The following is a 50,303-nucleotide window of genomic DNA, read 5'->3' on the forward strand; positions in this document are numbered from 1 at the left end:
GGTGGGCATCTTCGTGACGATGCAGGCTTACGTCTGGCCCTTCACGCTGCTGGTGATCCACTGATCGCCTGATGCCTGAAACCGGCCCCGAGGGGCCGGTTTTGCTTTCAGCCCCTCGCTTTCAAACACTCACACAACAGGAGGCCGTCCATGAACGCTTCCCAAGACCTGCCCTCCGCCGCCGAGCGCGCCCAGCGCTGCGCGCAGGTGGTCGCGGCGCTGCAGGCCGTGCTGCCCGCGCACGCGCTGCTGTGGCGCAACGAGGAAACCACGCCCTACGAGTGCGACGGCCTCACGGCCTACCGGCAGTCGCCGCTAGCCGTGGCGCTGCCCGAGACCGAGGCCCAGGTGGCCGCGGTGCTGCGCGAGTGCCACCGGCTCGGTGCGCCGGTGGTGGCGCGCGGCGCCGGCACCGGCCTCTCGGGCGGGGCCATGCCGCACGCGCTGGGCGTGACGCTGTCGCTGGCGAAGTTCAACAAGATCCTCAAGGTCGATCCGGTCAGCCGCACCGCGGTCGTGCAGTGCGGCGTGCGCAACCTCGCCATCAGCGAGGCCGCCGCGCCGCACAACCTCTACTACGCGCCCGATCCGAGCAGCCAGATCGCCTGCACCATCGGCGGCAACGTCGCGGAGAACTCCGGCGGTGTGCACTGCCTGAAGTACGGCCTGACTGTGCACAACGTGCTCAAGGTGCGCGGCTTCACCGTCGAGGGCGAGGCCGTGGAGTTCGGCTCCGACGCGCTGGACGCCGCCGGGCTGGACCTGCTCACGGTGCTGGTGGGCAGCGAGGGCATGCTGGCCGTGGTCACCGAGGTGACCGTGAAGCTCGTGCCCAAGCCCCAGCTGGCGCGCTGCATCATGGCCAGCTTCGACGACGTGCGGAAGGCGGGCGACGCGGTGGCCAACATCATTGCCGCCGGCATCATTCCGGCCGGGCTGGAGATGATGGACAAGCCCATGACGGCGGCGGTCGAGGATTTCGTCCATGCCGGCTACGACCTCAACGCCGAGGCGATCCTGCTGTGCGAGAGCGACGGCACGCCGGAGGAGGTCGAGGAGGAGATCGGCCGCATGGTGGCGGTGCTGGAGCGCAGCGGCGCCATCGGCATCACCGTCAGCCGCGACGAGGGCCAGCGCCTGAAGTTCTGGAGCGGGCGCAAGAACGCCTTCCCGGCCTCGGGGCGCATCAGCCCCGACTACATGTGCATGGACTCCACCATCCCGCGCAAGCGCCTGGCGGACATCCTGCTGGCGATCCAGGAGATGGAGAAGAAGTACCAGCTGCGCTGCGCCAACGTGTTCCACGCCGGCGACGGCAACCTGCACCCGCTGATCCTGTTCGATGCCAACGACCCCGACCAGCTGCACCGCTGCGAGCTGTTCGGCGCCGACATCCTGGAGACCAGCGTCGCCATGGGCGGCACGGTGACGGGCGAGCACGGCGTGGGCATCGAGAAGCTCAACTCGATGTGCGTGCAGTTCAGCCCCGCCGAGCGCGAGCAGATGCTGGCGCTCAAGGCCGCCTTCGACCCCGCCGGCACGCTCAACCCGGGCAAGGTCGTGCCCAGCAAGCACCGCTGTGCCGAGTACGGAAAGATGCATGTGAAGAAGGGCCTGCTGCCCTTCCCCGAGCTGGAGCGCTTCTGAGATGAACGCCATGACCGACACGCCCGGGGCGCAGGACCCCGTGCTGACACGCCTGATCGACCAGGTGCAAACCGCCCGCGCCGCCAAGGGCGCCTTCGAGATCCGCGGCCACGGCAGCAAGCGCTTCTATGGCGAGGCGCCGCGCGGCGAGGTGCTGGACACGCGCGTCCTTTCAGGCATCAGCAGCTACGAGCCCACCGAGCTGGTGGTGACGGTGCGCGCCGGCACGCCGCTGGAGGAGCTGGAGGCGGCGCTGGCTGCAGAAGGCCAGTACCTGCCCTTCGAGCCGCCTCGCTTCCAGGGCGAAGGCGGCCGCGGCACCGTGGGCGGCATGGTGGCCGCGGGCCTGGCGGGCCCGGCGCGCGCCACCGCGGGCGCCGTGCGCGACTACGTGCTGGGCGCCACGATCCTCAGCGGCAAGGCCGAGGTGCTGAGCTTCGGCGGCCAGGTGATGAAGAACGTGGCCGGCTACGACGTGGCGCGCATGCTCGCCGGTTCGCTGGGCATCCTGGGACTGATCTGCGAGGTGAGCCTGAAGGTGCTGCCGGTGCCGGTGGCCACGCGCACGCTGCGCTTCCAGCTCGACCAGGAGACGGCGCTGCGCCATCTCAACCTGTGGGGCGGGCAGCCGCTGCCGCTCAATGCCAGCGCCTGGTGGGACGGCACGCTGGTGCTGCGCCTGTCCGGCGCCCGCGCCGCGGTGGACTCGGCCTGCGCCCGGCTCGGTGGCGAGGTGGTGGACGAGGAGTCCGCCGCGGCCTTCTGGCTGGGCCTGCGCGACCAGCGCGACGACTTCTTCCAGTTCGCGGTCACGTCGGTGGCGCAGGGCGAGCGCGCGCTGTGGCGGCTGTCGGTGCCGCAGACGGCCGCGCCGCTGGCGGAGCTGGGCGGGCACCAGCTGGTCGAGTGGGGCGGCGCGCAGCGCTGGGTGCTGACGGACCGGGACCCGGTGCAGGTGCGCCAGGCGGCGCAGCGTGCCGGCGGCCATGCCGTGCTGTATGCCGCCAACGACAAGCGCGTGGGCGTGTTCGCCCCGCTGTCGCCGCCGCTGGCGCGCATCCATCGCCAGCTCAAGGCGGCTTTCGATCCCGACCGGGTGTTCAACCCCGGGCGGCTCTATCCGGACCTCTGATTCAAGCTGAAAGGCTCCCGTTCGGGCTGAGCCCGTCGAAGCCCTGCCGCCCGGCTGGGCGGCAGGCCGCATCGACCCAGCTCAGGGCGAACGGGAAAAGTGAACGATGCAAACCAATCTCGCTCCCGAATTCCGCGATACGCCGGAGGGCCAGGAGGCCGAGGCGATCCTGCGCAAGTGCGTGCACTGCGGCTTCTGCACCGCGACCTGCCCGACCTATCAACTGCTGGGCGACGAGCTCGACGGTCCGCGCGGGCGCATCTACCTGATGAAGCAGGTGCTCGAAGGCGCCGAGCCCACGCGCGCCACGCAGCTGCACCTGGACCGCTGCCTGACCTGCCGCAACTGCGAGAGCACCTGCCCTTCGGGCGTGCAGTACGGCGCGCTGGCCGACATCGGCCGCAACATCGTCGAGAGGAAGGTGCAACGCCCGGCGGCAGAGCGCGCCAAGCGCTGGCTGCTCAAGGAGGGCCTGACCTCGCCGCTGTTCGCCCCGGCGCTCAAGCTGGGCCAGGCGCTGCGGCCGCTGGTGCCGGCCAACCTGCGCGAGAAGGTGCCCGAGAAGACGCCGCCGCGCGCACACGAGTGGCCGAATCGCGAGCACCCGCGCAAGGTGCTGATGCTGGCCGGCTGCGTGCAGCCCGCGATGGCGCCCAACATCAACGCCGCCACGGCGCGGGTGCTGGACGCCGCGGGCATCCAGGTGCTGGTGGCGCCGGAGGCCGGCTGCTGCGGCGCGATCCGCTCGCACCTGTCGGACCACGAGGGCGGCCTGAACGACATGCGCCGCAACGTGGACGCCTGGACCCCGCTGCTGGACCAGGTCGAAGCCATCGTCATGAACGCCTCGGGCTGCGGCGTGATGGTCAAGGACTACGGCAAGGCACTGAAGCACGACCCGGCCTATGCCGGGCGCGCCGCGCGCATCTCGGCGCTCACGAAGGATTTGTCCGAGCTGCTGCCCGACCTGGTGCCGCTGCTGCAGCCGAAGCTGGCGGCCAAGGCCCCGCCGCAGCCGGACGTGCCGGCCGGCCCGGCGCCGCGGCGCCTGAGCTTCCATCCGCCGTGCACGCTGCAGCACGGGCAGCAGCTGCGCGGGGGCGTGGAGGCGGGACTGCGGGCGCTGGGTTTCGAGGTGAACCTGGCCGTGGGCGAGGCGCACCTGTGCTGCGGTTCGGCGGGCACGTACTCGGTGCTGCAGCCCGAGCTGTCGCACCGGCTGCGCGACCGCAAGCTCTCGCAGCTGCTGCCCACGCAGCCCGACTGCATCGTCTCGGCCAACGTCGGCTGCATCCAGCACCTGCAAAGCGGCACCGGCACGCCGGTGCGGCACTGGGTGGAGGTGGTGGACGAGGCGCTGGCGCAGGGGTGATCGAGTCTCCAGCGCGGACCGGGAGGTCCGCGCGTGTTGTCCTGAGCCTCAGCTGCTGCCGCCCACCACCGCCCCGCTATCGCAATCGAAAAGCCCCGCAGGGTCATGAACCCGTTTGCCCCGGCTTCTCACACCGCCACCCGCTCCGGCCGCACCCGCAGCGCCCACATCACTCCCATCACCAGCAGCGCGATGCCCGCCAGCGTCACCGGCGGCGGGGGCGTGCCACGCAGGATGAAGGCGTAGGCCAGCGCCGACAGCGTCTCGAACACGATCAGCTGCCCCGCGATGGTCGTGGGCAGGCGCTGGCTGGCCTCGTTCCAGCACAGCGTGCCCAGCCACGAGGCAAAAAGGCCGATCACGAACATCAGCCCCACGAACTGCAGCGGCCGCGGCCCGAAAGGCAGCTCGAAGGCGCCGCCGCCCACGCCCGACCACAGCCAGAAACCCGCGTAGCCCACCAGCGCCAGCGGCAGCGTGGCCACGCCCTGCGCCGTGGCCCAGGTGCACGGGCTGCGGTCCGGGTGCGCGCGCAGCCAGTCGGCGTTGCGGATCGGGTACCAGGTCCAGCACGCCACCGCGCCGAAGGCCAGCAGCGCGCCCAGGGCGTAGCGCACCGGGTCGGCCTGCGGGTCGGCACGCATCTGATCGAGCTCGGCGCGGTTCACCAGCGCGATGCCGGCGGCGATCAGCCCCAGCGAGGGCAGCATCCGCGCCCAGGGCAGCCGGCCGTCGCGCCAGGCGTTGCGGCGGTTGGACACCACCGCGATCACCACCGGCAGCGTGCCGATGATCATGGTCGGCAGCGGCCCGCCCGCGCGCTGGATCGCCGCGGCCAGGCACAGGTAATAGAGCAGGTTGCCCACCAGCGCGAGCTTGAGCGCCTCGCGCCAGTCCGCGCGCGTGAACTCGCGCAGCCGCGCACGGTCCAGCCAGGCCAGCGGCAGCGCGATCAGGCCGAACGCCAGGTAGCGGCCGAAGGACTGCAGCGCCGCGGGGTACTCGGGCAGCAGCAGCGGGGAGACGAATACCAGGCCCCACATCAGTCCGGCGGCCAGGGCGAAGAAAGTTCCAATCCACATCGGGCGGATTGTCCCCGTGCGCCCGGAGCGGCCCGCCCGGGCGCGCGGCCGCGTCCCGGGCGGTGGCTCAGAGCTTGGGGATGTGCAGCGTCTTGCTGATCATCAGCGAGCCCGAGAGCACGAACAGCAGCGACAGCGGGTGCAGCACCCAGGGGCCGACCTCCCAGGCGCCCAGCCACAGGTCCTCGCCGATGCGGCCCTGCCAGGCGGCAAAAGCCAGCACGGCGGTGAGCAGCACGCTGCTGGGGATGGGCGTGCCCTCGAAGTACTTCACCTTGTCGCCGCCCTCGGACAGCGTCTCGGCCGTGACGTTGTAGCGCGCCAGGCGGCTGACGCCGCAGCAGACGAAGTAGATCAACGCCACCACGTCCCAGCCGCCGTCCATGCCCGCGGCATGCGCCAGCACCGCTGGCGCCACGCCGAAGGAGACGATGTCGGCCAGCGAGTCCAGCTCGCGCCCCAGCGGCGAGGCCTGGCGCCGCCAGCGCGCCACGCGCCCGTCGAGCACGTCGAAGGCCAGCGCCAGGGGTGCCATGGCCGCGGCCAGTAGGAACTGCCTGATCTCCGGGTCGGCCATGAAGCCCATGGCCAGCAGCACGCCGGCCATGCCGCAGGCGGCGTTGCCCAGGGTGAAGAAATCCGCCAGCGCGAAGCCGCGGAGCATGGAGAAATGGCGCGTGGTCGGGGAAAGGGCCATGAGGATCCTCCGTGGGTCTGTCCGCTGCAGGGCATGTCGCTTGCCTGGCCGGGGGGCAGGAGAACAGCATGAGTCCGAGCACCCCACAAGCCTGGCAAGCGCCGAAGGGCGCTGCCCGCCGCGCCGCGCCGGGCGCCGCATCCACCACGGTCGTGGCCGCGCTGGCCTTGGCCTTCCTGGCCGGCTGCGCCAGCGGGCCCGATGCCACCTGGTCCGATCCGCAGCTCGGCGCCAAGCCGCTGCAGGGCGCGCGCGTGCTGGTGGTGTGCGAGGCGGCCGAGACCACGCTGCAGCAGCTGTGCCTGGACCGCATGACCGAGGAAGCCATGGCGCGCGGGCTCACGCCGGTGCGCCCGGCGCAGCCGCCGGCCGCCGCTGGCGTGGGCCGCGGCGCGGACGCCTACGTGGGCGCGGCGCGCGCGGCCGGCGCCACGGCGCTGCTGCTGACCTCGGTCACGCCGGACAGCGCACAGGTGTCCAGGCCCTCGCCGTTCTCCATTGGCATCGGCGGCTTTGGTTGGGGCGGCGGCCACGTGGGCGCGGGCGTGGGCGTGTCGGTGCCCATCGGCGGTGGCGGCTACGCCTCGAACCCGGGCTACGCCGCCAACAGCAGCTTCACCGAGGCCGGCAGCGGCCGGCTGCTGTGGTCGGCGCGCACCAGCACCACCACCAGCGACTTCAATGCCGGCATGGGCACCATGGCGCGCACGCTGATGGAGGCGGCCGAGAAGGCGGGCGTGTTCTGACCCGCCGCGCGGCGGCGCGGCGCCGCGCTTGCCGCCCCATGGCACCACCGACAGCGGGCGGTGGTGAAGGCTGGTTACACGCCCGGTCGGGCGGGCGTGGAGCATGGCGGTCGTTTTTCCGCGGGCCGGCAGCCGGCCTAAGCTGGGCGGACAAGACAACACAGCAGGAGACCCCGCCATGAGCTTCCTTCTCGCCCTGGACCAGGGCACCACCAGTTCGCGCAGCATCGTGTTCGACCCCGCGGGCCGCGTGGTGGCGCTGGCGCAGCGCGAGTTGGAGCAGCACTACCCGCAGCCGGGCTGGGTCGAGCACGACCCGCGGGAGATCTGGCGCACGCAGCTCGACACCGCGCGCCAGGCGCTGGCGCAGGCCGGCATCACGGGGCGCGACGTGCTGACCATCGGCATCGCCAACCAGCGCGAGACCACGCTGCTGTGGGAGCGCGCCACGGGCCGGCCGCTGCACCACGCCATCGTGTGGCAGGACCGCCGCGGCGAGCCGATGTGCGCGCAGCTGCGCGGCACGCCCCTGGAAACGCTGGTGCGCGAGCGCACCGGGCTGGTGGTGGACAGCTACTTCTGCGCCACCAAGCTGCGCTGGTTGCTGGACAACGTGCCCGGCGCGCGGCTGGCCGCCGAGCGCGGTGACCTGGCCTTCGGCACCGTGGACAGCTGGCTGCTGTGGCAGCTCACGGGCGGGCGCCTGCACGCCACCGACGTGAGCAACGCCTCGCGCACCATGCTCTACGACATCGCGCGCCAGCGCTGGGACGAGGAGCTGCTGGCGGCCTTCGACATCCCGCCCTCGGTGCTGCCGGAGGTGCTGCCTTCCAGCCACCACTACGGCCACACCGAGGCCGAGCTGTTCGGCACGCCCATCTCCGTGTGCGGCGTGGCCGGCGACCAGCAGGCCGCGCTCTTCGGCCAGGGCTGCTTCACCCCGGGCATGGCCAAGAACACCTACGGCACCGGCTGTTTCCTGCTCATGCACACCGGCAACCGGCTGCAACGCTCGCGCAACGGGCTCATCAGCACCGCCGCGGCACAGCCCGGCGCGGCGGCGCAGTACGCGCTGGAGGGCAGCGTGTTCGTCGCCGGCGCGGTGGTGCAGTGGCTGCGCGACGGGCTGCGGGCGATCCAGTCCAGCTCCGAGGTGGAAGCGCTCGCCCGCAGCGTGCCCGACAGCGGCGGCGTGGTCTTCGTGCCGGCCTTCACCGGGCTGGGCGCGCCGTACTGGAACGGCGATGCGCGCGGGGCGATCCTGGGCCTGACGCGCGGCAGCACCGCGGCGCACGTGGCGCGCGCGGCCGTCGAGAGCATCGCCTACCAGAGCGCGGCGCTGCTGCAGGCCATGAGCCGCGACGCACAGGACGGCGGCGGCGCGCCGGTGAGCGAGCTGCGCGTGGACGGCGGCGCCTGTGTCAACGATTTGCTGATGCAGTTCCAGTCCGACCTGCTGGGCATCCCGGTGCTGCGTCCGCGCGTGACCGAAACCACCGCCCTGGGCGCGGCCTACCTGGCGGGGCTCGCCGCCGGGGTGTGGCAGGTGCTCGACGAACTGGCGGCGCAGTGGCAGCCCGAGCGCGTGTTCACGCCCACCATGGAGCGCGAGCGCGCCCAGGAGCTGATGGCGCGCTGGGAGCGCGCGGTGCGGCAGACGGTGGCGGCGTAGCGCACCCAGCACGCCATCAGCGCCCGAGCAGCAGCGGGTAGCTGAAACCCAGGAAGTGCGCGGTGTTCAGCACGAAGTGCGCCGCGATGGCCGCCTCGATGCGCCGCGTGCGCGCGTAGGCCCAGCCGTAGCCCGCGCCGGCCAGCGTCGCCAGCGCGGCGTAGGCGGCGCCGCCGGGCAGGTGCGCCAGCCCGAACAGCAGCGCCGCCGCCAGCACCGGCAGCGCGCGCAGCGCCGGACGCGAGGCGATCGGCCCCGAGGCGGCCAGGCGCTCCTGGATCACGCCGCGGAAAAACGCCTCCTCCAGCACGCAGGTCCACAGCAGCATCTTCAGCAGCCAGGCGGCGGTGAAGGCGGGCCATTTCAGGTCGGGCCGCACCAGGCCCGCGCTCCAGGCCAGCAACAACACCAGCGCCGCCGTGCCCAGCGCCACCGGCGCCGCGCGGCGCAGTACCGCGACGGCCTCGGCCGGGCCGCGCACGCGGCGGCAGAAGCCCAGCGCGATCGCCAAGCCGGCCAGGCCGGCGTCGAAGTGGAAGGCCAGGCGCAGCGGTGCCGCGCCGGGGCTCAGGCGCAGCCCGTCCAGCAGCAGCACGGGGCTGAAGCCGGGCACGAGGTGCAGGCCCAGGGCGAAGGCCAGCGCCAGCGCGGCACCAGCCAGCAGCCGGCGCAACCAGGGTGCGGCGAGCAGGCGCGAGCCCCCGGCCAGCGCCGCCAGCACCGCGGCGGCCAGTGCGCCGCGCACGTCCAGCGCGCCTGCGAGCCAGCCCGCCGCCACGGCCACGGCGGCCAGCGGCAGTGCCGGCGGCAGGGTCAGCGCGCGCCCCAGGCGCAGTGCGGGCAGCCAGACCGCGGCGATGGCCAGGGCCAGGAGAAGGGTGGAGGGCGGCACGCCGGCTCAGTGCCGGGACACGCCCAGCATCTGGGCCAGGGTGGACACCGCCTCTTCCACGCGCGTGTGCAGTGAGCACGAGCGCGCGAGCATGAGGTTCAGGGGCTGGTCGAAGTCCTCGATGAGGTAGCCGTGCATGGCGTCGAAGAGTTGACCAGGCGGCCCCGGCACGCGGCCGAAGGCGGCCTGCACGCGCTCGGCGGTGCCGCGGCGCAGCTCGGGGTCGTAAGCCGCCACCGGCTTGCCCAGCGCCACGGCCACGCCGATCTCGAACACCGTGCCGGAGTCCGGCTCCACGGGGTTGCGGAAGGCCATCACGTTGGCCAGCACCGCGTCGCAGCCGCGCAGGTGGGCCATGTTGCCCTGGTAGATCCACTCGGCCTGCGCCGTCTTGTCCAGCCCGGCGGGCGGCTCGTTGCCGTCCACGGGCGCGACGGCGCGCATGCCGTAGTGCGAGCACAGCGCGCGCAGCCGGTCGTAGCGGGCGGTGGCGTCCCGGAAGAAAACGTCCGGGCCGGCGAGGTAGATTTTTTTCATGGGTGCTCCCTGTGCTGGTCGTCGGGGCAAGACGGCATGAAGGCTCTGGCGGCCTTCGCCTGGGGAGAGGCGCCGCCCTGTCCGTCGTCCAGCGCGGCTCGCGCCGAGGGTGCCCGGCGGCTCAAGCAGCCGTCTTGCCCGGCAGGGCTTGTGAGGCCTGCACGGGGCGGGATTGTCCTGCCGGGCCTTTAGCTGAGGCTGACGGCGGGCGGCTTCAGCTTGAACTCCTGAGGCACAAGCCTGGCCTCCGCCGACCCGCGCTTTCCCTCACTTCGCTCCTCCACCGCGCACTTCGTCGCACCGCGGCTGCGCCGCGCGGCACGCCTCCCTAGCCTGCAGTCCGTGAGCCACCCCGCCCGGACTGCCCCATGAGCCCCCTGCCCCCACGCCCGCCCGGCGCCTCTCCCGCTCCGCCCACCGCGCCGGTGATGTCCCTGCGCGGCATTCAAAAAACCTACCGCCTGGGCCAGCACGTGGTGCCCGCGCTGCGGGGCGTGGACCTGGACGTGCTTGCCGGCGAGATGCTGGCCCTCGTCGGCCCCTCGGGCAGCGGCAAGAGCACGCTGCTCAACCTGTGCGGCCTCATCGACCGCCCCGACGCCGGCCGCATCGAGCTGCGCGGCACGGCGGTGCACGACCTTGACGAGACGCGCGCCACGCTGCTGCGCCGCGACGCCCTGGGCTTCGTCTTCCAGGGTTTCAACCTCGTGCCCGTCATGACGGCGGCGGAGAACGTGGACTTCCCGCTGTTCCTGGCCGGCGTGCCCGCCGCCCAGCGCCGGCAGCGCGTGGCCGAGGTGCTGGCGCAGGTGGGCCTGGCCGAGCACGCCGCGCACCGGCCCGACGCGCTCTCCGGCGGCCAGCGCCAGCGCGTGGCCATCGCCCGCGCCCTCGTCAAGCGCCCGGCGCTGGTGATCGCCGACGAGCCCACCGCGAGCCTGGACTCGCACAGCGCCGACAACGTGCTGGCGCTCATGCGCGCGCTGTGCCACGCCCAGGGCGCCGCCTTCGTCATCGCCACCCACGACGACCGCCTCACCCGCCGCTGCGACCGCGTCGTGCGGCTGCTCGACGGGCGCATCGAGCCGGAAGCCGGCGGCGCCCTCGAAGTCCACCAAGTCCAAAACCCGCAACGGAGCGCCGCATGAGCCCGTTCGCCTGGATGCGCCTCGCGGCGCTCAACACGCTGCGCAACCGCCGCCGCTCGCTGGTGACGGTGTGCATCGCCGCCCTGGGCACGGCCGCGCTGCTGCTGGCCGGGGGCTTCGCGCTCTACACCTACCAGTCGCTGGAGCAGGCCGCGGCACGCGACAGCGGCCACCTCGTGCTCGGCACGCCGGCGCAGTTCGAGGGCGAGGAGGACGTGCCGCTGCAGCATGGCCTGGACGGCGTGGCGGAACTGCGCCGGCGGCTGCTGGCCGACCCCGACGTGCGCCACGTGCTGCCACGCGTGGCGTTCAACGGGCTCGTCAGCAACGGCGAGAAGTCCACCGTGATGATGGCCGTGGGCATCGAGCCCGACAGCGAGTTCGCCATCAAGGGGCCGTTCCTGGGCGTGAGCGCCGGCCAGGTGCTCACCAACGCCGACCAGGGCGCCGTGATGCTGGGCGCCGGCCTGGCGCGCAATCTGAAAGCCGGGCCCGGCAGCGGGCTGACGCTGCTGTCCGCCACCACGCAGGGCGTGCTCAACGCCATGGACGTGCAGGTCAAGGGCGTGTTCTCCACCGGCATTCCGGAGATGGACCAGCGCCTGGTGCTCACCGACGTCGCCACCGCGCAGAAGCTGCTGGACACGCAGCGCGTCTCCACGCTGGGCGTGTTCCTGCGCGGCATGGAGGCCACCGCGCCGGCGCAGGCGCGGCTGCAGGCGGCGCATCCGCGGCTCCAGGTGCAGACCTGGCTGGAGCGCGCGGTCTTCTACCGCAGCGTGCGCGCCCTCTACAACCGCATCTTCGGCGTGATGGGGCTGGTGATCGGCGTGATCGTGGTGTTCGTGGTCGCCAGCGCCATGGCCATGGCCGTGGTCGAGCGCACCCGCGAGATCGGCACCCTGCGCGCGCTGGGCACGCTGCCGCGGCAACTGCTGCGCACGCTGGCGCTGGAGGGGCTGCTGCTGGGTGGCACCGGCGCCGTGGCGGGCGCGCTGCTGGCGCTGGCGGTGTCGGTGGCGCTGCTGGTGTTCCCGGTGCAGATGCCCCCGCCGCCCGGGCGCAGCGAGGGCTACCCGCTGCAGATCGCCATCGAGCCGACGCTGTACCTGGGCGTGCTCGTGCTCATGCTCAAGCTCTCGACGCTGGCCGCGGCCCTGGTGGCGCGGCGCACGGTGCGCAAGCCCATCGTGGAGGCGCTGGCCCATGTCTGAGCGCAAGCGCCCCATGAAGCCCGTCCTGGCCTCAGTGCTGATCGCCGCCTGCGGCCTGTTCCTGCACCCGGCCACCGCCGCCGAGGACCCCGCCGCGCTGCTACGCGCCGCCGACCGCTGGCGCATCAGCGACGACGGGCTGCAAGTCGAGACCCGGGTGCAGGTGCTGGGCCGGGACGGCGCGGTGGAGAAGGAGCGGCTCTACACCGTGTTCGTGCAGCCCGGGCACCGCTCGCTGGTGCTGATGCGCTCGCCGGCCGAGGCCGGGCAGCGGGTGCTGATGCTGGGCGACGACTTCTGGCTGCTGATGCCCGGCAGCCAGCGCCCGCTGCGCATCACGCCGCTGCAGAAGCTGCTGGGCGACGCCTCCACCGGCGACATCGCCACGCTGAGCTGGGCCGAGGACTACACCGGCACGCTGGTGGGCGAGGAGTCCTGCGGGGGCCAGCCCTGCTGGCACCTGCAGCTGCGGGCCGCGCGCGCGGGCGTGAGCTACCAGCGCATCGAGCTGTGGCTGGGCAAGGCCCGGCGCGAGCCGCTGCGCGCGCAGCTGTACGTGCAGTCGGACAAGCTGGCCAAGCAGGCGCGCTTCGTCCTGGACCACCCCGAGGCGCCCACCACGGTGGCCGAGATGGTGCTGCGCGACGAGCTCGGCACGCACAAGAAGACGCGCGTGCGCTACCTGTCGCGAACGCCGAGGCGCGTGCCCGAGGCGTGGCTGAACCCGATGTTCCTGGCGCGCAACCCGCCGCTGGATTGAGCGTGCGCGCCTTGCTGCCGAGCCTCCTGGCGCTGGCCCTGCACGCCGGTGTCCACGCCCAGACGCCCTCCGCCTGGAACGGCGAGCTGCGCGCGCACGTGGAGCTGCAGCGCGCCAACGGCCGCGGTCCGCTGGCGCAGGCGAACCGGGTCGCGCCGGGCACCGCGGCCGCGCCACGCGACGCCGCAGTGGCGGAGGCCGGGTTGCGGGGCCAGCTCCGCATCGTCTCGGCCGACCTTCACCTGCGCCAGGAACGCCGCGAAGGCGGCGCGCACGCGCAGGACGCGCGGCTCAACGAACTCCATGCCGGCGGCGAGGCACCGGCGGCGCTGCTGGGCGAGGGCGTCCAGTGGAACGCGGGCAAGAAGGTCGTGGCCTGGGACGTGGGCCATGGCTTCCGGCCCAACGACGTGGTGCAGGTCGAGCCGCGGCGCCAGCTCCTGCCGTCGCGGCCCGAAGGCCGGCCGCTGCTGCAGCTCGAAGGCTTCAGCCTCGACGGTGCCTGGACGCTGGTGTGGGCCAATCCCCATCACCTGAACGCCCGTGCCGGGGAAGCCCGCCGCGGCGAGGAGAGCGCGCTGGCGCTGCGCGCCTACCGGCACGCGGGCGCGGCCGACTGGCACGGCTTCATCCGCTGGGGCGAGCGCACGCAGGGCAGCGTGGGCGCGGCGCTGGCCTGGGTGGTGTCGGACGCGGTGGAGTTCCACGCCTCGGCGCGCTGGATGCGTCGGCACGACGGCTTCGCGCTGGACGCCGTGCCCGGCGCCGGTGGCCTGCCGGTGGCGGGCGCCAATCCCTGGCGCGAGGCCACGCTGGGCGCGGCCTCGCAGTGGCTGCTGGGTGTGACCTGGACCCATGCGAGCCAACTCAGCGTGCTGGCCGAGCTCTGGCACGACGGCACCACGCTGGCGGACGCGGCCTGGGACGCCTGGAGCGCGCGCGGCGCGGCGCTGTCGGCGCTGGGGAATCAGCCCGCGCTGCGCCCGGCGCTGGCGGGCCAACTGGCCTGGCAGTCCACGCCGTGGAACGCACAGAACCTGCGCCGCGATGCCGCGCTGCTGCGCGTGTCCTGGCGGCACGAAGGCTGGGAGCCGGTGGCGGAGCTGCTGGTCAACCCGGCCGACCGCGGGCATGCCCTCACCGCGTCGCTGGCCTGGCAGGGCGACCGCTGGCGCCTGGAAGGCGGCCTGCGGCAGTACGGCGGGCCGTCGGACGCGCTGCTGGCGCAGCTGCCAGCGCGGCGCACGGGCTACCTGGCGGCGACGGTGGCGTTTTGAGCGGCGGGTGCGAACCGGCAAACGAGCCCGGCCCTGGCCTCCACACAATTCCATCCACCCTGCTTTCCTCCGCCATGCCCGTGTTCGACCACTTCGGCCAACCTGCGCGTGCTCATCGAGCTGAACCCGCCGCGGGCGCAGGCGATGCTCGACCGGCTCATCGCCTACCTGCGCGCCACGCTCACGGCCTCGCGCGCGCCCTCGCACCCGCTCTCGGCCGAGTTCGAGCGCCTGGCGGACTACCTGGCGCTCATGGGCATGCGCATGGGCGAGCGGCTGAGCGTGCAACTGGAACTGCCCGAGGCGCTGCGCGCGCTGCCCGTGCCGCCGCTGCTGCTGCAGCCGCTGGTGGAGAACGCCATCCGCCACGGCCTTGAACCCCAGGTAGGCGCGGGGCGGCTGGAGGTGCGGGCGCGGCGCGAGGACGAGTCGCTGCTGCTGAGCGTGCGCGATACCGGCGTGGGACTGGCCGAGGCCGCCCCGGCCACGAGCGGCACGGGCTTCGGCCTGCAGCAGGTGCGCGAGCGGCTGCACACGCTCTTCGGCGAGCGGGCGTCGCTCAAGGTCGAGCCGGCGGATGACGCAGAAGGCGGCACGCTGGCGCTGATCCGCCTGCCCTGGCCGCAGCCGGCAGCGGCCGCGGACAACGACACAGGAAGGAACAGCCATGGCTGCTGAGACGGGCGGTGCGGCGGCGGCGAGCGCGCTGATCGCGGAGGACGAGCCGCTGCTGGCGCAGGCGCTGCAGGCGGCGCTGCGGCGCGAGTGGCCTGAGCTGCAGGTGCTGGCCAGCGTGGGCGACGGCGTGCAGGCGCTCAGCAAGACGCTGGCGCTGCGGCCGGCGCTGTGCTTCCTGGACATCCGCATGCCCGGCCTTTCGGGCCTGGAGGTGGCGCAGGCGCTGGCCGAGGACTGGCCGGCGCAGGAGGTGCCCTTCCCGCTGCTGGTGTTCGTCACCGCGCACGACCACTACGCGCTGCGGGCCTTCGAGCACGCGGCGGTGGACTACTTGCTGAAACCCGTGGAGCCGGCGCGGCTGGCGCGCTGCGTGCAGCGCTTGCGCCGGACGCTGGCGGCGCGCCAGGCCGCCCCGGCGACGCAGGCACCGGCGCTGGAGCACACGCTGGCGCAGTTGCGCGGCCTGCTGGCGCAGTCCGGCGGCCCGGCGGCGGCATCCGCCCGGCCGCCGCCCCGGCTGCAGGTGATCCAGGCCGGCGCCGGCAGCGCGGTGCATTTCGTGCCGGTGGAAGACGTGCTGTATTTCGAGGCGGCGGACAAGTACGTGCGCGTGGTCACGGCCGAGGCGGAGCATTTGATCCGCATGCCGCTGAAGGACTTGTTGCCGCAGCTGGACCCGGAGCGCTTCTGGCAAATCCACCGCGGCACCATCGTGCAGGCGCGCTGCATCCGCACTGCCGTGCGCGATGAATCAGGCAAGGTGCGGCTGACGCTGCGCGGGCGACCGGAGAAATTGACGGCCAGCCGGCTGTATGCGCATTTGTTCAGGGCGTTTTAAAGGGGGCCGAAGCCCCCTTTGTGTTTCACCCCCCGCTGTATTCGCCCACCCAGTCCGCATAGGGCCCGTGCACCCGCTCCAGCGCCAGCGCATAAATGGCGGGCAGCGTGTACGGGTGCAGCTCGCGGATGGCCTCCTCCACCGCCGCGTAGCGCGAGGCCACGGTCTTGAGCATCAGGCGGTACTCGCCTTCCTGCTGCAGCTTGTTTTCCCACATGTAGACGCTCTCGATCTGCGAGATCTGCGCACAGGCCACGAGGCGACGCTCCACCAGTGCGCGCGACAGGCGGTGCGCGTCATCGGCAGTGGCCACGGTGGTGATGACAACGATCGGCTTCATCTGCAGCTCCTCTCTCTCCACGTGAAAAACGGACCAGGGAAGACGGAAGGGGAAAGCGGTTCCAGGGCGTCAGCGCGGCGCCGTGGTGGCGGGCGTCGCGGGCGAGGGCTCCGTCGGCGACGGCACGGGCGTGGACGCCGGCTCCGAGGCGGGCGGCGCCACCGGCGAGGCCGGAGGCACCGCCGCCGTGCCGGCCAGCACCGGCACCGTCAGGCGCTGCGCCGCGCCTACGCCGGCCAGGTCGCCCGCGGCCTTCAGGTCGCCGGCGATCACGCCGCGCAGCGCTTCGGGCGCCCAGTACTTCTGCGCGAAGGCCTGCACCTGCTGCGGCGTCACGGCGGTGATCTCCTCCACGAAGCCGCGCAGCTCGGCCAGCGGCCGGTCCTGCGCCACCTGGCCGGAGATGGTCGCCGCCAGCCCGCCCACGGTCTCCAGCCGGCGCGAGAAGGCGCCGGTGAGCGTGGCCTTGCGCGCCTCCAGTTCGTCCGCGCCCGGGGGCGCGCCGCGCAGCCGCTCCACTTCCTCGCGCATGACCTGCAGCACCTGGCCGGCGGTGCTGTTCTGCGTCTGCGCGCTGGCGCTCCACATGCCGCCGCCGGGATGGGCCTCGGCCTCGCTGTGCGCGCCGTAGCTCAGCCCGCGCTTGATGCGCACCTCCTGGTTCAGCCGCGCCGAGTAGCCGCCGCCCAGCAGCACGTTGGCGCTCTGGCCGATGCGGCGCGTGATGCGGTCCTCCTTGTCCAGCGCGACGAAGGGGGCCACCACCATCACGCTGCTCTGGCCGGCGCCGGGCATGTCCACCAGCACGGCGGCGTCCTGCTGCGGGCTGGGCTGGGCGCTGACCAGCGGCGGCAGCGGCGTGTCCGGCGCGCGCCAGTCGCCGAAGTGGCGCCGGGCGAGCTGCAGCGCCTGCGCCTCGGTCACGTCGCCGGCCAGCACCAGGGCCGCCTGGTCGGGGCGGAACTGCGCGGCGTGGAAGCGCTTGATGTCGGCCACGGAAATCTTCTGCAGCGAGGCCGGCGTGACGGAGACGCCATAAGGCGAGTCGCCCCAGTAGGCGCGGCGCGCGGCGATGGCGGCCACGGTGCCGGGGCTCGACAGCGCCACGCGCAGCGAGTCCAGCGACTGCGTGCGCGCGCGCTCCAGCTCGTCGGACGCCAGCGTGGGGCGGCGCGCCACGTCGGCAATGAGCGACAGCGCCGCGTCGAGCTTGGGCGTGGTGACGGTCATGGAGACGGTGGTGGAGCGCCAGCTGCTGCCCGTGTCCAGCGAGCCGCCCAGCGCCTCGGCCTGCTGCGCCAGCGTGGTGGCGTCCACCGCGCGGCCGCCGCGCGTGGCGCCCTTGGACAGCAGCGTGGCGGCCATGGAGGACAGCCCGGCCAGGCCCGGCGGGTCGGTCTCGGGGCCGGCGCGCACCAGCAGCCGCGCGCTCACCAGCGGAATGTCGCTGCGCGGCGCCACGATCACGCGCAGCCCGTTGGGCAGGCGCTGCTCGGGCATGGGCGGCAACACCGCCGGGCGCGGCGGCTGCGGTTCGGGCGGGGCGTCCACGCCGGGGGTGGCGGCGCGCGCGGCCAGCGCGGCCAGCAGCAGGGCCAGGGGGAGGAGCCGGGGTGCCTTCATCAAGACTTCTTCTCCGTGTAGTCGAGCGTCACGCGCGGACGCTCCAGGACGTAGCTCTTGAGCACGCGCTGCACGTCGGCGGCGCGCACGGCCTGCAGCTCGGCCAGCTCGCGGTCGGCGGCGCGCGGGTCGCCGCGCTGGATCACGGCCCAGCCCACGCTCTGCGCGCGGCCGTGCGGGGTCTGGCGGCTGGCCAGCTCGCCGGTGAGCACCTGCGTGCGCACCTTCTCCAGCTCGGCGTCGGGAATGCGGCGCGTGGCCAGGCGCTCGATCTCGCGCAGCAGCGCCTGCTCCAGCTGTGCCGTGGAGCGCCCGCCCGCGGCGATGGCGAAGGCCATCAGCAGCCCGGCATCGGCGTTGAGGTCGGTGCTGAAGCCGGCGGCCTGCGCCGACTGCTCGCGGTACACCAGCGCCTCGTTCAGCCGCGAGGACTCGCCGGCCGACAGCAGCGCCGAGGCCACGTTCAGCGCCGCGGCGTCCTGGCTGTCGGCGCGCGGGCCCTGCCAGATCAGCGCCACCGCCGGCAGCGGCACGTTGGGGCCGAAGACCTGGGCACGGCGGCTCTCGGTGCGCCGGGGCTCCTTCACCGTCACGCGCGGGACAGGGCGGTCGGGCTTGGCGACGCGGCTGAAGTAGCGGTCCACCCAGGCGTCGAGCTGCTTCGGATCGAAATCGCCCGAGACGATGAGCGTCGCGTTGTCGGGGCGGTAGTAGGTGGCGTGGAAGCTGCGGACGTCTTCCAGCGTCGCGGCGTTGAGGTCCTCGATGCTGCCGATGACGGGCCGCTTGTAAGGGTGCTCGATGTAGCCCTGCGGCGGGATGGCGTTGAAGAGGCGGCCGTAGGGGCTGGCGAGCACGCGCTGGCGGTATTCCTCCTGCACCACGGCGCGCTCGCTGTCGAAGTTGGCCTGGTCCACCACCAGGTTGCCCATGCGCTCGGCCTCGGCCCACAGGATGCGCTCCAGGTGGTTCGACGGCACGGTGCTGTGGTAGGCCGTGACGTCCTCGGCGGTGAAGGCGTTGTTGTTGCCACCCACGTCCTCGGTGAGGCGGTCGAAGGTGTGCGAGCCCATGTGGCGCGAGCCCTTGAACATCATGTGCTCGAAGAGGTGGGCGAAGCCCGAGCGCCCGGGCGGGTCGTCCTTGCCGCCCACGCGGTACCAGACCTGCACGCTGACGGTGGAGGTGTTGCGGGCCGGCAGCGCCAGCACCTGCAGCCCGTTGGCCAGCCGGCGTTCGTGCAGCGGCAGCGGCGGCACGCGGATGGGTTGCGGCGGCGCGGCGGCCCAGGCCGGCAGCGTGGCCAGGGCCGTCAGGGCAAACAGGCAATCGCGGCGATGGGGCATCGGCGGCTCTCCTTTCGAGTTCTGGTGCGAGCAGTGCCCGGCCATCCTAGCCCGGCGCCTGGGCACAATGCCCCGATCCGGCCGAAGCCCGCGCGCGCCGCAACGGCCACGCAGCGCGTCCCGTTCCGCACTACTCCACCGCGATGCAGCTCTACTACCACCCCGGCAACGCCAGCATGGCGCCGCACCTGCTGCTGCAGGAGATCGGCGCGCCCTTCGAACTGAAGTTCGTGGACCGCGAGCGCGGCGAGCACCAGTCGCCGGCCTACCTGAAGCTCAATCCCCACGGCCGCATCCCGGTGCTGGTCGATGGCGAGCTGGTCCTCTACGAGGCCGCCGCCATCTGCCTGCACCTGGCGGACCGCTTCCCCGGGGCACGCCTGGCGCCGCCCGTGGGCAGCACCGAGCGCGCGCGCCTCTACCAGTGGGTGCTGTGGCTGAGCAACACGCTGCAAGCCATGCTGATGCACTGGTTCTACCCGGAGCGCATGGTGGACAGCGGCGACGCCGCCGCCGCGGCGCAGGTGCGCGCGCAGGCCGAGGAGCAGATCGCCGGCATGCTGCAGCGGCTGGACGAGCAGGTGGCGGCTTCCGGCGGCGCGTGGCTGCTGGGCACCGACTTCACGGTCGCCGATGCCTACGCGCTGATGCTGTGCCGCTGGACGCGCAACTTCGACCGCCCGGCGCGCGAGTACCCGCACTTGGGACCGTACCTGCAGCGGCTGCTGGCACGGCCCGCGGTGCAGCAGATGTTCGAGGCGGAGGGGCTGCAGGCGCCGCTGGTGTGAGAGCGCCAAAGACGGCTGCGCCCCAAAAAGCAAACGGGCCCTGAACGGGCCCGAGTCGCTTCATCGCAATGGCCGCCCTCACGCGGCCGGCATCGGCTTCCTCAGCCGACGTAGTGCCGCTCGTAGCGGTCGGCGGCGCACATCAGCTCGCTCGACAGGCGCGGGTCTTCATGGCGCAGGGCATGGGCCAGGGCGCGGACGTCGGCCACTTCCTGCTCGAAGGAACGCGGTGCCGGCGCGAACATCACGCGCAGGCCGTTCCAGATGCGGGTGAAGACCTCGGCCGCGACCACGGCGCCGCGCGGCGCAGTGCGACGAAAGGCGGAAACAGTGATGGCAGTCATGGTGGTCCCTCTTCAGAAAACATCGAACTCTTCGATGGACCGAATACTAGGGTTTCCACCTAATTTACACAATTGAAGAGTAGGCAAGCCTGCTATAAACGAACCGCATAACACAATCGATCATGAACTTCCGCACGCTGGACCTGAACCTGCTGCGCGTCTTCGACGCCGTGATGGCCGAGGGCAGCCTCACCCGCGCCGCAACGGCGCTGGCGATGACGCAACCAGCGCTGAGCCATGCGCTCAAGCGGCTGCACCAGGCGGTGGGCGAAGAGCTGTTTACGCGCGGCGCGCGCGGCATGCAGCCCACGCCGCACGCGCAGGCGCTGTGGCCGCAGGTGCGCGCGGCGCTGGCCTCGCTGCGCCAGGCGCTGGCGCCGGAGGAGTTCGATCCGCGCTCGGACCCGGTGAACTTCCGCGTCGCGCTGGCCGACGCCACCGCGGCGCTGTTGGCGCCGGCGCTGGTGGAGAGCATCGAGCGCGAGCACGCGTTGGCGAACCTGCGCTTCGTGCCGCTGACCACGCGCGACCCGCGCCCGCTGGTGGAGCGCGCCGAGGTGGACCTGGCCATCGGCCACTTCCCGTGGGTGATGGCGGCGCTGCAGGCGCAGGGGCCGGAGGCCATCCTGCGCCACGCGCGGCTGTACGAGACCGACTACGTGTGCGTGATGCGCCGCGGCCACCCGCTGGCGCAGCAGCCGCTGACGCTGGAGTCCTTCTGCGAGGCGCACCACCTGCTCGTGAGCTTCTCGGGCCGTCCGCACGGGCTGGTGGACGAGGCGCTGGCGGCGCAGGGGCTGCAGCGGCGCATCGTGCTGACGGTGAACCAGTTCTTCACCGCCGGGCTGGTGGTCACACGCTCGGACCTGCTGACGGTGCTGCCGCGCCACTTCCTGCCCGCCACCGGCTACCAGGAGGAGCTGGCGGTGCAGCCCCTGCCGCTGGCGCTGGCCAGCGTGCAGGTGGAGATGCTGTGGCACGTGCGCCAGGACGCCGACCCGGCGCAGCGCTGGCTGCGCCAGCGGCTGCTGGAGGCGGTGGGGGAGTAGCCGTCAGGCCAGCACCGCCGCCATCGCGTCCGCCACGGCCTGCACGTTGCCGGTGTTGAGGCCGGCCACGCACATGCGGCCCGAGCGCACCAGATAGACGGCGTGCTCCTCGCGCAGGCGGTCCACCTGCTCCGCGCTCAGGCCGGTGTAGCTGAACATGCCGCGCTGGGTCAGGAAGTAGTCGAAGTTGCGCCCCGGCAGCTTGGCGGCGAGCACGCCGTGCAGGCTGCGGCGCATGGCGGCGATGCGCTCGCGCATCTGTGCCACCTCGGACTCCCACAGCGCGCGCAACTGCGCGTCGCCCAGCACCCTGGCCACCACCAGGCCGGCGTGGATGGGCGGGCTGGAGTAGTTGCGGCGCACCGTGGCCTTGAGCTGGCCGAGCACCAGATCGGCCTCGGCCGCGTCGGCGCACACCACCGACAGCGCACCGGCGCGCTCGCCGTAGAGGCTCATGCTCTTGGAGAAGGAATTCGCCACGAAGAAACGCAGCCCCGCGTCGGCCAGCGCGCGGATGGCGAAGGCGTCCTCCTCGATGCCGTCGCCGTAGCCCTGATAGGCCAGATCCAGGTAGGGCAGCAGCCGGCCTTCCTTCAGGATCGGGATGAGCCGCAGCCACTGCTCGCGCGTGAGGTCCACGCCGGTGGGGTTGTGGCAGCAGGCGTGCAGCAGCACCACCGAGCCCGCGGGCACTTGGCGCAGCGCGGCGCACATGGCGTCGAACTTCAGCCCGCCGGTGGCGGCGTCGTAGTACGGGTAGGTCTGCACCGGCAGCCCGGCGCCTTCGAACATGGCGCGGTGGTTGTCCCAGGTGGGGTCGCTGACCCACACGCCCACGTCGGGGAACCAGCGCTTGAGGAAGTCGGCGCCGACCTTCAGGCCGCCGCTGGAGCCCACGGTCTGCAGCGTGGCGATGCGGCCACTGGAGACGGCCTCGTGGCCGGCGCCGAAGAGCAGCTTCTGCACCTCGGCGCGGCAGGCCGCGGAGCCCTCGATGGGCAGGTAGGACTTGGGCGCGCTTTGCTCCAGCAGCTGGGCTTCGGCGCGGCGCACGCTCTCCAGCACCGGAATGCGGCCGGCATCGTCGAAGTAGATGCCGATGGAGAGGTTGACCTTGTGGGGGCGGGGATCGGTCTGGAACTGCTCGTTGAGGCCCAGGATGGGATCGCCCGCGTAGGGCTCGAGGTGCTGGAACATGGGGCTGACTCCGAAGAACCCGGGATGATAGGCCGGCCCCGCGGCCCCCGCCCCGCGCGGACTCAACCGGCGCGCAGCGCCTTTTCGATGTCCGTTTCCAGCTTCTCGGGCGGCTCGGTGGGCGCGTAGCGGCGCACGCTGCGGCCGTCGCGCCCGACCAGGAACTTGGTGAAGTTCCACTTGATGGCCTTGCTGCCCAGCAGCCCCGGCGCCTGCGCGCACAGCCACTTGTAGAGCGGGTGCGCGTGCGCGCCGTTGACCTCGACCTTGCCCATGAGCGGGAAGCTCACGCCGTATCTCGTGCTGCAGAAGTCCAGGATCTGCTCGCCGGTGCCGGGCTCCTGGCCGCCGAACTGGTTGCAGGGAAAGCCCAGCACCACCAGGCCACGCGCGCGGTAGCGTTCCCACAGCGCCTCCAGCCCGGCCAGCTGCGGCGTGAAGCCGCAGCGGCTGGCGGTGTTGACGATCAGCAGCACCCGGTCGTGGTATTCCATCAGGGGCAGCGGCCGGCCATCGATGGTGTGGGCCTCGAAGTTGTAGACGGTGGTCGCGTCGTTCATGGCGTCGGGCTTCTTGGTGGCCTGGGAGCGGGCATCGTAGCGCCGGCCTCCCGCGCGAAAACCGTCCCTCAGTGCGCCGGCTTGCCCGGGCGCCGCGCCGCCAGCACCACGGCCGTGACGATGAGCGCGCCGCCGGCCAGCAGCCGCCAGCTGAACTCGTCCGCGCCCAGCGCGAAGGCCGAGACCGAGGCGAACAGCAGCTCGCTGAGCATGACCATCGCCGTCACGTTGGCCGGCAGCCGCGAGGCGCCGTACTGCAGCGCCAGGTTGCTGGCGATGAAGCACAGGCTGAAGGCCACGGCGGCCAGGCCCCAGGCCGGCGTGGGCAGTGCGGGCGGCGCCACGGCGCCGGCGGCGGTGAGCAGCGCCGCCAGCCCACCGGCCACCACCGCGCCGCCCAGGAACATGGCCAGGCCGCGCGCGGCCGCGGGCTGGTGTGCCTCGCGGCGCAGCATCACGTTGTTGAGGGCGAAGCAGAAGCCGCCCACCACGCCCAGCCCCTCCGCGAGGTTGCGCGGCAGCGGCAGGCCGCCCTGCTGCGGCCACAGCACGACGGCTGCGCCGGACAGCGCCAGCACCATGCGCAACCCCGCGGCGGTGTCCAGGCGCTCGCGCAGCAGCACCCGCGCCAGCAGCAGCGCCCACAACGGCATCAGGTAGAACAGCAGCACCACCCGCACCACGTCGCCGATGGCCACGCCCCAGTTGAAGGCGGCATTGGTGCTGCCCGAGGCCAGCACCAGCACCCACAGCACCGGCGTGCGCAGCAGGTGCATGAGCGCGCGCGGCTGCGCCGCGGCGATGAGCAGCACCGCCAGCGTGTAGATCAGCGCCGTGGTCCACAGCGGATGCAGGCCCTGCGCCTGGAACTGGCGGAAAGGCCACCAGGACACGCCCCAGACGAAGGCGTTGAAGGTCAGGGCCAGGGCGGGGAGGACGGCGGGCGAGGTCAATGCCGGTCGCTGCGCGCGATGGCCAGCAGCCGCTCGACCTCGTCGCGGTGGCGCACGCAGTTGCGTTGGTGCCAGCGGCCGATCAGCGCCATGGTGCCGGCCACGACGATGCCGAAGATCGTGATGGCGCCGAAGGCCGACAGGCCCAGCTTGGTCATGCCGGTGTAGAAGGCGCCCAGGCCCAGGATGCAGGCCTGCTCGTTGAAGTTCTGCACCGCGATGGACCGGCCCGCGCCCATGAGGTTGTGGCCGCGGTGCTGCAGCAGCGCGTTCATCGGCACCACCAGGTAGCCGCCGATGCCGCCCAGCAGCACCAGGAAGGGCGCGGCGATCCACACGTCGGTGATGAAGTTCATGCCGATCACCAGCAGCCCCATCATCACGCCCAGCGGGATGACGCCGGTGGCGCGCTCCAGCCGCATTGCCAGCGAGGCCACGATGGCGCCCACCGCCGTGCCGATGGCCACCACGCCCACCAGCGAGGAGGCCTGCGTGGTGCCATAGCCCAGCGCCGCGGCGGCCCAGGCCAGCACGATGTAGCGCAGGTTGCCCGAGACGCCCCAGAACAGCGTGGTGGTGGCCAGCGAGATCTGGCCCAGCTTGTCGGCCCACAGCCGCGCGTTGCAGTGCGAGAAGTCGCGCACCAGCCCGGCGGGGCCGAGCTCCAGCGGCTGCAGCGGCGCCTCGGTGCGCGGGATGCGCAGGTTGAACAGCGCTGCGACGGCGTACAGCAACACCATGGAAGCGATGGCGGCCTCGGCCGGCGTGTCCACGCCGGTGTCGATCAGCGGCAGGTCGAAGCCCAGCAGCACCGAGCCGAACCGGGCGCCGACGAGCTGCCCGCCCAGCAGCACGCCCAGGATGATGGAGCCGATGGTCAGGCCCTCGATCCAGCCGTTGGCCTTGACCAGCTGCGACGGTGGCAGCAGCTCGGTGAGGATGCCGTACTTGGCCGGCGAGTACGCCGCCGCGCCCAGCCCGACGATGGCGTAGGCCGCCAGCGGGTGGGTGCCGAACAGCATCATCAGGCAGCCCAGGACCTTGATGCTGTTGGCAACGAACATCACCTTGCCCTTGGGCACCGCGTCGGCGAAGGCGCCCACGAAGGGCGCCAGCACCACGTAGAACAGCGCGAACATCGGCACCAGTGCCGCGCGCTGCCATTCCGCGGCCCCCGAGGTCTTGAGCAGTTCGACCGCCGCGACGAACAGCGCGTTGTCAGCCAGCGAGCTGAAGAACTGCGCTGACATGATTGTGTAGAAGCCTTTTTTCATGCGCAGCGGGCGGAGGGCACGCGCCGCTCCCGGGGGAGGCGCCTGCGCCAGGAAATGCAGGTGGGGGGTAGCCTGAAGCCAAAGCGCGGGGTTATAGCACGCGGCTTTTTGGCCTCCCGCATGGTGAAAGCGGGCCAGGACCCAAAGGCAGAATTGCTGCTCACTTCCGCCTTCGCCGCCGTGCCATGCCGCGCCCGATCCAAGCCCTCATCCACACCGACGCCCTCACCCACAACCTGGCGCGCGCCCGCGACGCCGCGCCCGACGCGCGGGTGTGGGCGGTGGTCAAGGCCAACGCCTACGGGCATGGCATCGAGCGCGTGTTCCAGGCCCTGCGCGGCGCCGACGGCTTCGCGCTGCTGGACCTGGACGAGGCGCGGCGGCTGCGCGAGCTCGACTGGCGAGGGCCGATCCTGCTGCTCGAAGGCTGCTTCGAGCCGCGCGACCTGGAACTGTGCTCGCGCCTGGACCTGTGGCACGTGATCCACCGCGAGGCGCAGATCGACTGGCTGGCGGCGCACAAGACGCAGCAGCCGCACCGCGTGTTCCTCAAGCTCAACAGCGGCATGAACCGCCTGGGCTTCCGGCCCCAGGCCTTCAGGAGCGCCTGGGCACGGCTGAACGCGCTGCCACAGGTGGACGAGATCTCCTTCGTCACCCACTTCGCCGATGCCGATGGCCCGCGCGGCGTGGAGCCGCAGGTGCAGCGCTTCGTGGAGGCCACGGCGGACCTGCCCGGCGAGCGCTCCCTGAGCAACAGCGCCGCGACGCTGCGCCTGGCCGGCGCCGATGCGCGCGTGCGCGCCGACTGGGTGCGCCCGGGGATCATGGTCTACGGCAGCGCGCCGGACTTCCCCGAGAACGACATCGCCCACTGGGGCCTGCAGCCCACCATGACGCTGCGCTCGCAGCTCATCGCCGTGCAGCAGTTGCAGCCGGGCGAGACGGTGGGCTACGGCAGCACCTTCACGGCCGAGCAGCCCATGCGCATCGGGGTCGTGGCCTGCGGCTATGCCGACGGCTACCCGCGCCACGCCGGCACGGGCACGCCGGTGCTGGTGGAAGGCGTGCGCACGCGCACCATCGGGCGCGTGTCGATGGACATGCTGGCGGTGGACCTGTCGCCCGTGCCCGCGGCGCAGCCCGGCGCGGAAGTGACGCTGTGGGGGCGTGGGCCGCGCGGCACGGTGCTGCCGATCGACGAGGTGGCCCAGGCCGCCGGCACGCTGGGCTACGAGCTGATGTGCGCGCTGGCCCAGCGCGTGCCGGTGCTCACGGTTTGAAGCCATGAAGCCCAGCCTCCGCGTCCAGCCGCACGAGGTGCACTGCACCGCGGTGCGTGCGCAGGGTGCGGGCGGGCAGAACGTCAACAAGGTTTCCACGGCCATCCACCTGCGCTACGACATTCACGCCAGTTCCCTGCCCGAGGACGTCAAGCAGCGGCTGCTGGCGCTGGGCGACGCGCGCATCACGCGCGAGGGCGTGGTGGTGATCAAGGCGCAGGAGCACCGCAGCCAGGAGATGAACCGCGCCGATGCACTGGCGCGGCTGCAGGCGCTGGTGGACAGCGTGGCCGAGGCGCCCAAAACGCGCCGCGCCACCCAGCCCACCCGGGCCTCGCAGCGCCGCCGCGTGGAGGCCAAGGCGCGCCACGGTGCGGTCAAGGCGCTGCGCGGGCGCGTGGACTTCTGAACCGATCCCGGTTTCTCCACGGAAGGAGGTGACCCATGTCCAGGACCAGGAACAAAGCCAAGGCCAAGGCCGGGCACGACCGGCGCAAGGACGACGCGCCGCGGCCCGAGCAGGTGGCCGCCGTGCGCCGCCTGCTCGAATACGGCCACGTGGCGCAGGCGCGGCAGCAGTGCGCCGCGCTGCGCCGCAGCCACCCTGGCTTCAAGCCGCTGTACGGGCTGGCCTGCGAGATCGAGGAGATCGCCGGCGAGCCGATGCTCGCCGCGGCCCGCGCCTGGGAGTGGCACCACGCCGCGCCGCGCAGCGACCTGGCGCTGGAGGCGCTGGCCGACAACGCGGACGAAGCCGGGCTGGCGGCCATCGCGGCCCTGGCCGCGTGGCGGCTGCAAGGGCTGGAGGAGGACGGCCCCAGGCCCGCGTCTCCGCAAGCGTCCATCGACACGCCGCTGGGCCCGCTGAGCTTCGAACAGGCGCTGGCGATGGACCTGGGGCGCATGCACATGAGCGACGACCGCTTCGAAGCGGCCATCGAGGTGCTGCGCGGGGTGGACCACCCCAGCGCCCGCAACAACCAGGCGCTGGCGCTGTTCCACTGCGGCGACGTGCGCGGCGCGCGGGCCATGGCCGAGGCGGCCTGGCAGGCGAACCATGACAACCTGTTCGCGCTGGAGCGCAGCCTGCGCTGGCGCTGCTGGCTCGAAGGCATGGCGCCGTGCCGAGGCTTCGCCGCCACGCTGCGCGCGAGCCGGCCGCGCCGCAGCGACGACGCCATCGCGCGCGTGTCGGCGCTGCGCTTCCTTGGCGACGAAGAGGGCGCCCGCGCCGCCTGGGAGGACAGCGCGGACCAGTCTTTCTGGGACGACGCCTCGGCCGAGCAGGAAGACATGTTCGAGGCGCTGCGCGATCCGGAAGAGGAGTTCCCTGGCGAAGACACGCTGTGGCTGCCACGCAGCTGGACGCGCACGCTCGGCCGCATTGCCGCGGTCACGACGCCGGGCTCGCAAGCCGCCACGCAGGCGAAGCTGGAGGCCCAGTTCGACGCGCTCGACACCCATACGGACTACCTGGTGCGCGCCTGCGAGATCGCCGACCGCGGCACGCGGCTGACGACGCTGTCCGTGCTCGAACGGCGCGCGGAGTGCGGCGACGCTGCTGCGCGCCAGGCCCTGCCCGGGTTGCTGGTCAGCCTGGGCGGGCCGGACAGGGACCGCACCCGGCTGCTGCAATGGCTCGACGAGCATGGGCTGCACGACCCGGCCACGCCGGTGCCGATGCGCGCCGGAGATGCCGTGCGGGAAGTGCGCTCGGTGGGCCTGAAGATCACCACCGAGCCGCGCCCCACCACCCTGTCCAAGGCAGGCCTGGCGCTGGCCGAGCGCATGAACGAGGCCGGCCGGCGCGGCGACCTGGCCGAGGCGCGCAGGCTGGGCCGGCAACTGCTGGAGCTGCATCCCGACCATCCGATGGCGCTGAGCAACTTCGCCGGCATCCTGCAGGCCCAGGGCGATCCCCTCGACGAGGTGATGCGGCTGTACCGCGAGGCCCTCGCACGGGATCCCGACTACCTCTTCGCCCGCTGCGGGCTGGCGTACGGCCTGGTGCAGGAAGGCCGGCTGGACGAGGCGCGCCAGCTGCTCGACGGCCTGATCGATCGCGGCGAGCTGCACCTCAGCGAGTTCCGCACCCTGTCGATGGCGCAGCGCGCCATTGCGCAGGCCTCGGGCGAGCACGCCACCGTGCGCGCCATCGACCAGGTGCTGCGCGACCTGGAGCGGCAGTTCGGCTGAGCCGTCCCCGCGACCGCCGCGAGGACGGCGCCGGCCATTCGGCGGCTACTGCGGCAGCGGCGCCAGCGTGCAGCCGTCGGGCTGGTTGTTGCACGGGCGCGAGCCCGAGGGCGCCAGCCAGCCCGCGCGCGTCATGGTGTCGGCCACCAGGCGCGCCAGCAGCTGGTAGCCGTAGGGGGTGAGGTGCACCTCGTCGGCGAACCAGTACCTGGATACGTCGGCAGCCACCACCGTCGTCGTGTTGCAGAACAGCGAGTTGCGACGCTGGTCGGACAGCGCACAGGCCGGCTGCGTGGTGTTGCTCAGGCCGTATTTCTCCGGGGCCAGCGCCTGCAGTTCGCTGGCGGTGTACGCGTCCACTGCCAGCACGCGCGGCTCGTTGGCAAAAGCCTGCAGCAGCGGCAGGTTGAAGGCCAGGGCCAGTTGCGAGAGGGCGGCGCGCTTGTCCGCAGGCAACTGCGTCGCCGAGGGCGTGACGCCGATGTCGGGCAGCAGCACCACCAGCACACGCTGCGCACCCTTGGCCAGCACCTGGCTCTGGATCAGGCCCGCCAGTTGTGTACTGGCCAGCGACAGCGCCGCGGCGGCCTGCTGGCCCAGCGCGGCAATCTCGGCGTCGCTCGCTCCGCGCGCAATCGCGTCCGTCAACGGCGCAAGCTGTACCAGCGCATCGTTGCCGCCGGCCATCACCGTGACCAGGTCGCCAGCGGCGAAGCCGCCACCCGACGCCGCGAGATGGCGCTCGATCTGTACGGCCACGGGCTCGGTCAGCGCGCCCAGGTTGCCGCGGGCGTCCCCCAGGGCCAGGGTCGCGGCATGGCCCGGCCCGATGGGGTCGGTGACCCGCGCGCCGCCCTGGGCGTAGTTGGTGCAGTCGGGGTGGTCCACCACCGCCTCGGCCAGGAAAGGCAGTAGCCCCGTGGCAGGCGAGTTCAACCCAGTGCGCGCCGCGCAGGGCGCCGGGAGCGCCAGCTCGTGCGCGAGCTGCTCGGTCCAGTTGGTGCCGGCCTTGGGCCGGTTGGCGGAGTAGTCGTTGACGGTGAACTGCCCGCCGCCAAAGACCTGCTGCATGCCCTGCGTGCGGTACGTTCCCACGTCACTGAGGCTGTCGCCGAAGCTCACCATCCGCGTATAGGCCGGCGGCGGCGGCGCGTCGTCGCCACCGCCGCAACCCGCCACCAGCAACGCCACGGCCGCCGCCAGAGCCGCCTTCACCTTGTTGCGCTTCATCCCCATGGACCCTCTCCTGCGGTGTCTGAACGCCAAAGGCGCCAGTGTGGGCACGGGGGAGCCTCTTGCCTGTCGGGCATTTCAGCAGGTGGCGCGCGGGCGCAACAGCGCCCCGCCTTGGCCGCTCGCGGGCGCAGGTTGCGGTGGGCCGGGACAATGGCGCCATGGCACGTGAAAAAAGCATCTACACCTGCAGCGAGTGCGGGGGCACCAGCGCCAAGTGGCTGGGACGCTGCCCGGCCTGCGGGGCCTGGAACACGCTGGTGGAAGGGCCGGCGGAAGGCGGCGCCGGCGCGGGAGGGTCGAGGAACCGCTTCCAGGCGCTGGCCAAGAGCCAGCCGGTGGCGACCCTGAGCGAGATCGAGGCCGCCGACGTGGCGCGCACGCCCACGGCGATCGAGGAACTGGACCGGGTGCTGGGCGGGGGCATCGTCGCCGGCGGCGTGGTGCTCATCGGCGGCGACCCGGGCATCGGCAAGTCCACGCTGCTGCTGCAGGCGGTGGACGCGCTGTCGCAGCAGATGCCGGTGCTCTACGTCACCGGCGAGGAGTCCGGCGCGCAGGTGGCGCTGCGCGCGCGCCGCCTGGGCCTGGAGGGCGCGCGCGTGCGCGTGCTGGCGGAGATCAACCTGGAGAAGATCCTGGCCACCGTCGAGGCCGAGCGCCCAGCCTTCTGCGTCATCGACTCGATCCAGACGCTCTACTCCGAGCAGCTGACCTCGGCGCCGGGCTCGGTGGCGCAGGTGCGCGAGTGCGCCGCGCACCTCACGCGCGCGGCCAAGGGCGGCGGCACCAGCATCGTGCTGGTGGGCCACGTCACCAAGGAAGGCGCGCTGGCCGGCCCGCGCGTGCTGGAGCACATGGTGGACACGGTGCTCTATTTCGAGGGCGACACCCACTCCAGCTTCCGCCTGGTGCGCGCGATCAAGAACCGCTTCGGCGCCGTCAACGAGATCGGCGTGTTCGCGATGACCGAGCGCGGGCTCAAGGGCGTGGCCAATCCCAGCGCCATCTTCCTGTCCACGCACGGCGAGCCGGTGCCGGGCTCGTGCGTGCTGGTGACGCTGGAGGGCACGCGCCCGCTGCTGGTGGAGGTGCAGGCGCTGGTGGACTCGGGCGGCCCCAGTCCGCGGCGGCTGTCGGTGGGCCTGGAGCGCGACCGCCTGGCGATGCTGCTGGCGGTGCTGCACCGGCACGCGGGCGTGTCGTGCATGGACCAGGACGTGTTCGTCAACGCCGTGGGCGGCGTGCGCATCAGCGAGCCCGCGGCGGACTTGGCGGTGCTGCTGGCCATCCACTCCAGCCTGCGTGGCAAGCCGCTGCCACGCGGCTTCATCGCCTTTGGCGAAGTCGGCCTGGCCGGGGAAGTGCGGCCCGCGCCGCGCGGCCAGGAGCGGTTGAAGGAGGCGGCCAAGCTGGGCTTCAGCGTGGCGGTGGTGCCGCGCGCCAACCTGCCCAAGAAGCCCATCGAAGGGCTGGCCATCCACCCGGTGGAGCGCATCGAAGAGGCGATCCACGTGCTGCGCGAGCTGGACTGAACTGAACAAGACGACAAGGGGATGACATGAACAAGTGGATCGGATGGGCGCTGGCGCTGGCTGTGCTGGCGCTGGGCTTCGTGCAGTACGGCTGGCGCGGTGTGGTACTGGGGCTGACGGTGGTGGTGTTCTGGCTGCTGCTGCAGTTCAACCGCGCCGTGCGCGTGATGCGCAATGCGGGCCAGTCGCCCGTGGGCTACGTGGAGAGCGCCGTGATGCTCAACGCCAAGCTCAAGCCGGGCATGCGCATGCTCGACATCGTGACGCTCACGCGCAGCCTGGGGCAGCGCCTGGAAGGGGCGGCGGACGACGCGCCGGGCGCCGAGCGCTGGCGCTGGGGCGATGCCGGCGGCGCCAGCGTGGAGGTGGAGATGCAGCGCGGGCGCTGCCGGCGCTGGACGCTCGTGCGCGAAGGCGACGTGGCGTAGTACCGGCGCGGCGCGCGCTGGATCAGCGCCGCGTGGCCGGGCGGGAGCGGGGCGCCTCGTAGAATCGAGAGTTTTTCGTCACACCAAATTCCTTCGGAGTCCACGATGTCCATGCACGACCGCGACGGCAAGATCTGGATGGACGGCGAGCTCGTCGACTGGCGCGACGCCAAGATCCATGTCCTGACCCACACGCTGCACTACGGCTGCGGCGCCTTCGAGGGCGTGCGCGCCTACAACACGGTCAACGGCACGGCCATCTTCCGCCTGCGCGAGCACACCGAGCGGCTGTTCAACAGCGCCAAGATCCTGCGCATGAAGATGCCTTTCTCGATCGAGCAGATCGAGGAGGCGCAGCGCGAGGTGGTGCGCGCCAACAACCTGGAGAGCTGCTACCTGCGCCCGCTGGTGTGGATCGGCTCGGAGAAGCTGGGCGTGAGCCCCAAGGGCAACACGATCCACGTGATGATCGCCGCCTGGGCCTGGGGCGCGTACCTGGGCGAGGAAGGCCTCAAGCGCGGCATCCGCGTCAAGACCAGCAGCTACACCCGCCACCACGTCAACATCACGATGACGCAGGCCAAGGCGGTGAGCAACTACAGCAACTCGATCCTGGCCAACATGGAGGCCACGGAAGACGGCTACGACGAGGCGCTGCTGCTGGACTCCGCCGGCTTCGTGAGCGAGGGCGCGGGCGAGAACATCTTCGTGATCAAGAACGGCGTGGTGTACACGCCCGACCTGTCCGCCGGCGCGCTCAACGGCATCACGCGCAACACGATCTTCGCCATCTGCCAGGACCTGGGCCTGAAGCTGGTGGAGAAGCGCATCACGCGCGACGAGGTCTACATCGCCGACGAGGCCTTCTTCACCGGCACCGCCGCCGAAGTGACGCCCATCCGCGAGCTCGACCGCGTGGAGATCGGCCGCGGCTACCGCGGCCCCATCACCGAGAAGATCCAGGCCGCGTTCTTCGACATCGTCAACGGCCGCAACGCCAAGTACGCCGAGTGGCTGACCAAGGTTTGAGTTGAAGGAGACCGTGATGAGTACCGAAGCCAAATCCGTCGTCGAAGTCAGCGCGTCCGAGCTGCAGGGCCCGGGCGTGGTGTTCTGCCCGAACCCGAAGATGGCGCTGTGGAGCAACCACCCGCGCGTCTTCATCGACGTGGCCACCACCGGCGAGGGCTGGTGCCCGTACTGCGGCACGCACTACCGGCTCAAGGCCGGCGAGAAGGTTTCGGCGCACCACTGAAGCCGCGCCGCCTGCCGGCACTCTCCCCGCAAGAAGCCGCCCGCCTGCCGGGCGGCTTTTTTTCGTCCCCGCGGCGCCCGCTTCCGCTCGCGGCGTCGGGGCTTGCGCCGGCGGGGCGGAGATGGCCCCTCCCTACAATCGACGCCAAGGAACATCTGCCATGCCGCGAGACCAGGAATTCATTCTCACTTTGTCCTGCCAGGACCAGCCCGGCATCGTCCATGCCGTCTCCGGGCTGCTGTACCAGGCGGGCTGCAACATCATCGACTCGCAGCAGTTCGGCGACGTGGGCGCGGAAGACGCCACGGGGCTGTTCTTCATGCGGGTGCATTTCGAGGCGCCGCAGCACCTGTCGGACGCCGCGACGCTGGAACGGCTGCTGGGCAACCTGCGCCAGCAGTTCCGCATGGACGCCCGGCTGCATGCGGTGAACGCGCGCCCGCGCGTGCTGCTGATGGTGAGCAAGTTCGGTCACTGCCTCAACGACCTGCTGTTCCGCTGGCGCAGCGGGCAGCTGGCGGTGGACATCCCGGCCATCGTCTCCAACCACCCGGACTTCGCCGAGCTGGCCGCCAGCTACGGCATTCCCTTCCACCACCTGCCGCTGGCCACCGGCTCGGGCGCCGAGGCCAAGCGCGCACAGGAGCGCGAGATCGAAGCGCTGATCGAGCGCGAGCGCATCGACCTGGTGGTGCTGGCGCGCTACATGCAGATCCTCAGCGGCGAGTTCTGCCAGGTGCTGCATGGTCGCGCCATCAACATCCACCACAGCTTCCTGCCCAGCTTCAAGGGCGCGCGGCCCTATGCGCAGGCGCACGCGCGCGGCGTCAAGCTCATCGGCGCGACGGCGCACTACGTCACGGCCGACCTCGACGAGGGCCCGATCATCGAGCAGGACGTCGAGCGGGTGGACCACGCCCTCTCCGCCGAGGACCTCACCGCCGTGGGCCGCGACGTCGAGTGCGTGGTGCTGGCGCGCGCGGTGCGCTGGCATGTCGAGCACCGCGTGCTCATGAACGGGCACAAGACGGTGGTGTTCCGCTGACGCCTGGCGCGAGGAACCGGCCATGGCGCGCCGCCCCAAGTCCGAGACCGCCGCGCTGATGGCCTCGCCCGAGGAGATCGAGATCGAGTTCTACGAGGCGCTGCAGCGCGGCGACCTCGAACGGCTGATGGCGGTGTGGGCGGACGACGACGAGGTGGTGTGCGTCCACCCCGGCGGCCCGCGCGTGGTGGGCCCGGCGGCGGTGCGCGCCACCTTCGAAGCCATTTTCGCCAACGGCCCGGTGCACGTGCGGCCCGAGCAGGTGCGCCGCGTGCAGGGTCCGGGCTGCGCGGTGCACAACCTCCTGGAGCGCGTGGAGGTGCTTACCGACGAGGGGCCCTTGACCGCATGGGTGATGGCCACCAACGTCTACCTGAAGGGGCCCCAGGGGTGGCGCCTGGTGGCGCATCATGCAAGCGGAGGCTCACGCGAAGAGCCTCCCGAGATCTCCGAGGCTCCAACCGTCCTGCACTGACATGGACTACAGCGCACCCTACTGGCTGCCCGGCGGAAACCTGCAGACGATCTGGCCGGCGCTCTTCTCCCGCCGCTTCGAGGGCCCTGCCCCCGACTACCAGCGCGAGCGCTGGCGCACGCCGGACGGCGACTTCATCGACGTGGACTTCCAGCACGGCCCGCCCGGCGCGCCGCTGCTGGTGCTGTTCCACGGGCTGGAAGGCTCCTCGTGCAGCCACTATGCGCAGGCCTTCGCCGCCACCGCGCGCGCGCTGGGCTGGAGCTACGCGGTGCCGCATTTCCGCGGCTGCTCGGGCGAGATCAACCTTGCGCCGCGCGCCTACCACTCGGGCGACCATGCGGAGGTCGGCTGGATCCTGCAGCGCCTGCGCGAGCGCCACGGCCGCAACCTCATGGCGGTGGGCGTGTCGCTGGGCGGCAATGCGCTGCTGCGCTGGGCCGAGGAAAGCGGCGACAGCGCCGCGCGCGTGGTGCAGGCCGTGGCGGCCGTGAGCTCGCCGCTGGACCTCGTGGCCGGCGGCCACCACATCGGTGCGGGTTTCAACCGGCTGGTGTACACGCGCATGTTCCTCAGCACCATGAAGCCCAAGGCGCTGGCCAAGCTGGCGCAGCACCCGGGCCTGTTCGACCGCGAGAAGCTGCTGGCCGCGCGCACGCTCTACGAGTTCGACAACGCCTTCACCGCGCCGGTGCACGGCTTCCGCGACACCGAGGACTACTGGACGCGCGCCTCCTCCAAGCCGCACCTGCACCGCATCCGCGTGCCGGCGCTGGTGCTCAACGCCCGCAACGATCCTTTCATCCCCGCCGCCAGCCTGCCCACGCAGGCGGAAGTCGGCGACTACGTAACGCTGTGGCAGCCGCTGGACGGCGGACACGTGGGCTTTCCGCATGGCGCCTGGCCGGGCCACGTGCTGACGCTGCCCAGTGCCGTGACTCGCTGGCTGCAGTCGCCACGCTGAAACCATCGAGCAACACCATGGACGAGATCGTCAAGGCCGCGCTGCGCAAGTGGCCCGATGTGCCGCATGCCCGCGGCTGGCTGGGACTGGACGCCCGGGGCCACTGGTATCTGCGTGACGAGGCGACGCAGGCCGCCGGCCCCTTTCCGCAGTCCCGGGGCAGCCGCATCGAGCATGAAGGGCTATGCGCCTTCATCGGGCGCAACTACCTGTGTGACGGCGCCGGTGCCTGGTTCTTCCAGAACGGGCCGCAGCGGGTGTACGTGGAGCTCGAAGCTGCGCCGTGGGTGTGGCGGCTGGACGAGGCTTTCAACGTGCAGTCCCACACCGGCGCACCCGCGCAGTGGCGCGGCGCCTGGCTCGATGAGCAGGGCCGGCTGTTCCTCGACACTGACCTCGGCCTGGGTCTGGTGCACAGCCACGACGTGCCCCTGGCGGCGCAGGCGCTGGAGCAAGGGCTGTGGACGCTCAACGGCGAGCTGGGCTTCGAAGAGCTGCCTGCCCGCTTCAACTACCGCCTCAGCCCGCTGGCCATCGTGGACCGGTGGGAAGAGAAGCCCCGTCCGCCACAGCCCCCGCGCGGCTGAGTCGCGCCACAAGCGCGGACACGAAAAAGCCGGCCCGAGGGCCGGCTTTTTCGTGGGATGGCGAAACCTTACTTGGACGCGTTGGCCATGTAGGTCACCACGGCCTTGATGTCGGCATCGGAGGCGGTGGTACCGCCCTTGGGCGGCATGGCGCCCTTGCCCTTGATGGCGCTGGCCGTCAGCGCATCGATGCCTTGTGCCACGCGCGGCGCCCAGGCGGCTTTATCACCCACCTTGGGCGCGCCGGCGATGCCAGCGCCGTGGCAGGTCTGACAGGACTGCGTGTACAGAGCCGGGGCCGCAACGCCGGTCTCGGCCGCGGGAGCGGCGGCAGCAGCCGGTGCAGCGGCAGGGGCCGCATCAGCCGGCGCAGCGGCTGCCGCCGGGGCCTCGGCACCGGCGGGCGCCTTGGGCTCGGCGAAATTGGCACCGCCCTTGTTGGCCATGTAGACCACGGCACGGCCCACTTCCACGTCGCTGAGCGCGCCACCCTGCGGCGGCATGGCGCCCTTACCCTTGAGCGCCGAGGCCAGCAGGGCCTCGTAGCCGCTCTTGATGCGCGGGCCCCAGGCATCTGCGTCGCCGAACTTGGGCGCGCCGGCGGCACCGGTGCCGTGGCAGGCCGCGCACTGGGCCTGGAACACCTGCTCGCCGGTCTTGAGCACACCACCACCCGCGACAGCCAGGCGGAGGTCTACCGTGCCCACAGGCTGAATGCGACGCGCCACGGCCTCCTCGGCCAGGATGTCGGTACCCGCACCAGGCTTCTTGCCGGCGCCGACGTAGGTCACGAGCAGCACGATGCCGAGGATGGGCACGAGGAACGCGAACAGCACGGCCCAGATCAGCTGCTTCGGCGTCTTGATCGGACCTTCGTGCGGCGCTTCGTGGTCAGGAGTGTGGTGGCTGTTGCTGGTCATGGTGGCTGGAGGTCTGCCGGCTGCGGCCGGGAACAAAACGGTCTGCGCCAGAGAGGCGCAAAACCTTGGAATTATATCGATGCACCCCCTCAGGACGGGGATTACCCGGGTGGTGTACCCCGCCGGCAGCCGGCTCGACCGAACCGTGCGGAGTGCCCCGCGAACCCGGACGCCGGGTACGTGCCAGCCGTTATTGCCAGCGCGCGCCGCCCGGCCTTCACGAGCATGGCTACAATGGCGGTTTCGGCGCCTGTAGCTCAATGGATAGAGTACTGCCCTCCGAAGGCAGGGGTTGCTGGTTCGATCCCAGCCAGGCGCGCCAAATCAGCAGACACAGATGCCTTTCACGGCCTGCAATGGGCCCGGGTCTTGGGAAAGGCGTCTGAAAGAGCCCCACAGTTCTTCAGGCCGTGCGTACATGCCGCGGTCCGCAGTACGGCGCGTTCGGTGGTCGGGGTACCGGCCGCTGCCGGGCCGCACAGACGTAGGAGCCGCCGATGCCTCGCATCACGAACCACCTCGCCGGTGCATTGCTGGTGTTCCTGGCAGGCTGTGCCACGAGCCAGGATTCTTCCGTCGCGAACGTGGCACCGCCTGCGCCGCCCGTAAGCCCGCCGGCACCGCAAACCACCCCCGCCACCGTCACCCATGCCGCCGATACGGTGCAGGTGCCCTCTTCCGTGGTGCAGCCGGCCGCGGCCAGGACGAAGGTGCAACGTGGCCGCGCCTCCTGGTATGCGCACCGCTTCCACGGCCGCCGCACCGCCAGCGGCGAGCGCTACAACCGACACGCGCTGACGGCGGCGCACCCCACCCTGCCCATCCCCAGCTATGCGCGGGTGCGCAATCCGGCCAACGGCCGCGAAGTGGTTGTGCGCATCAACGACCGCGGCCCGTTCCACAAGAGACACGTGATCGACCTCAGCTACGCTGCCGCCGTGATGCTGGGCATCGTGCGCGGCCCGAGAGTGGTGGAGATCGAGCATCTCCCTGACGTCGAGCGCCGTGGCAGCCACTGGCCACAGGAGCGCGCAGCGTTGCCTACCAAGCCGCTGCTCACGCTTTCGGCTCGCAACGACAAGGCGTTCTGAACTCCGCGTTCGGGACGCGGCGTTCCGGGGCCTTGTCAGCCCTGTCCCACAAGTCCCGGCGCCGCCGGCTGACAGACGCGCCCCGCCTCCGCCCTTAGCCTGCTTCGCATCCGAACAGTCGATGCAGAGGTGATGCATGAAACGGCTCGGCCCAATGGCGGCGTTGTGGCTGGCGCTGTGCAGCGGCGCGGCCTGGACCCAGCAAGTGCCGGAAGGCCGTAGCGCCCCGCAGGCGTCCGAGGCCGTGAAATACCTCAGCGGCGGCGCCGGCGACGAAGAGCGCTCGCAGCTGATGGCGCAATGGCCGCAGTTCCCGTTACTGATCGTCTTCAGCGCCGACGGCGGCGCCTACGCGGTCCCCGACAGCGTGCGCATCGCCAACGCCCACGGCACATCGCTGCTGGAGGTGCAACAGGCCGGCCCGTTGCTGATGGTGAACCTGCCGCCGGGCGACTACCGGGTGCAAGCCCGCATCGGCGGGACGGTACAGGAACGCAGCCTGCACCTGGGTTCGCAGCCCCAGCGCCTGGACTGGCGCATGTAGGAAAAACCGCGAGCGGCGCGCCCGGTCTGCCAAAAAAAACGCCCGCCCCTTGCGGGGAAGGCGTTTGAAGTCCTCGGAAAGGACGTCGTTGGGATCGGCAGATCGGGCGCGCCGCATGGCGGCCCAAGCAACATCGGCAATTTAGGCAAGCCCTGGCAGGACCATACCCCTGACACAAGGGACAATGCGGCCATGATCCCGCGTTCCGCCCCCGAACTTTCCCCACTGGACGAGCGCGAGCTGGCCGAACTGGAACAGCTGCTCGATGCGCTGCCCGCGCCGCTGGAGCCGCTGGACGTGTCGATGACCGACGGTTACCTGGTCGGCGTGCTGCTTCAACCGCAGACCGTGCCCGCCGCGCAGTGGCTGCGCCACATCACCGACGTCGATGGCCGCGAGGTCCCGCCCAGCGCCTCGCTGCAGCGGCTGCATGCCCTGGTGCGCCGCCGCCACGCCGAGTTGGAGCGCGCCATCGCGCAGCGCCAGTGGTTCGATCCCTGGGTGTGGGAACTGGACGAGGACGCCAGCCCCTCCGAGGCCGTGATGCCCTGGGTGGCCGGCTTTGCCACCGCCATGGAGTTCTTCCCCGCGCTCATGCGCATCGACGGTCCCGCCCTGCTGGAGCCGCTGGCGCAGCTGTTCATGCACCTCGATCCCGAGGACTTGGAAGACGCTGATGAACTGCTGGCCGAGATCGAGACCCTGGAGCCGCCAGCCAACATGGCCGAAGCGGTGGAAATGCTGGTGCGCGCCAGCCTGCTGCTGGCCGACGTCTCGCGCCCGCGCAAGGCCCAGCCGCCCGCGCGCAAGACACCTCGGCGCCCCGGACCACCGCCCGGACGCCGCCCGCCCCCGCGGCGCTGAGCCTGCCTCCCCCCGCGCCCGGGCCGGACGCGGGACGCCCTTCACTGCGCGGCGCCGAAGCAGCGCGCCGCGTGCAACCCTAGTCCCTGCGCCACGCTGGCGAAGCGCTCGCCGCGCACGCTGCGCGCGGCCGGGAAGGCAGCGGCGATGCGGTCGGTCAGCGGCTTCAAGCCCGTGGAGCCGCCGGTGAAATAGAGCGCATCTACTTCGGCCGGCGCCACGCCGGCGCGGCGCACCGTCTCCACGGCCGCGTCGGCGATGCGCTGCAGGTCGGCGTCCAGCGCCTGCAGGGCCTGCGTTTCATCGAGCTCCGAGGCCAGGCCCGGCTCCAGCAGCGACAGGTCGATGCGCGCATGCCCCGAGTGCGCCACGTCGATCTTGGCCCCTTCCGCCAGCGTCCCCAGCGCATGTCCCAGGTGCTGCTGCACCACCTTCATCAGGCGCCGGTGCTGGACCAGATCGGCATAGAAGTCGCGCATGCCGCGCAGTTCCGCCACGCGCGGCGCGGTATAGACGGTATTGATCAGGTGCCAGGTGGCGAGATCGAAATAGACCTTGCTGGGCACTTCGCGCCCCCCGGGACCCTGGCCACGAAAGCCGCAGCTCGGCAGCACCGCCAGCAGTTCGATGCGGCGATCGAAGTCGGTGCCCGCCACGTGCACGCCGTGGCTGGCCAGGATGTCGTCCTGCCGCTGCAGCCGCTCGCCGCGTCCCGGCCCCACGCGCACCAGCGAGAAGTCCGAGGTGCCGCCGCCGATGTCGGCCACCAGCACGAGTTCCTCGCGCTGCGCGCCGCGCTCGTGGTCCAGCGCCGCGGCGATGGGCTCGTACTGGAACTGCAGTTCCTCGAAACCCACCGAGCGCGCCGCCGCTTCCAGCGCGGCCTGCGCTGCGGCGTCGCGCGCGGCGTCCTCATCCACGAAGAACACCGGCCGGCCCAGCACCGCGCGGCGGACCGGGGCGCCCAGCTGGCTTTCCGCCTGCGCCTTGAGCCGGCGCAGGAAGGCGGCGATCACGTCCTGGTACTTCACGCGGTGGCCGGCGCCGATGTCGGTGTCCTGCGTCACCAGCGGCGAGCCCAGCACGCTCTTCATCGAGCGCATGAGCCGGCCGTCGAAGCCGTCCACGTAGGCCGCCAATGCGGCACGCCCGTAGTGCAGTTCGGGCGGGTGCGTCGAGTCCAGGTCCACCGCGTAGAACACGGCCGTGGGCATGGTGGGCTGGCTGCCTTCCAGCGCGACGAGCCGCGTGCCACCGTCGCTGTCGGGCACGGCCACGGCGGAGTTGGAGGTGCCGAAATCGATGGCGCAATAAGTCATGGCACGCACGGCGGCGCACGGGGCGGCCGCGAAAAAAGGGCGGGATTGTAGGCGCGCCCTCTTTTCCCTTCCCGGCAGACCCAGTGCGCGCCCGCTCCAGCCCGGATGCCTCAAGCGGGCGCGCTTACGCAGCCAGCAGCTGCCACGCCACCGCCGCCAGCGCCAGCGCGACCAGGGTGTCGATGCAGCGCCAGGTGCGCGGCTGCGCCAAGCGTGGCGCCAGCACCGCGGCACCCACGCCCAGCGCCGTGAACCACATCAACGAGGCGGTGGCCGCGCCCGCCGCGAAGGCACCGCGCTGCGCGTGCTGCGCGCCCAGCGCGCCGATGAGCAACACCGTGTCCAGCCACACGTGGGGGTTGAGCCAGGTCAGCGCCGCCGTGGTCAGCAGCACGGCGGCCCGGCCCTGCGTCGCGCCGCCCGCGGCCAGGGCGCTGGTGCCGTTCCACGCCCGGCGCGCCGCCTGGGCGCCGAACCACAGCAGGTAGGCGGCGCCGGCCCAGCGCAGTGGCGCCATCAGCGCCGGGGCGGCCTGCAGCACCTGGCCCAGGCCGAACACACCCGCAAACACCAGCAGCGCATCCGACACCGCACACAGCGCCACCACCGGCGCCACGTGCGCGCGCAGCAGGCCCTGGCGCAACACGAAAGCGTTCTGCGCGCCGATGGCGACGATCAGACCCGCCATGGCGGCCCACCCCTGAACGAAAGCGGAGGAAGCATCGGAAAACATGGGCGCGATTGTGTTCAGTCGCCCCCGGTACATGAACAATCTTCAAAACTTGTGCGACTTCATCAGCAGTGCTTATGAAAGACCTGGACACCGCCGCGCTCGACTGCTTGGCGGCCCTGGCGGACGAAGGCAGCTTCGAGCGCGCGGCGCAGCGCCTGGCCGTCACCCAATCGGCGGTGTCGCAGCGACTGCGGGTGCTGGAGGCGCAACTGGGCCGGCCGCTGGTGGTGCGCGCGCGCCCGCTGCGCCTGACGCCGGCCGGGCGTGTGTTGCTGCGGCTGGCGCGCCAGTGGCAAGCCTTGCGCGTGGACGCCTCGGCCGAGCTGGGCCTGCCGCTGCCGCAGCTGAAGGTGCCCATCGCGGTCAACGCCGACAGCCTGGCGACCTGGGTGCTGCCGGCCCTGGACCCGCTGGTGCGGCAGGACCCGTCCCTGGCGCTGGAGCTGGTGGTGGACGACCAGGACTTCACGCACGAGTGGCTGCGCGACGGCTCGGTGCTGGGCTGCGTGAGCGCGCTGAGCGAACCGCTGCGCGGCTGCAGCGTGCGCCCGCTGGGCGTGATGCCCTACAGCGCCGTGGCCAGCCCGGAGTTCGTGCAGCGGCACCTGCCGCAGGGGCTGCACGAAGGCAACTTCGCGCACCTGCCCTTCCTGGTATTCAACCGGAAGGACGCCATGCAGACGCGCTGGGCGGAACTGGCGCTGGGCCTGCGCGCGCCAAGGCTGCTGGAGCGCCACGTGCCGGCCAGCGAGCCCTACATGCGCGCGGCACTGATGGGATGGGGCATCGGCGTGCTGCCGCTGCTGCAGTCGCGCGCGGCGCTGGACAGCGGCAAGCTGCTGGAGCTGCGCCCGGAGCTGCGGGTGCCGGTGGCGCTGTACTGGCACCAGTGGGCGCTGGAGGGCTCGCAGGGCACCCCGCCGCTGCTGGACCGCATCGGCCAGGCGCTGGAGGCGCATGCGCGGCAGGTGCTGGAGCGCTAGGCAAAACGCCTGCAACCGACGCTGCGCGTGTGCACACCGATGTCCTTCAACCTGCCCGGCATACTCCCCCGCATGAAAACCCTAGCCCCCCTCCTCGCCCCGCTGGCCGCCGCGCTGGCGTTCTCTGCCACACCGGCCCTGGCCGGCAAGACCCTTGACGCCATCAAGCAGCGCGACCAGGTCGTGGTCGGCGTGAGTACGGGCGTGGCGGGCTTCTCCGCCGCTGACAGCCAGGGACGATGGAGCGGCTTCGACGTGGACTTCGGCCGTGCCTTCGCCGCCGCGGTGCTGGGCGACGCCAACAAGGTGCGCTGGGTTCCACTGAGCTCGCAGCAGCGCTTCACGGCGCTGCAGTCCGGCGAGGTGGACGTGCTCTCGCGCAACACCAGCTTCACGCTCACGCGCGACGCCTCGCTGGGCCTGCACCAGACCGCCATCAACTTCTTCGACGGCCAGGGCTTCATGGTGCCGGCCAAGACCAAGGTGAAAAGCGCCAGGCAGCTCAAGGGCGCCAGCGTCTGCCTTCAGTCGGGCACCACCACCGAGAAGAACCTCACCGACTTCTCGCGCACCCACAACCTGAACCTCAAGCCCGTGGTGTTCGAGAAGATCGAGGCCGCCAACGCCGCCTACTTCTCCGGCCGCTGCCAGGCCTACACCACCGACGCCTCGGGGCTGGCCGCCATCCGCTCGCGCGAGGCCAAGGACCCGAAGGAACACGTGATCCTGCCCGAGCTGATCTCCAAGGAGCCGCTGGGCCCGCTGGTGCGCCGCGGCGACGACGAGTGGTTCGCGATCGTGAAGTGGGTCGTGTACGGGCTGATCGAGGCCGAGGAGGCCGGCATCACCCAGGCCAACGCCGACAAGCTCAAGGCCGAGAGCACCGACCCCGTCGTGCAGCGCCTGCTGGGCAAGAGCGACGACATGGGCAAGCTGTTGGGGCTGGACCGCGACTGGCTGCTGCGCGCCGTCAAGGCCGTGGGCAACTACGGCGAGATCTACGAGCGCAACGTCGGCGAGAAGACGCCCGTGGACCTGCCCCGCGGCAAGAACGCGCTGTGGAACCAGGGCGGCCTGCTGTACGCGCCGCCGGTGCGCTGAAGCCCGCCACGCGCGCCCGGCTGGCGCAGGCGCTGGTGCTGATCGCGCTGGCACTGCTGCTGGCCTGGCTGGCGCGCAACACGCTGGCCAACATGGCCGCGCGCGGCATCCAGGCCGGCTGGGACTTCATTGGCGACGCCGCGGGCTTCGACATCGGCGAGGCACCCATCGCCTTCGACGCCGGGCAGAGCTACGGCCGCGCCTTCCTGGTGGGCGTGCTCAACACGCTGCGCGTGGCGCTGGCGGGCATCGCCACGGCCACGCTGCTGGGCGGCGCCATCGGCCTGGCACGGCTGTCGCGCAACGCGCTGCTCAGCCGCCTGGCCGGCCTCTACGTCGAGCTGTTCCGCAACGTGCCGCTGCTGGTGCAGCTGCTGCTCTGGTATTTGCTGCTGGTGGAGTACCTGCCCGACCCGGGCGAGCCGCTGCGGCTGGGTTCGTGGCTCCTGCTCAGCAAGGGTGGGTTGTCTCTGCCCTGGCCGGATGAAGGCGGCTGGAGCCTGCCGCAGCCCGGCCCCTTCGCGGTGGAGGGCGGCGCCACGCTCACGCCCGAGTTCGTGGCGCTGTGGGGAGGACTGAGCCTCTACACCGCCGCCTTCATCGCCGAGGTGGTGCGCGGCGGCGTGCTGGCCGTGCCGCGCGGGCAGACCGAGGCGGCGTTGAGCATCGGCCTGTCGCGCGCGCAGGTGCTGCGGCGCGTGGTGCTGCCGCAGGCGCTGCGCGTGATCGTCCCGCCGCTGGCGAACCAATACCTGAACCTGACCAAGAACTCCTCGCTGGCCGTGGCCATCGGCTACCCGGACGTGGTCTCCATCGCCAACACCGCGCTGAACCAGACCGGGCGCGCGCTGGAATGCATCAGCCTGATCATGGCCGTGTACCTGTGCACCTCGCTGCTGACCGCGGCGCTGATGCACGCGCTGGACCGCCGCGCAGCGATCCGGGAGCGCTGATGGAACCGCGGGACGACTTCCAACCGATCCCGGCGCGCCGACCGCCTCCGCCGCCAGGACTGGCCGCGCGGCTGCGCGAGCGGCTTTTCGGCGGCTGGCTCAGCGGCGCGGCGACGCTGGCGATCCTGGCGCTGGGAGCCTGGGCGCTGCCGCGGCTGCTGGACTGGGGGCTGTGGCAAGCGGTGTGGGTGCCCGACGCCGAGGCCTGCCAGGCCGCGCGCGGCCATGGCGCCTGCTGGGGCGTGGTGGCGGAGAAGCACCGGCTGATCCTGTTCGGCCGCTATCCCTTCGAAGAACACTGGCGCCCCGCCACGACGCTGGCGCTGTGGGGGCTGCTGGCGTTGTGGAGCGTGCTGCGCGGCGGCCATCCCGGCGGCGAACGGGCGCTGGCCTGGGGCTGGCTGGTAGGGCTGCTGGCGGGCGTGGGGCTGCTGCGCGGTGGCTTCGCGGGGCTGCCGCCGGTCAGCACCGACCAGTGGGGCGGACTGCCGCTGACGCTGCTGCTGGCGCTGGTCGCCATTGCGCTGGCCTTCCCGCTCGCGGTGGCGCTGGCGCTGGCGCGGCGCTCGGGACCGCCGCTGCTGCGGGGCCTGGCCACGCTCTACATCGAACTCGTCCGTGGCGTGCCACTGGTGTCGGTGCTGTTCATGGCGAGTTTTATTTTTCCGCTGCTGCTGCCGCCGGGAAGCAACCCGGACGTGCTGCTGCGCGTGCTGGCGGGCCTGTCGCTCTTTGCCGCCGCGTACCTGGCCGAGACCATCCGCGCCGGGCTGCAGTCGGTGCCACTGGCGCAAGCGCAGGCCGCGCGCAGCCTGGGCCTGACGCCGTGGCAGGTGCAGCGCCTGGTGCTGCTGCCGCAGGCGCTGCGCGCGGTGATGCCGGCGCTGCTCAACAGCTTCATCTCGACCTTCAAGGACAGCTCGCTGGTGACCATCGTCAGCCTCTACGAGCTCACCGGCGCGCTGGGCCTGGCGCTCAGCGGCGACCCGGTGTGGCGGCCGTTCAAGGTGGAGGGCTACCTGTTCGTGACCGCGATCTATTTCATCGGCTGCGCCGCGATGTCGGCTGGCGGGCGCTGGGCGGAAGCGCGCTGGCGGCGCGGGAGTTGAGCCATGGCGAACGATCGCGAACAGGCTCCGCTGGTGCGCTTCGAGCGTGTCAACAAGTGGTTCGGCAGCCAGCACGTGCTGCGCGACGTCGAACTGGCGATCCAGCCCGGCGAGCGCGTGGTGCTGTGCGGGCCATCGGGCAGCGGCAAGTCCACGCTGCTGCGCTGCGTGAACCGGCTGGAGCGCTTCGAGGAAGGCCGGCTGACGGTGGACGGCGTGGCGTTCGAGCCCGGGCGGCGCGAGGACGAGCGCGCACTGCAGGCGCTGCGCCGGCGCGTCGGGATGGTGTTCCAGCAGTTCAACCTGTTCCCGCACCTGACCGTGCTGGAGAACCTGGCGCTCGGCCCCGAGCTGGCCGGCGAGCCCCGGGCGCAGGTGCGCGAGCGCGCCCTGGCGCAACTGGCGCGGGTGCAGGTGGCGGAGCAGGCGAACAAGTACCCGCTGCAGCTCTCTGGCGGGCAGCAGCAGCGCGTGGCCATCGCGCGGGCGCTGGTGCAGGCGCCACGGCTGCTGCTGTTCGACGAGCCCACCTCGGCGCTGGACCCGGAGATGGTGCAGGAGGTGCTGGACGTGATGCGCGCGCTGGCCGACCAGGGCCAGGCGATGCTGTGCGTCACCCACGAGATGGGCTTTGCGCGCGCGGTGGCCGACCGCGTGGTGTTCATGGACGAGGGGCAGATCGTCGAGCAGGCACCGGCGGCGCAGTTCTTCGAGGCGCCGCGGAAGGCCCGCACGCGCGCCTTCCTGCAGCGGGTGCTGGCCCCGGCGGGCACGGCGCCGGGGTTCCCCCACGCCTGAACCAAATGGTTGCGCGCGGCACACTGCCGCCCTTCCTGAACCACCCCGCGATGCCGCTCATGACCACCGACGTGCGCCAGCCTGATTTCCGTATCGATCCCCAGTTCACCGAGCGCTGGTCGCCCCGCGCCTTCACCGGCGAGGCGCTGGACCGGGGCACGCTGATGACGATCCTGGAAGCCGCGCGCTGGGCGCCCTCGGGTTCCAACCTGCAGCCCTGGCGCTTCATCTACGGCCTGCGCGGCACGCCGGCCTTCGAGACGCTGGCCTCCACGCTGGCCGAGGGCAACCGCGCCTGGGCGCCGCAGGCCGGTGCGCTGGTGCTGGTGCTGTCGCGCACGCAACGCGTGGTGCCCGGCAAGGAGCAGCCGCAGCCCATCGTCTCGCACGCCTTCGACGCGGGCGCGGCCTGGATGAGCCTGGCGCTGCAGGCGCAGGCGCTGGGCCTGCACGCGCATGCGATGGGCGGCTTCGACCGCGCCATGGCGCGCGAGCTGCTGGGCATTCCCAACGACCATGAGCTGCACGCCGTGGTGGCGCTGGGCCGGCGCGGCGACGCGTCGCAGTTGCCGCCGTCGCTGCAGGAGCGCGAGCGGCCCAACGGGCGGCTGCCGCTGTCGGCGCTGGTGGCCGAGGGACGGTTCGAGTTCGGGAGCTGATTCCGCTTCTGGCCAGTGAAGGAGTTTCGTTCGCCCTGATGCTTCGATACCTCAGTCCGAACGGGTCATTCCACGACCAAAGTGAAGCGGGCCTTACAGCGGCGCCGGTTCGGCCGCCGAGGCGCGCGTGGCCTGGGCCTGCATCACGATCTCGGGCTTCAGGTGCGGCGCGAAGGACTGGATGAAGTCGTAGGCGTAGGCGCGCAGCAACGCGCCGCGGCGCAGGCCGATGCTGGTGGTGTTGATGGCGAACAGGTGGCGCGCGTCGATGGCCCTCAGCGGCTGGTCGCGCTCCTCGTCGAAGGCGATGGAGGCCACGATGCCCACGCCCATGCCCAGACCCACGTAGGTCTTGATCACGTCGGCATCCATGGCGCTGAGCACCAGCTGCATGTTCAGCCCGGCGCGGTGGAAGGCATCGTCAATGGTGCCGCGGCCGGTGTAGCCCACGTCATAGGTGATGAGCGGATAGGCCGCCAGCCGTTGCAGCGTCAACGGCCCTTGCAGCAGCTCGTGCTCCGGCGGCACCACCACCGAGTGCGTCCAGCGGTAGCACGACAGCGCCACCAGCGGGTCCTGCTCGGCCAGTGCCTGCGTGGCAATGCCGATGTCGGCCTCGCCGCTCACCAGCATCTGCGCGATCTGCTGCGGCGAGCCCTGGTGCAGCTTGAGGCTCACGCCGGGATGGCGGGCCTGGAAGTCGCGCACCACTGCCGGCAGCGCGTAGCGCGCCTGCGAGTGCGTGGCGGCGATGGAGAGCGTGCCCACGTCGCCCTTGCTGAAGTCCTCGCCGATGCGGTGCAGGTTCTGTGCCTCGGTGAGCAGCCGCTCCACCACCGGCAGCAGGGCGCGCCCGGGCGCGGTCAGCCCGGTCAGGCGCTTGCCCTGGCGCACGAAGATCTCGATGCCCAGTTCCTGCTCCAGTTCGCGGATCTGGCGGCTCACGCCGGGCTGCGAGGTGTGCAGGGCCTGGGCGACTTCGGTCAGGTTGAAGCCGCAGCGCACGGCCTCGCGCACGGATCGCAGTTGCTGGAAATTCATGGCGGCTCCCGTCGTTGATGCTCGCTGGGATTATTTGAAACCGCGTTTTCTGAGCCAACGAAGGGTTGAGCGCTTGCACATGCGCTTAGCGTATGAACTGGCCGGTCCCTGCACACCGAAGGGATAAGGCCGGCCCTTGGCGCCGGGCCGGCGTGCCCCGTCAGTCGGGGCTGGCCGAGGCGATGACGCCGCCGCCCAGGCAGACCTCGCCGTCGTAGAGCACGGCCGACTGCCCCGGCGTGACGGCCCACTGCGGCTGATCGAAATGCAGCGCGATCGCGTCCGGCGCGGGCAGCGACAGCCGGCAGGGCGCATCGGACTGGCGGTAACGCGTCTTGGCCGCCAGCACGCCGGGCGCGGGCGTGCGTCCCGCCACCCAGCTCAGGTCCTGCGCCACCAGCGAGCGGCTCAGCAGCCAGGGGTGGTCGTGGCCTTGCACCGCGTAGAGCGTGTTGGTGGCTGGGTCCTTGCGCGCGACGTACCAGGGCTCGTGCTCGCCGCCGCCGCGCGGGGCGCCCTTCTCCTTCACGCCGCCGATGCCCAGGCCCTGGCGCTGGCCCAGGGTGTAGAAGCTCAGCCCCACGTGCTCGCCGATCTTGCGGCCGCGCGCGTCCTTGATCGGCCCGGGCTGGTTCGAGAGGTAGCGGTTGAGGAACTCGCGGAACGGGCGCTCGCCGATGAAGCAGATACCGGTGGAATCCTTCTTCTTGGCGTTGGGCAGGCCGACCTCGGCGGCGATGCGCCGCACCTCGGTCTTGGGCAGTTCGCCCACGGGGAACAGAGTGCGCGAGAGCTGCGGCTGGTTGAGTCGGTGCAGGAAGTAGCTCTGGTCCTTGAGCGGATCCAGGCCCTTGAGCAGCTGGAATTCGCCGCCCACCTCGCGTACCCGCGCATAGTGGCCGGTGGCGATCTTCTCGGCGCCCAGGCGCATGGCGTGGTCCAGGAAGGCCTTGAACTTGATCTCGGCGTTGCACAGCACGTCGGGATTGGGCGTGCGGTTGGCCTGGTACTCGCGCAGGAACTCGGCGAAGACGCGATCCTTGTACTCGGCGGCGAAGTTGACGTGCTCGATCTCGATGCCGATGACTTCGGCCACGCTGGCGGCGTCGATGAAGTCCTGGCGCGACGAGCAGTACTCGCCGTCATCGTCGTCCTCCCAGTTCTTCATGAAGATGCCCACCACCTCGTGGCACTGCTGCTTGAGCAGCCAGGCACTGACGGCGGAGTCCACCCCGCCGCTGAGACCCACCACCACGCGGCGGGGCCGCGTGCCGGTGTGCACCGCCGGGGCGGCGGTCGAAAAAAGCTCGGTACTGCTCATGCCTTGATCTGGGGCGCGAAGACGCTGGGGTCGGTGGTGAGGAGGTCCAGTGGGTAGCGCTTGCCCGAGAGGTAGTCCTCGATGCCCCGCATCAGCAGCGGGTTGCGATGGCGGTGGGCGTTGGCGCGGATTTCGGCCGGCGACATCCACAGCGTGCGCACGATGCCCTCATCGAGCACCCAGCCGGGCTGCGGCGCGCTGGCCGTGCCGGTGAAGGCGAAGCGCAGGTAGGTGATGTCCTCGCCCGTGCCCTGCCGGTACACGCGCGAGAGGTACGCGCCCACGAGCTGCGTGGGCACGAACACACAGCCGGTCTCCTCCAGAACCTCGCGCGCCACGCCTTGCAGCAGCGATTCACCCGGGTTGAGATGGCCTGCCGGGTTGTTCAGGCGCAATCCCTCGGCCGTGTGCTCCTCCACCAGCAGGAAGCGATGCTCCCCATCGACCACCTTGCCGATGAGCGCCGCGACGGTGACGTTGGGTTTCCATCGTTCTGACATGGGCGCGATGGTAGCTTCCGGCCAACGCCAGCACCTTACCAAGGCCGGATTTTGACCCGCAGCTTTCTATAAGGTGGTATAGAAGAGCGTAATGTGAAATTTTCACGGTTGTGGAAGGAGACGAGCCATGCTGATCGGAGTGCCACTGGAGACGGCGGCGGGAGAAACCCGGGTCGCGGTCACGCCGGAGACCGCGAAGA

General features: G+C 71.7%; 51 protein-coding genes, 1 tRNA gene and 1 pseudogene. 34 read left to right on the top strand and 19 right to left on the bottom strand.

Features of this window, described 5'->3' with window-relative positions:
• The first annotated feature begins 150 nt into the window (after nucleotides 1-150).
• The 3 genes from Q0741_RS26650 to glcF all read left to right on the top strand — a co-directional run bounded on the left by Q0741_RS26650 (nucleotide 151) and on the right by glcF (nucleotide 4,151).
• Nucleotides 151-1,647 carry an FAD-linked oxidase C-terminal domain-containing protein gene (locus Q0741_RS26650; protein ID WP_298236223.1) on the top strand — a complete coding sequence of 499 codons (1,497 nt, stop codon included), beginning with the start codon at nucleotides 151-153 and terminating at the stop codon, nucleotides 1,645-1,647.
• 1 nt (nucleotide 1,648) lies between these two features.
• Nucleotides 1,649-2,779, top strand: coding sequence for a glycolate oxidase subunit GlcE (gene glcE / locus Q0741_RS26655; RefSeq protein ID WP_298236224.1), 1,131 nt, complete (start codon nucleotides 1,649-1,651; stop codon nucleotides 2,777-2,779).
• 106 nt (nucleotides 2,780-2,885) lie between these two features.
• Entirely contained in the window at nucleotides 2,886-4,151 is a 1,266-nt protein-coding gene (glcF, locus tag Q0741_RS26660) for a glycolate oxidase subunit GlcF (RefSeq protein WP_298236225.1), read from the top strand.
• Nucleotides 4,152-4,279: 128 nt separating this feature from the next.
• Here the strand turns inward: glcF and Q0741_RS26665 are convergent, their stop codons facing one another.
• Nucleotides 4,280-5,233 (bottom strand): DMT family transporter, encoded by a 954-nt coding sequence (locus Q0741_RS26665; protein WP_298236226.1) that lies wholly within the window; start codon nucleotides 5,231-5,233, stop codon nucleotides 4,280-4,282.
• A gap of 67 nt (nucleotides 5,234-5,300) precedes the next feature.
• On the bottom strand, nucleotides 5,301-5,930 hold the full coding sequence (locus tag Q0741_RS26670) for a CDP-alcohol phosphatidyltransferase family protein (protein ID WP_298236227.1): 630 nt from the start codon (nucleotides 5,928-5,930) through the stop codon (nucleotides 5,301-5,303).
• Between the two features lie 68 nt (nucleotides 5,931-5,998).
• Here Q0741_RS26670 and Q0741_RS26675 point away from each other — a divergent pair, with 68 nt between their 5' ends.
• Together Q0741_RS26675 and glpK are read left to right on the top strand one after the other, a co-directional pair.
• A complete protein-coding gene (locus Q0741_RS26675; protein ID WP_298236228.1) occupies nucleotides 5,999-6,676 on the top strand; it encodes a hypothetical protein in 678 nt (225 codons plus the stop codon).
• Nucleotides 6,677-6,854: 178 nt separating this feature from the next.
• Nucleotides 6,855-8,348 (top strand): glycerol kinase GlpK, encoded by a 1,494-nt coding sequence (glpK, locus tag Q0741_RS26680; RefSeq protein WP_298236229.1) that lies wholly within the window; start codon nucleotides 6,855-6,857, stop codon nucleotides 8,346-8,348.
• A gap of 16 nt (nucleotides 8,349-8,364) precedes the next feature.
• Here the strand turns inward: glpK and Q0741_RS26685 are convergent, their stop codons facing one another.
• Nucleotides 8,365-9,240, bottom strand: a complete 876-nt coding sequence (locus tag Q0741_RS26685; RefSeq protein WP_298236230.1) for a CPBP family glutamic-type intramembrane protease — start codon at nucleotides 9,238-9,240, stop codon at nucleotides 8,365-8,367.
• Between the two features lie 6 nt (nucleotides 9,241-9,246).
• Nucleotides 9,247-9,777 (bottom strand): nucleoside 2-deoxyribosyltransferase, encoded by a 531-nt coding sequence (locus tag Q0741_RS26690; protein ID WP_298236231.1) that lies wholly within the window; start codon nucleotides 9,775-9,777, stop codon nucleotides 9,247-9,249.
• A 368-nt stretch (nucleotides 9,778-10,145) separates the two neighbouring features.
• On the opposite strand from Q0741_RS26690, the gene Q0741_RS26695 reads away from it, so the two are divergent.
• The 6 genes and pseudogenes from Q0741_RS26695 to Q0741_RS26720 all read left to right on the top strand — a co-directional run bounded on the left by Q0741_RS26695 (nucleotide 10,146) and on the right by Q0741_RS26720 (nucleotide 15,692).
• Entirely contained in the window at nucleotides 10,146-10,925 is a 780-nt protein-coding gene (locus Q0741_RS26695) for an ABC transporter ATP-binding protein (RefSeq protein ID WP_298236232.1), read from the top strand.
• Nucleotides 10,922-12,139 (top strand): FtsX-like permease family protein, encoded by a 1,218-nt coding sequence (locus Q0741_RS26700; RefSeq protein WP_298236233.1) that lies wholly within the window; start codon nucleotides 10,922-10,924, stop codon nucleotides 12,137-12,139. The genes Q0741_RS26695 and Q0741_RS26700 overlap by 4 nt, the downstream gene beginning before the upstream one ends.
• Nucleotides 12,132-12,899 carry an outer membrane lipoprotein-sorting protein gene (locus tag Q0741_RS26705; RefSeq protein WP_298236234.1) on the top strand — a complete coding sequence of 256 codons (768 nt, stop codon included), beginning with the start codon at nucleotides 12,132-12,134 and terminating at the stop codon, nucleotides 12,897-12,899. Before Q0741_RS26700 ends, Q0741_RS26705 begins: the two co-directional genes overlap by 8 nt.
• A gap of 11 nt (nucleotides 12,900-12,910) precedes the next feature.
• Nucleotides 12,911-14,176, top strand: coding sequence for a hypothetical protein (locus Q0741_RS26710; protein WP_298236235.1), 1,266 nt, complete (start codon nucleotides 12,911-12,913; stop codon nucleotides 14,174-14,176).
• Nucleotides 14,177-14,266: 90 nt separating this feature from the next.
• Nucleotides 14,267-14,854: pseudogene (locus Q0741_RS26715) on the top strand (sensor histidine kinase); the annotation flags it as partial.
• Entirely contained in the window at nucleotides 14,844-15,692 is an 849-nt protein-coding gene (locus tag Q0741_RS26720; protein ID WP_298236236.1) for a LytTR family DNA-binding domain-containing protein, read from the top strand. The pseudogene Q0741_RS26715 and the gene Q0741_RS26720, both read left to right, overlap by 11 nt.
• Nucleotides 15,693-15,717: 25 nt before the next feature.
• On the opposite strand, the gene cutA is transcribed toward Q0741_RS26720, so the two are convergent.
• From cutA to Q0741_RS26735, 3 genes are all read right to left on the bottom strand, one after another.
• A complete protein-coding gene (gene cutA / locus Q0741_RS26725; RefSeq protein ID WP_298236237.1) occupies nucleotides 15,718-16,032 on the bottom strand; it encodes a divalent-cation tolerance protein CutA in 315 nt (104 codons plus the stop codon).
• A gap of 69 nt (nucleotides 16,033-16,101) precedes the next feature.
• Entirely contained in the window at nucleotides 16,102-17,655 is a 1,554-nt protein-coding gene (locus Q0741_RS26730; RefSeq protein WP_298236238.1) for a pitrilysin family protein, read from the bottom strand.
• Nucleotides 17,655-19,001, bottom strand: a complete 1,347-nt coding sequence (locus Q0741_RS26735; protein ID WP_298236239.1) for a pitrilysin family protein — start codon at nucleotides 18,999-19,001, stop codon at nucleotides 17,655-17,657. The genes Q0741_RS26730 and Q0741_RS26735 overlap by 1 nt, the downstream gene beginning before the upstream one ends.
• A 143-nt stretch (nucleotides 19,002-19,144) precedes the next feature.
• On the opposite strand from Q0741_RS26735, the gene Q0741_RS26740 reads away from it, so the two are divergent.
• On the top strand, nucleotides 19,145-19,789 hold the full coding sequence (locus Q0741_RS26740; protein ID WP_298236240.1) for a glutathione S-transferase family protein: 645 nt from the start codon (nucleotides 19,145-19,147) through the stop codon (nucleotides 19,787-19,789).
• A gap of 101 nt (nucleotides 19,790-19,890) precedes the next feature.
• Here Q0741_RS26740 and Q0741_RS26745 read toward each other — a convergent pair whose 3' ends face one another.
• Nucleotides 19,891-20,133 carry a hypothetical protein gene (locus Q0741_RS26745; RefSeq protein ID WP_298236241.1) on the bottom strand — a complete coding sequence of 81 codons (243 nt, stop codon included), beginning with the start codon at nucleotides 20,131-20,133 and terminating at the stop codon, nucleotides 19,891-19,893.
• Between the two features lie 122 nt (nucleotides 20,134-20,255).
• Here Q0741_RS26745 and Q0741_RS26750 point away from each other — a divergent pair, with 122 nt between their 5' ends.
• Entirely contained in the window at nucleotides 20,256-21,182 is a 927-nt protein-coding gene (locus Q0741_RS26750; RefSeq protein ID WP_298236242.1) for a LysR family transcriptional regulator, read from the top strand.
• 3 nt (nucleotides 21,183-21,185) lie between these two features.
• On the opposite strand, the gene Q0741_RS26755 is transcribed toward Q0741_RS26750, so the two are convergent.
• From Q0741_RS26755 to lplT, 4 genes are all read right to left on the bottom strand, one after another.
• Nucleotides 21,186-22,379 carry an amino acid aminotransferase gene (locus tag Q0741_RS26755; protein ID WP_298236243.1) on the bottom strand — a complete coding sequence of 398 codons (1,194 nt, stop codon included), beginning with the start codon at nucleotides 22,377-22,379 and terminating at the stop codon, nucleotides 21,186-21,188.
• A 62-nt stretch (nucleotides 22,380-22,441) separates the two neighbouring features.
• A complete protein-coding gene (locus tag Q0741_RS26760) occupies nucleotides 22,442-22,939 on the bottom strand; it encodes a glutathione peroxidase (protein ID WP_298236244.1) in 498 nt (165 codons plus the stop codon).
• 68 nt (nucleotides 22,940-23,007) lie between these two features.
• Complete coding sequence (locus Q0741_RS26765) at nucleotides 23,008-23,892, bottom strand: DMT family transporter (protein WP_298236245.1); 885 nt, start codon at nucleotides 23,890-23,892, stop codon at nucleotides 23,008-23,010.
• Entirely contained in the window at nucleotides 23,889-25,166 is a 1,278-nt protein-coding gene (gene lplT / locus Q0741_RS26770) for a lysophospholipid transporter LplT (RefSeq protein ID WP_298236246.1), read from the bottom strand. The genes Q0741_RS26765 and lplT overlap by 4 nt, the downstream gene beginning before the upstream one ends.
• A gap of 185 nt (nucleotides 25,167-25,351) precedes the next feature.
• Here lplT and alr point away from each other — a divergent pair, with 185 nt between their 5' ends.
• Genes alr through Q0741_RS26785 form a run of 3 tightly spaced genes read left to right on the top strand, consistent with a single transcriptional unit; the run spans nucleotide 25,352 to nucleotide 28,645 of the window.
• The gene (gene alr, locus Q0741_RS26775) at nucleotides 25,352-26,449 is read left to right on the top strand and encodes an alanine racemase (protein ID WP_298236247.1); all 1,098 of its coding nucleotides are present in this window, start codon (nucleotides 25,352-25,354) and stop codon (nucleotides 26,447-26,449) included.
• Nucleotides 26,450-26,453: 4 nt separating this feature from the next.
• Nucleotides 26,454-26,858, top strand: coding sequence for an alternative ribosome rescue aminoacyl-tRNA hydrolase ArfB (gene arfB / locus Q0741_RS26780; protein WP_298236248.1), 405 nt, complete (start codon nucleotides 26,454-26,456; stop codon nucleotides 26,856-26,858).
• Between the two features lie 35 nt (nucleotides 26,859-26,893).
• The gene (locus Q0741_RS26785; RefSeq protein WP_298236249.1) at nucleotides 26,894-28,645 is read left to right on the top strand and encodes a tetratricopeptide repeat protein; all 1,752 of its coding nucleotides are present in this window, start codon (nucleotides 26,894-26,896) and stop codon (nucleotides 28,643-28,645) included.
• Between the two features lie 45 nt (nucleotides 28,646-28,690).
• Here Q0741_RS26785 and Q0741_RS26790 read toward each other — a convergent pair whose 3' ends face one another.
• Nucleotides 28,691-29,875, bottom strand: a complete 1,185-nt coding sequence (locus tag Q0741_RS26790) for an SGNH/GDSL hydrolase family protein (protein ID WP_298236250.1) — start codon at nucleotides 29,873-29,875, stop codon at nucleotides 28,691-28,693.
• Nucleotides 29,876-30,039: 164 nt separating this feature from the next.
• Between Q0741_RS26790 and radA the strand changes: the two genes are divergently transcribed.
• The 8 genes from radA (at nucleotide 30,040) to Q0741_RS26830 (ending at nucleotide 36,167) form a co-directional block, all read left to right on the top strand.
• Nucleotides 30,040-31,413 (top strand): DNA repair protein RadA, encoded by a 1,374-nt coding sequence (radA, locus tag Q0741_RS26795; RefSeq protein ID WP_298236251.1) that lies wholly within the window; start codon nucleotides 30,040-30,042, stop codon nucleotides 31,411-31,413.
• A 26-nt stretch (nucleotides 31,414-31,439) separates the two neighbouring features.
• Nucleotides 31,440-31,841, top strand: coding sequence for a hypothetical protein (locus Q0741_RS26800; RefSeq protein ID WP_298236252.1), 402 nt, complete (start codon nucleotides 31,440-31,442; stop codon nucleotides 31,839-31,841).
• A gap of 105 nt (nucleotides 31,842-31,946) precedes the next feature.
• Nucleotides 31,947-32,870 (top strand): branched-chain amino acid transaminase, encoded by a 924-nt coding sequence (locus Q0741_RS26805; RefSeq protein WP_298236253.1) that lies wholly within the window; start codon nucleotides 31,947-31,949, stop codon nucleotides 32,868-32,870.
• A gap of 16 nt (nucleotides 32,871-32,886) precedes the next feature.
• Complete coding sequence (locus Q0741_RS26810) at nucleotides 32,887-33,096, top strand: zinc-finger domain-containing protein (RefSeq protein ID WP_298236254.1); 210 nt, start codon at nucleotides 32,887-32,889, stop codon at nucleotides 33,094-33,096.
• A gap of 160 nt (nucleotides 33,097-33,256) precedes the next feature.
• Nucleotides 33,257-34,141, top strand: coding sequence for a formyltetrahydrofolate deformylase (purU, locus tag Q0741_RS26815; RefSeq protein WP_298236255.1), 885 nt, complete (start codon nucleotides 33,257-33,259; stop codon nucleotides 34,139-34,141).
• Nucleotides 34,142-34,163: 22 nt separating this feature from the next.
• Nucleotides 34,164-34,616, top strand: a complete 453-nt coding sequence (locus Q0741_RS26820; protein WP_298236256.1) for a nuclear transport factor 2 family protein — start codon at nucleotides 34,164-34,166, stop codon at nucleotides 34,614-34,616.
• 1 nt (nucleotide 34,617) lies between these two features.
• Nucleotides 34,618-35,580 (top strand): alpha/beta fold hydrolase, encoded by a 963-nt coding sequence (locus tag Q0741_RS26825; RefSeq protein ID WP_298236257.1) that lies wholly within the window; start codon nucleotides 34,618-34,620, stop codon nucleotides 35,578-35,580.
• A 17-nt stretch (nucleotides 35,581-35,597) separates the two neighbouring features.
• Entirely contained in the window at nucleotides 35,598-36,167 is a 570-nt protein-coding gene (locus tag Q0741_RS26830) for a DUF2946 family protein (protein WP_298236258.1), read from the top strand.
• 68 nt (nucleotides 36,168-36,235) lie between these two features.
• Here Q0741_RS26830 and Q0741_RS26835 read toward each other — a convergent pair whose 3' ends face one another.
• Complete coding sequence (locus tag Q0741_RS26835) at nucleotides 36,236-37,087, bottom strand: c-type cytochrome (protein ID WP_298236259.1); 852 nt, start codon at nucleotides 37,085-37,087, stop codon at nucleotides 36,236-36,238.
• A 246-nt stretch (nucleotides 37,088-37,333) separates the two neighbouring features.
• Between Q0741_RS26835 and Q0741_RS26840 the strand changes: the two genes are divergently transcribed.
• From Q0741_RS26840 to Q0741_RS26855, 4 genes are all read left to right on the top strand, one after another.
• A tRNA-Arg gene (locus Q0741_RS26840) sits at nucleotides 37,334-37,409 on the top strand.
• 175 nt (nucleotides 37,410-37,584) lie between these two features.
• Entirely contained in the window at nucleotides 37,585-38,178 is a 594-nt protein-coding gene (locus tag Q0741_RS26845) for a septal ring lytic transglycosylase RlpA family protein (protein ID WP_298236260.1), read from the top strand.
• Between the two features lie 136 nt (nucleotides 38,179-38,314).
• Nucleotides 38,315-38,722, top strand: coding sequence for a hypothetical protein (locus tag Q0741_RS26850; RefSeq protein WP_298236261.1), 408 nt, complete (start codon nucleotides 38,315-38,317; stop codon nucleotides 38,720-38,722).
• 192 nt (nucleotides 38,723-38,914) lie between these two features.
• Nucleotides 38,915-39,586 carry a YecA family protein gene (locus tag Q0741_RS26855; RefSeq protein WP_298236262.1) on the top strand — a complete coding sequence of 224 codons (672 nt, stop codon included), beginning with the start codon at nucleotides 38,915-38,917 and terminating at the stop codon, nucleotides 39,584-39,586.
• Nucleotides 39,587-39,627: 41 nt separating this feature from the next.
• Here the strand turns inward: Q0741_RS26855 and Q0741_RS26860 are convergent, their stop codons facing one another.
• Together Q0741_RS26860 and Q0741_RS26865 are read right to left on the bottom strand one after the other, a co-directional pair.
• On the bottom strand, nucleotides 39,628-40,905 hold the full coding sequence (locus Q0741_RS26860; RefSeq protein ID WP_298236263.1) for an Hsp70 family protein: 1,278 nt from the start codon (nucleotides 40,903-40,905) through the stop codon (nucleotides 39,628-39,630).
• Between the two features lie 124 nt (nucleotides 40,906-41,029).
• The gene (locus Q0741_RS26865; protein ID WP_298236264.1) at nucleotides 41,030-41,593 is read right to left on the bottom strand and encodes a LysE family transporter; all 564 of its coding nucleotides are present in this window, start codon (nucleotides 41,591-41,593) and stop codon (nucleotides 41,030-41,032) included.
• Between the two features lie 119 nt (nucleotides 41,594-41,712).
• Between Q0741_RS26865 and Q0741_RS26870 the strand changes: the two genes are divergently transcribed.
• From Q0741_RS26870 to Q0741_RS26895, 6 genes are all read left to right on the top strand, one after another.
• Nucleotides 41,713-42,621 (top strand): LysR family transcriptional regulator ArgP, encoded by a 909-nt coding sequence (locus tag Q0741_RS26870; RefSeq protein ID WP_298236265.1) that lies wholly within the window; start codon nucleotides 41,713-41,715, stop codon nucleotides 42,619-42,621.
• Between the two features lie 72 nt (nucleotides 42,622-42,693).
• Nucleotides 42,694-43,722: an amino acid ABC transporter substrate-binding protein gene (locus Q0741_RS26875; protein ID WP_298236266.1), complete on the top strand. Its 1,029-nt coding sequence runs from the start codon at nucleotides 42,694-42,696 to the stop codon at nucleotides 43,720-43,722.
• A complete protein-coding gene (locus tag Q0741_RS26880) occupies nucleotides 43,680-44,675 on the top strand; it encodes an ABC transporter permease subunit (protein ID WP_298236267.1) in 996 nt (331 codons plus the stop codon). Before Q0741_RS26875 ends, Q0741_RS26880 begins: the two co-directional genes overlap by 43 nt.
• The gene (locus tag Q0741_RS26885; protein ID WP_298236268.1) at nucleotides 44,675-45,784 is read left to right on the top strand and encodes an amino acid ABC transporter permease; all 1,110 of its coding nucleotides are present in this window, start codon (nucleotides 44,675-44,677) and stop codon (nucleotides 45,782-45,784) included. Before Q0741_RS26880 ends, Q0741_RS26885 begins: the two co-directional genes overlap by 1 nt.
• A 3-nt stretch (nucleotides 45,785-45,787) precedes the next feature.
• Complete coding sequence (locus tag Q0741_RS26890) at nucleotides 45,788-46,582, top strand: amino acid ABC transporter ATP-binding protein (protein WP_298236269.1); 795 nt, start codon at nucleotides 45,788-45,790, stop codon at nucleotides 46,580-46,582.
• Between the two features lie 59 nt (nucleotides 46,583-46,641).
• Nucleotides 46,642-47,241, top strand: coding sequence for a nitroreductase family protein (locus Q0741_RS26895; RefSeq protein ID WP_298236270.1), 600 nt, complete (start codon nucleotides 46,642-46,644; stop codon nucleotides 47,239-47,241).
• 93 nt (nucleotides 47,242-47,334) lie between these two features.
• On the opposite strand, the gene Q0741_RS26900 is transcribed toward Q0741_RS26895, so the two are convergent.
• The 3 genes from Q0741_RS26900 to Q0741_RS26910 form a co-directional block, all read right to left on the bottom strand.
• The gene (locus Q0741_RS26900) at nucleotides 47,335-48,282 is read right to left on the bottom strand and encodes a CysB family HTH-type transcriptional regulator (protein ID WP_298236271.1); all 948 of its coding nucleotides are present in this window, start codon (nucleotides 48,280-48,282) and stop codon (nucleotides 47,335-47,337) included.
• A gap of 160 nt (nucleotides 48,283-48,442) precedes the next feature.
• Entirely contained in the window at nucleotides 48,443-49,603 is a 1,161-nt protein-coding gene (mnmA, locus tag Q0741_RS26905) for a tRNA 2-thiouridine(34) synthase MnmA (RefSeq protein ID WP_298236272.1), read from the bottom strand.
• Entirely contained in the window at nucleotides 49,600-50,103 is a 504-nt protein-coding gene (locus Q0741_RS26910) for an NUDIX hydrolase (RefSeq protein WP_298236273.1), read from the bottom strand. Before Q0741_RS26910 ends, mnmA begins: the two co-directional genes overlap by 4 nt.
• Nucleotides 50,104-50,303: the final 200 nt, after the last annotated feature.

Origin of the sequence: uncultured Azohydromonas sp. (genome assembly GCF_937926365.1) — a bacterium.
Lineage (GTDB): Bacteria > Pseudomonadota > Gammaproteobacteria > Burkholderiales > Burkholderiaceae_C > Azohydromonas.

Coding starts and splice junctions, on each gene's coding strand:
- Q0741_RS26650 (WP_298236223.1), top strand. CDS start 151: ATGAACGCTTCCCAAGACCTGCCCTCCGCCGCCGAGCGCGCCCAGCGC.
- glcE (WP_298236224.1), top strand. CDS start 1,649: ATGAACGCCATGACCGACACGCCCGGGGCGCAGGACCCCGTGCTGACA.
- glcF (WP_298236225.1), top strand. CDS start 2,886: ATGCAAACCAATCTCGCTCCCGAATTCCGCGATACGCCGGAGGGCCAG.
- Q0741_RS26665 (WP_298236226.1), bottom strand. CDS start 5,233: ATGTGGATTGGAACTTTCTTCGCCCTGGCCGCCGGACTGATGTGGGGC.
- Q0741_RS26670 (WP_298236227.1), bottom strand. CDS start 5,930: ATGGCCCTTTCCCCGACCACGCGCCATTTCTCCATGCTCCGCGGCTTC.
- Q0741_RS26675 (WP_298236228.1), top strand. CDS start 5,999: ATGAGTCCGAGCACCCCACAAGCCTGGCAAGCGCCGAAGGGCGCTGCC.
- glpK (WP_298236229.1), top strand. CDS start 6,855: ATGAGCTTCCTTCTCGCCCTGGACCAGGGCACCACCAGTTCGCGCAGC.
- Q0741_RS26690 (WP_298236231.1), bottom strand. CDS start 9,777: ATGAAAAAAATCTACCTCGCCGGCCCGGACGTTTTCTTCCGGGACGCC.
- Q0741_RS26695 (WP_298236232.1), top strand. CDS start 10,146: ATGAGCCCCCTGCCCCCACGCCCGCCCGGCGCCTCTCCCGCTCCGCCC.
- Q0741_RS26700 (WP_298236233.1), top strand. CDS start 10,922: ATGAGCCCGTTCGCCTGGATGCGCCTCGCGGCGCTCAACACGCTGCGC.
- Q0741_RS26705 (WP_298236234.1), top strand. CDS start 12,132: ATGTCTGAGCGCAAGCGCCCCATGAAGCCCGTCCTGGCCTCAGTGCTG.
- Q0741_RS26720 (WP_298236236.1), top strand. CDS start 14,844: ATGGCTGCTGAGACGGGCGGTGCGGCGGCGGCGAGCGCGCTGATCGCG.
- cutA (WP_298236237.1), bottom strand. CDS start 16,032: ATGAAGCCGATCGTTGTCATCACCACCGTGGCCACTGCCGATGACGCG.
- Q0741_RS26730 (WP_298236238.1), bottom strand. CDS start 17,655: ATGAAGGCACCCCGGCTCCTCCCCCTGGCCCTGCTGCTGGCCGCGCTG.
- Q0741_RS26735 (WP_298236239.1), bottom strand. CDS start 19,001: ATGCCCCATCGCCGCGATTGCCTGTTTGCCCTGACGGCCCTGGCCACG.
- Q0741_RS26740 (WP_298236240.1), top strand. CDS start 19,145: ATGCAGCTCTACTACCACCCCGGCAACGCCAGCATGGCGCCGCACCTG.
- Q0741_RS26745 (WP_298236241.1), bottom strand. CDS start 20,133: ATGACTGCCATCACTGTTTCCGCCTTTCGTCGCACTGCGCCGCGCGGC.
- Q0741_RS26750 (WP_298236242.1), top strand. CDS start 20,256: ATGAACTTCCGCACGCTGGACCTGAACCTGCTGCGCGTCTTCGACGCC.
- Q0741_RS26755 (WP_298236243.1), bottom strand. CDS start 22,379: ATGTTCCAGCACCTCGAGCCCTACGCGGGCGATCCCATCCTGGGCCTC.
- Q0741_RS26760 (WP_298236244.1), bottom strand. CDS start 22,939: ATGAACGACGCGACCACCGTCTACAACTTCGAGGCCCACACCATCGAT.
- lplT (WP_298236246.1), bottom strand. CDS start 25,166: ATGAAAAAAGGCTTCTACACAATCATGTCAGCGCAGTTCTTCAGCTCG.
- alr (WP_298236247.1), top strand. CDS start 25,352: ATGCCGCGCCCGATCCAAGCCCTCATCCACACCGACGCCCTCACCCAC.
- arfB (WP_298236248.1), top strand. CDS start 26,454: ATGAAGCCCAGCCTCCGCGTCCAGCCGCACGAGGTGCACTGCACCGCG.
- Q0741_RS26785 (WP_298236249.1), top strand. CDS start 26,894: ATGTCCAGGACCAGGAACAAAGCCAAGGCCAAGGCCGGGCACGACCGG.
- Q0741_RS26790 (WP_298236250.1), bottom strand. CDS start 29,875: ATGAAGCGCAACAAGGTGAAGGCGGCTCTGGCGGCGGCCGTGGCGTTG.
- radA (WP_298236251.1), top strand. CDS start 30,040: ATGGCACGTGAAAAAAGCATCTACACCTGCAGCGAGTGCGGGGGCACC.
- Q0741_RS26800 (WP_298236252.1), top strand. CDS start 31,440: ATGAACAAGTGGATCGGATGGGCGCTGGCGCTGGCTGTGCTGGCGCTG.
- Q0741_RS26805 (WP_298236253.1), top strand. CDS start 31,947: ATGTCCATGCACGACCGCGACGGCAAGATCTGGATGGACGGCGAGCTC.
- Q0741_RS26810 (WP_298236254.1), top strand. CDS start 32,887: ATGAGTACCGAAGCCAAATCCGTCGTCGAAGTCAGCGCGTCCGAGCTG.
- purU (WP_298236255.1), top strand. CDS start 33,257: ATGCCGCGAGACCAGGAATTCATTCTCACTTTGTCCTGCCAGGACCAG.
- Q0741_RS26820 (WP_298236256.1), top strand. CDS start 34,164: ATGGCGCGCCGCCCCAAGTCCGAGACCGCCGCGCTGATGGCCTCGCCC.
- Q0741_RS26825 (WP_298236257.1), top strand. CDS start 34,618: ATGGACTACAGCGCACCCTACTGGCTGCCCGGCGGAAACCTGCAGACG.
- Q0741_RS26830 (WP_298236258.1), top strand. CDS start 35,598: ATGGACGAGATCGTCAAGGCCGCGCTGCGCAAGTGGCCCGATGTGCCG.
- Q0741_RS26835 (WP_298236259.1), bottom strand. CDS start 37,087: ATGACCAGCAACAGCCACCACACTCCTGACCACGAAGCGCCGCACGAA.
- Q0741_RS26845 (WP_298236260.1), top strand. CDS start 37,585: ATGCCTCGCATCACGAACCACCTCGCCGGTGCATTGCTGGTGTTCCTG.
- Q0741_RS26850 (WP_298236261.1), top strand. CDS start 38,315: ATGAAACGGCTCGGCCCAATGGCGGCGTTGTGGCTGGCGCTGTGCAGC.
- Q0741_RS26855 (WP_298236262.1), top strand. CDS start 38,915: ATGATCCCGCGTTCCGCCCCCGAACTTTCCCCACTGGACGAGCGCGAG.
- Q0741_RS26860 (WP_298236263.1), bottom strand. CDS start 40,905: ATGACTTATTGCGCCATCGATTTCGGCACCTCCAACTCCGCCGTGGCC.
- Q0741_RS26865 (WP_298236264.1), bottom strand. CDS start 41,593: ATGGCGGGTCTGATCGTCGCCATCGGCGCGCAGAACGCTTTCGTGTTG.
- Q0741_RS26870 (WP_298236265.1), top strand. CDS start 41,713: ATGAAAGACCTGGACACCGCCGCGCTCGACTGCTTGGCGGCCCTGGCG.
- Q0741_RS26875 (WP_298236266.1), top strand. CDS start 42,694: ATGAAAACCCTAGCCCCCCTCCTCGCCCCGCTGGCCGCCGCGCTGGCG.
- Q0741_RS26885 (WP_298236268.1), top strand. CDS start 44,675: ATGGAACCGCGGGACGACTTCCAACCGATCCCGGCGCGCCGACCGCCT.
- Q0741_RS26890 (WP_298236269.1), top strand. CDS start 45,788: ATGGCGAACGATCGCGAACAGGCTCCGCTGGTGCGCTTCGAGCGTGTC.
- Q0741_RS26895 (WP_298236270.1), top strand. CDS start 46,642: ATGACCACCGACGTGCGCCAGCCTGATTTCCGTATCGATCCCCAGTTC.
- Q0741_RS26900 (WP_298236271.1), bottom strand. CDS start 48,282: ATGAATTTCCAGCAACTGCGATCCGTGCGCGAGGCCGTGCGCTGCGGC.
- mnmA (WP_298236272.1), bottom strand. CDS start 49,603: ATGAGCAGTACCGAGCTTTTTTCGACCGCCGCCCCGGCGGTGCACACC.
- Q0741_RS26910 (WP_298236273.1), bottom strand. CDS start 50,103: ATGTCAGAACGATGGAAACCCAACGTCACCGTCGCGGCGCTCATCGGC.